At 31.8% G+C, this 42395-nt stretch carries 36 protein-coding genes; 14 read left to right on the top strand and 22 right to left on the bottom strand.

What is annotated here, in order from left to right; genetic code table 11:
• Both rpoN and asnS read right to left on the bottom strand, forming a co-directional pair.
• On the bottom strand, positions 1-1435 hold a 1435-nt coding region (gene rpoN / locus ACIQ11_RS00420; RefSeq protein ID WP_396151773.1), incomplete at its 3' end, for an RNA polymerase factor sigma-54.
• Positions 1436-1534: 99 nt separating this feature from the next.
• A complete protein-coding gene (gene asnS, locus ACIQ11_RS00415; protein ID WP_396151771.1) occupies positions 1535-2983 on the bottom strand; it encodes an asparagine--tRNA ligase in 1449 nt (482 codons plus the stop codon).
• A gap of 138 nt (positions 2984-3121) precedes the next feature.
• Here asnS and ACIQ11_RS00410 point away from each other — a divergent pair, with 138 nt between their 5' ends.
• Entirely contained in the window at positions 3122-4138 is a 1017-nt protein-coding gene (locus tag ACIQ11_RS00410; RefSeq protein WP_396151769.1) for an NAD-dependent epimerase/dehydratase family protein, read from the top strand.
• Positions 4139-4199: 61 nt separating this feature from the next.
• Here the strand turns inward: ACIQ11_RS00410 and frr are convergent, their stop codons facing one another.
• Positions 4200-4763, bottom strand: a complete 564-nt coding sequence (gene frr, locus ACIQ11_RS00405) for a ribosome recycling factor (protein WP_396151767.1) — start codon at positions 4761-4763, stop codon at positions 4200-4202.
• Between the two features lie 81 nt (positions 4764-4844).
• A complete protein-coding gene (gene pyrH / locus ACIQ11_RS00400; RefSeq protein WP_396151765.1) occupies positions 4845-5552 on the bottom strand; it encodes a UMP kinase in 708 nt (235 codons plus the stop codon).
• A 141-nt stretch (positions 5553-5693) separates the two neighbouring features.
• Between pyrH and ACIQ11_RS00395 the strand changes: the two genes are divergently transcribed.
• Entirely contained in the window at positions 5694-6284 is a 591-nt protein-coding gene (locus tag ACIQ11_RS00395; protein ID WP_396151763.1) for a thioredoxin family protein, read from the top strand.
• A 2-nt stretch (positions 6285-6286) separates the two neighbouring features.
• Here the strand turns inward: ACIQ11_RS00395 and ACIQ11_RS00390 are convergent, their stop codons facing one another.
• The 5 genes from ACIQ11_RS00390 to ACIQ11_RS00370 all read right to left on the bottom strand — a co-directional run bounded on the left by ACIQ11_RS00390 (position 6287) and on the right by ACIQ11_RS00370 (position 9588).
• Positions 6287-6814 carry a hypothetical protein gene (locus ACIQ11_RS00390; protein ID WP_396151761.1) on the bottom strand — a complete coding sequence of 176 codons (528 nt, stop codon included), beginning with the start codon at positions 6812-6814 and terminating at the stop codon, positions 6287-6289.
• Positions 6815-6818: 4 nt separating this feature from the next.
• Positions 6819-7511 (bottom strand): tRNA pseudouridine(55) synthase TruB, encoded by a 693-nt coding sequence (truB, locus tag ACIQ11_RS00385; protein ID WP_396151759.1) that lies wholly within the window; start codon positions 7509-7511, stop codon positions 6819-6821.
• Entirely contained in the window at positions 7511-8320 is an 810-nt protein-coding gene (locus ACIQ11_RS00380) for an undecaprenyl-diphosphate phosphatase (protein ID WP_396151757.1), read from the bottom strand. The genes truB and ACIQ11_RS00380 overlap by 1 nt, the downstream gene beginning before the upstream one ends.
• Before the next feature lie 48 nt (positions 8321-8368).
• The gene (locus ACIQ11_RS00375) at positions 8369-8608 is read right to left on the bottom strand and encodes a DUF3098 domain-containing protein (protein ID WP_396151755.1); all 240 of its coding nucleotides are present in this window, start codon (positions 8606-8608) and stop codon (positions 8369-8371) included.
• Positions 8609-8712: 104 nt separating this feature from the next.
• Entirely contained in the window at positions 8713-9588 is an 876-nt protein-coding gene (locus ACIQ11_RS00370) for a cell division protein FtsX (protein ID WP_396151753.1), read from the bottom strand.
• 159 nt (positions 9589-9747) lie between these two features.
• Between ACIQ11_RS00370 and leuS the strand changes: the two genes are divergently transcribed.
• The 3 genes from leuS to ACIQ11_RS00355 all read left to right on the top strand — a co-directional run bounded on the left by leuS (position 9748) and on the right by ACIQ11_RS00355 (position 14286).
• The gene (gene leuS, locus ACIQ11_RS00365; RefSeq protein ID WP_396151751.1) at positions 9748-12690 is read left to right on the top strand and encodes a leucine--tRNA ligase; all 2943 of its coding nucleotides are present in this window, start codon (positions 9748-9750) and stop codon (positions 12688-12690) included.
• 81 nt (positions 12691-12771) lie between these two features.
• Entirely contained in the window at positions 12772-13440 is a 669-nt protein-coding gene (locus ACIQ11_RS00360) for a hypothetical protein (protein WP_396151749.1), read from the top strand.
• 144 nt (positions 13441-13584) lie between these two features.
• Positions 13585-14286, top strand: a complete 702-nt coding sequence (locus ACIQ11_RS00355; RefSeq protein WP_353079455.1) for a zinc metallopeptidase — start codon at positions 13585-13587, stop codon at positions 14284-14286.
• A 64-nt stretch (positions 14287-14350) separates the two neighbouring features.
• On the opposite strand, the gene ACIQ11_RS00350 is transcribed toward ACIQ11_RS00355, so the two are convergent.
• Positions 14351-15712, bottom strand: coding sequence for a saccharopine dehydrogenase family protein (locus ACIQ11_RS00350; protein ID WP_396151746.1), 1362 nt, complete (start codon positions 15710-15712; stop codon positions 14351-14353).
• A gap of 119 nt (positions 15713-15831) precedes the next feature.
• On the opposite strand from ACIQ11_RS00350, the gene ACIQ11_RS00345 reads away from it, so the two are divergent.
• A complete protein-coding gene (locus ACIQ11_RS00345) occupies positions 15832-16215 on the top strand; it encodes a DUF423 domain-containing protein (RefSeq protein ID WP_396151744.1) in 384 nt (127 codons plus the stop codon).
• Positions 16216-16287: 72 nt separating this feature from the next.
• Positions 16288-17913, top strand: coding sequence for a phosphoenolpyruvate carboxykinase (ATP) (gene pckA, locus ACIQ11_RS00340; RefSeq protein ID WP_396151742.1), 1626 nt, complete (start codon positions 16288-16290; stop codon positions 17911-17913).
• Between the two features lie 112 nt (positions 17914-18025).
• On the opposite strand, the gene ACIQ11_RS00335 is transcribed toward pckA, so the two are convergent.
• Positions 18026-18775, bottom strand: coding sequence for a uroporphyrinogen-III synthase (locus ACIQ11_RS00335; RefSeq protein WP_353079313.1), 750 nt, complete (start codon positions 18773-18775; stop codon positions 18026-18028).
• Positions 18776-18797: 22 nt separating this feature from the next.
• Positions 18798-19463 carry a DUF4271 domain-containing protein gene (locus ACIQ11_RS00330; RefSeq protein WP_396151740.1) on the bottom strand — a complete coding sequence of 222 codons (666 nt, stop codon included), beginning with the start codon at positions 19461-19463 and terminating at the stop codon, positions 18798-18800.
• A 99-nt stretch (positions 19464-19562) separates the two neighbouring features.
• On the opposite strand from ACIQ11_RS00330, the gene ACIQ11_RS00325 reads away from it, so the two are divergent.
• From ACIQ11_RS00325 to ACIQ11_RS00315, 3 genes are read left to right on the top strand one after another with little or no spacing between them, the layout of a single operon-like run.
• Positions 19563-20285: a polyprenol monophosphomannose synthase gene (locus ACIQ11_RS00325; protein WP_353079307.1), complete on the top strand. Its 723-nt coding sequence runs from the start codon at positions 19563-19565 to the stop codon at positions 20283-20285.
• Complete coding sequence (locus tag ACIQ11_RS00320) at positions 20286-21629, top strand: dihydroorotase (protein ID WP_396151738.1); 1344 nt, start codon at positions 20286-20288, stop codon at positions 21627-21629. It begins immediately after the preceding gene.
• A 6-nt stretch (positions 21630-21635) separates the two neighbouring features.
• On the top strand, positions 21636-21965 hold the full coding sequence (locus tag ACIQ11_RS00315) for a DUF4296 domain-containing protein (RefSeq protein ID WP_396151736.1): 330 nt from the start codon (positions 21636-21638) through the stop codon (positions 21963-21965).
• 50 nt (positions 21966-22015) lie between these two features.
• Here the strand turns inward: ACIQ11_RS00315 and ACIQ11_RS00310 are convergent, their stop codons facing one another.
• Together ACIQ11_RS00310 and ACIQ11_RS00305 are read right to left on the bottom strand one after the other, a co-directional pair.
• On the bottom strand, positions 22016-23557 hold the full coding sequence (locus tag ACIQ11_RS00310; RefSeq protein WP_396151734.1) for a glycine--tRNA ligase: 1542 nt from the start codon (positions 23555-23557) through the stop codon (positions 22016-22018).
• Between the two features lie 43 nt (positions 23558-23600).
• Positions 23601-24419, bottom strand: a complete 819-nt coding sequence (locus tag ACIQ11_RS00305; RefSeq protein WP_396151732.1) for a hypothetical protein — start codon at positions 24417-24419, stop codon at positions 23601-23603.
• A gap of 38 nt (positions 24420-24457) precedes the next feature.
• On the opposite strand from ACIQ11_RS00305, the gene ACIQ11_RS00300 reads away from it, so the two are divergent.
• Positions 24458-25162 (top strand): ComF family protein, encoded by a 705-nt coding sequence (locus ACIQ11_RS00300; protein ID WP_396151730.1) that lies wholly within the window; start codon positions 24458-24460, stop codon positions 25160-25162.
• Between the two features lie 70 nt (positions 25163-25232).
• Complete coding sequence (locus tag ACIQ11_RS00295; RefSeq protein ID WP_396151728.1) at positions 25233-26831, top strand: Ig-like domain-containing protein; 1599 nt, start codon at positions 25233-25235, stop codon at positions 26829-26831.
• Between the two features lie 58 nt (positions 26832-26889).
• On the opposite strand, the gene ACIQ11_RS00290 is transcribed toward ACIQ11_RS00295, so the two are convergent.
• The 4 genes from ACIQ11_RS00290 to ACIQ11_RS00275 form a co-directional block, all read right to left on the bottom strand.
• Entirely contained in the window at positions 26890-27651 is a 762-nt protein-coding gene (locus ACIQ11_RS00290) for a succinate dehydrogenase/fumarate reductase iron-sulfur subunit (protein ID WP_291241383.1), read from the bottom strand.
• A gap of 6 nt (positions 27652-27657) precedes the next feature.
• Positions 27658-29667: a fumarate reductase/succinate dehydrogenase flavoprotein subunit gene (locus ACIQ11_RS00285; RefSeq protein ID WP_353078341.1), complete on the bottom strand. Its 2010-nt coding sequence runs from the start codon at positions 29665-29667 to the stop codon at positions 27658-27660.
• Between the two features lie 6 nt (positions 29668-29673).
• Entirely contained in the window at positions 29674-30591 is a 918-nt protein-coding gene (locus tag ACIQ11_RS00280) for a succinate dehydrogenase cytochrome b subunit (protein WP_396151726.1), read from the bottom strand.
• A 156-nt stretch (positions 30592-30747) separates the two neighbouring features.
• Complete coding sequence (locus ACIQ11_RS00275; protein WP_396151724.1) at positions 30748-33366, bottom strand: WD40/YVTN/BNR-like repeat-containing protein; 2619 nt, start codon at positions 33364-33366, stop codon at positions 30748-30750.
• Between the two features lie 99 nt (positions 33367-33465).
• Between ACIQ11_RS00275 and ACIQ11_RS00270 the strand changes: the two genes are divergently transcribed.
• The gene (locus ACIQ11_RS00270; RefSeq protein WP_396151722.1) at positions 33466-34758 is read left to right on the top strand and encodes an aminopeptidase P family protein; all 1293 of its coding nucleotides are present in this window, start codon (positions 33466-33468) and stop codon (positions 34756-34758) included.
• A 102-nt stretch (positions 34759-34860) separates the two neighbouring features.
• A complete protein-coding gene (locus tag ACIQ11_RS00265; protein WP_396151720.1) occupies positions 34861-35640 on the top strand; it encodes an alpha/beta fold hydrolase in 780 nt (259 codons plus the stop codon).
• A gap of 105 nt (positions 35641-35745) precedes the next feature.
• Here ACIQ11_RS00265 and ACIQ11_RS00260 read toward each other — a convergent pair whose 3' ends face one another.
• The 4 genes from ACIQ11_RS00260 to ACIQ11_RS00245 form a co-directional block, all read right to left on the bottom strand.
• Positions 35746-38535 carry a PD-(D/E)XK nuclease family protein gene (locus ACIQ11_RS00260; protein WP_396151718.1) on the bottom strand — a complete coding sequence of 930 codons (2790 nt, stop codon included), beginning with the start codon at positions 38533-38535 and terminating at the stop codon, positions 35746-35748.
• A gap of 65 nt (positions 38536-38600) precedes the next feature.
• Positions 38601-40028 (bottom strand): OmpA family protein, encoded by a 1428-nt coding sequence (locus ACIQ11_RS00255; RefSeq protein WP_396148075.1) that lies wholly within the window; start codon positions 40026-40028, stop codon positions 38601-38603.
• A 118-nt stretch (positions 40029-40146) separates the two neighbouring features.
• Entirely contained in the window at positions 40147-41337 is a 1191-nt protein-coding gene (gene kbl / locus ACIQ11_RS00250) for a glycine C-acetyltransferase (protein WP_396151716.1), read from the bottom strand.
• Positions 41338-41371: 34 nt separating this feature from the next.
• Positions 41372-42395, bottom strand: a 1024-nt coding sequence (locus ACIQ11_RS00245) for a 3'-5' exonuclease (RefSeq protein ID WP_396151714.1), incomplete at its 5' end; no start/stop codon positions are given.

Below are 42395 nucleotides of genomic sequence, written 5' to 3'. Positions count from 1 at the left end.
ATTGTTCTCTATATTTTGCAATAGTTCTTCTTGCAATTGGAAATCCTTTTTCTTTAAGAATTGCTGCCAAATCTTCATCAGGTAAGGGTTTACTCTTGTCTTCATCAGCAATAACGCGTTCTAAAATATTTTTGATTTCTATGGTAGACACATCTTCTCCTTGATCGTTTTTCATCGCTTCAGAGAAGAATTCTTTAATTAGTTTCGTTCCGTAAGGTGTATCCACATATTTACTATTTGCTACACGGGAAATGGTAGAAATATCCAAACCAATCATATCCGCAATATCTTTTAGAATCATTGGTTTTAATTTAGATTCTTCACCTTCCAAAAAGTATTCTCGTTGAAAATACATAATGGCATTCATCGTAACAAATAAGGTTTCTTGACGTTGTTTTATGGCGTCAATAAACCATTTGGCAGAATCCAATTTTTGTTTGATAAACTGTACCGCATCTTTCTGTGAATTAGACTTGTCGCTGGAAACTTTATACGTTTGTAGCATTTCTTGATAGTCTTTAGATACGTGTAATTCTGGCGCATTTCTTCCGTTCAAAAGCAATTCTAATTCGCCATCTACAATACGAATGGTAAAATCAGGTACTACGTGTTCTACAATCCTACTATTGCTATCGTAACTACCGCCCGGTTTTGGATTTAATTTTTCAATTTCTTCAATCGCTTTTTTTAATTGGTCTTTGGAACAATCAAATTTTTGCAATAATTTATCGTAATGTTTTTTAGTAAACGCATCAAATTGTTTATCAAGTATTGCAATGGCTAAATTAACCGATTCCGTTGGGGTTTTGTGTTTTAATTGAATCAATAAACATTCTTGTAAATCCCTTGCGCCTACTCCAGAAGGTTCTAACTGTTGCACAATATGCAATACTTTTTCAACTGATTTTTCATCGGTATAGACCCCTTGTGTAAACGCCATATCATCTACAATATCCTGAATGGTTCGTCTGATATAACCTGAATCTTCAATACTTCCTACTAAAAATTCAGCAATTTCTCTATCGTTTTCTGAAAGAATAAAGGTATTTAATTGATTAATTAAATCTTGATGAAAACTAATTTGAGCCGCCATAGGCAACGTTCGGTCTTCATCGTCATCGCTATAATTATTGCTTTGATATTTATAATCTGGCGTATCGTCGTTGCTTAAATATTCATCAATATTAATATCGCCAGTATCTATTTGGTCGTTATCGTAATCATCATAACCATCCTCATCATTTGAAGAATCATTATAGTCATCTAACGATTCGTTATTGTCGTCTAAACTTCCTTCTAAAGCTGGATTTTCAACCATTTCCTCTTGCAAACGTTGTTCAAAAGCTTGCGTAGGCAATTGAATCAACTTCATCAACTGAATTTGTTGAGGCGATAATTTTTGCGATAATTTGAAATTTAAACTGTGTTTAAGCATATTGTTTTTTGGTTTATGTGTTTAATCGTTTATAAGTTTAAAAGGCATTGTGTATAAACCTTCTAAACTTCTAAACTTTTTAAACTTCTAAACTATTTTTTAAAACTCTGCATTATCTGGCGTTCTTGGGAAAGGAATTACGTCGCGAATGTTAGTCATACCCGTAACAAACAACACCAATCTTTCAAAACCTAATCCGAAACCTGAATGCACCGCTGAACCAAATCTACGAGTGTCTAAATACCACCATAATTCTTTTTCATCAATACCTAATGCTTTCATTTTTTCGATTAAAACATCCAAACGCTCTTCACGTTGCGAACCTCCAACAATTTCTCCAATTCCTGGAAATAAAATATCCATAGCGCGTACGGTTTCTTTTCCTGGTTCGGTTCCGTCATTTAATCGCATATAAAATGCTTTAATTTTAGCTGGATAATCAAATAAAATTACGGGACATTTGAAATGTTTTTCTACTAAGAAACGTTCGTGTTCTGATTGTAAATCGGCACCCCATTCGTCAATTAAATATTGGAATTTTTTATTTTTATTTGGTTTCGAATTTTTAAGAATATCAATAGCTTCAGTATACGAAACACGTTTGAAATTATTCTCTAAAACGAAATTTAATTTTTCTAACAAAGCCATTTCGCTACGTTCCGCTTGTGGTTTGTTTTTTTCTTCTTCTAATAAACGATTTTCTAAAAACTTTAAATCTTCAGGACATTTATCTAACGTGTATTTAATTACATTTTGAATAAAATCTTCCGCTAAATCCATATTCGCAGCCAAATCATTAAAAGCTACTTCTGGTTCAATCATCCAAAATTCGGCTAAGTGACGTGATGTATTTGAATTTTCCGCACGGAAAGTAGGTCCAAATGTATACACTTGACCTAAAGACATTGCATACGTTTCTGCTTCTAATTGCCCAGATACGGTAAGATTAGTTTGTTTACCGAAAAAGTCTTCTTTATAATTTACTTTTCCATCTTCAGTTCTTGGCGTATTATCAAAAGGTAAAGCGGAAACTTGAAACATTTCTCCAGCACCTTCAGCATCAGAACCTGTAATAATTGGTGTATTTACATACACAAATCCTTTTTCTTGAAAATATTTATGTACCGCAAAAGACAATGTAGAACGTACACGCATAATGGCACCAAACATATTGGTTCGGGTACGCAAGTGTGCATTTTCTCTTAAAAAGTCTAAACTTGGTTTGTTTTTAGGTTGTATTGGGAATTTTTCCGCATCTGAATCGCCTAAAATTTCAAGTTTTGCTACTTGAATTTCAACTTTTTGTCCAGCACCTTGACTTTCTACTAAAGTTCCAGTCACAGAAATTGCAGCACCTGTAGTAATGCGTTTTAAGGTTTCTTCAGGTGTGTTTTCAAAATCAACCACACACTGAATATTATTAAGTGTTGAACCGTCATTTAGCGCAATAAATTGATTGTTTCTAAACGTTCTTACCCAACCTTTTGCGTTTACTTCTTGTAACGTTTTTGTATTTTCTAATAAATCTATAATTCTGATGTGCTTCATAATCTCCAAATGTTCATTTAAAATGCAAATATAGGGCGAATTTTTGAGTTTTAGAAATACGAATTTTAGATAAATTTATACTGGTTTTTTCTTTATTAGAAGCTACTTATTATTTCAATTTTTCACTAATTTTACAAAATGATATTAGTTACAGGCGGAACAGGTTTAGTTGGTTTTCATTTATTATTGCAACTTTCTCAAGAAGAGAATGCCATACGTGCAATATATAGATCGGAGAAAAGACTTCTGCACGTTAAAAAATTATTCGAAAATGAAAACAAGCTTTCGGAATTTGAAAAAATTGATTGGGTTAATGCCGATATTTTAGATATTCCTGCACTTGAAACTGCTTTTACTAACGTTTCTTATGTATATCATTGTGCTGCGTTGGTTTCTTTTAATCCAAAAGACGAAGAAAAACTGTACCAAAATAATATTGTTGGAACCGCAAATGTGGTGAATTGTTGCTTATATTCAGATGTAAAGAAATTGTGCTATGTAAGTTCAATTTCGGCATTAGGAAATGGAACAGAACATAATTTATTGATAAATGAAGAAACGGAAAGAAACAACGAAGCCGTAAGAAGCGATTATTCTATTTCGAAATTTGGCGCAGAAATGGAAGTTTGGCGAGGATTTCAAGAAGGATTGGATGTTGTAATTGTGAATCCTGGTGTAATTTTCGGGAACGGATTTCCAAAAGAAGGCAGCAGTTTATTTATTCAAAATATAAAAAAAGGACAATTATTTTACACGCAAGGTAAACTTGGAATTGTAGCCGTGGAAGATGTGGTAAAAGCGATGACGAACTTAATGAAAAGCACCATTTCTGGCGAACGATTTATTTTAGTTGCCGAAGATAAAACTTATAAAGAATTGTTTGATAGTATTGCAACTAATTTGGCTTCGAGAACCTCAGCCAACAAAGTAAAAAAACCAAAATTTGAAATAAAAAAGTGGCAATTACAAATTATTCGAATCTTTGAGTTTATTTTCACAACCCTGTTTTTCAGAAAACGAATGCTCACAAAAGCAACCATAAACGCATTATATAATTTAGAAACTCACGATACGACTAAAATTAAAAACGCCATTGATTTTGAGTTTTTAGATATGAAGGTGTATTTGGAAACGTTGATAGAGAAAATGAAATAAAAAATCCAAATTCCTTTTACATATTGGAATTTGGATTTTTAATATTGAAAGTTATTTATTATTATACTTTCATAATTTCAGCTTCTTTAGCTACAAAAATTTCATCAATTTTCTTAATAAAAGCATCCGTTAATTTTTGTACGGAATCTTCCGCAATTTTACAGATATCTTCAGATGTTCCGTCTTTTTCTTCTTTTTTGATGTCGCTATTGGCGTCTTTTCTGGCGTTTCTGATACCTACTTTAGCATCTTCTGCTTCTGCTTTGGCTTGTTTTACTAATTCGCGTCTTCTATCTTCTGTTAAAGCAGGAATACTAATAATAATATTATCACCATTATTCATTGGGTTCAACCCTAAATTAGCTATCATAATCGCTTTTTCAATAGGTTGCAACATCGCTTTTTCCCAAGGCGTTACGGTTAAAGTTCTTGCATCAGCTGCTACAACATTTGCCACTTGAGCCAATGCCGTTTGTGCCCCGTAATAATCTACAAAAACACTCCCTAACATTTGCGGAGAGGCTTTTCCTGCTCTAATGTTTAAAAATTCTTTTTCTAAATGCGCAACTGAACCATTCATAGATTCTTTTGCGCTATCAATAATAAAGTTAATTTCTTCTGTCATTTTTTTATGATTTTTAGATGGTTAGATTAAAGATTGTTAGACTAAAATATATTCTAATAGTCTAAAATTCTAATAATCTAATTATATTGTCACTGTTGTTCCTACTGTTTCTCCGTTACAAATTTTAAGTAAATTTCCTTTTTTGTTCATATCAAAAACAATAATCGGTAATTTATTTTCTTGACTTAAAGTAAAAGCTGTGGTATCCATTACATTTAATCCTTTTGCTAATACATCGTCAAAAGTAATGGTGTCGTATTTTACTGCATTTGAATCTTTTTCAGGATCAGCAGTATACACACCATCCACGCGAGTTCCTTTTAAAATAACATCGCAATTTACTTCTATTCCTCTTAAAACTGCTGCCGTATCTGTAGTAAAATATGGATTTCCAGTTCCGGCACCAAAAATTACTATTCTGCCTTTTTCTAAGTGTCTTGTAGCTCTTCTTTTGATATAAGGTTCTGCAATAGCTTCAATTTTTAATGCGGTTTGTAAACGTGTTGGCATTCCTGCATCTTCTAATGCCCCTTGTAACGCCATTCCGTTAATAACTGTGGCTAACATACCCATATAATCGCCTTGTACACGATCCATTCCGTTACTTGCACCTGCTACACCTCTAAAAATATTTCCACCACCAATAACAATGGCAATTTCTACACCTTGATCGTGAATTTGTTTGATTTCTGAAGCATAATCTGCTAAAGTTTTCGGATCAATCCCGTACTGTCTTTCGCCCATTAAGGCTTCTCCACTTAATTTAAGAAGGATTCTTTTGTAACTCATTGTGTTATTTTTAGTGTTGCAAATATAATTATTATCTGCTATCAAAAAAACAATTTAATTTAGAAACTCCAATTCTGTGTAACATATAATACACAATTGCTCATAATTTATTTTTAAATTTGTAAAAACAATTCATCAACTATGAAATCTATCATTCAATCTGCTTTACAAAATAGTTATTCTTATAATGAATACCGAACGCTTGTTTCGAATTTAATTAGCGAAGGAAAATCGACCGGACTCGAACAAAGTGCCGATTTATTGCACTATTCGGAATTGAATGAAGTGCGAATGAAACGTTTAGAAAAAACACTAAAATTAGACTTAGAAGTAGAAAAAGCGCTGCAAAATTTGAAATCTAAACAAACTTGGTTAGTAATTTCAGAAGGTTGGTGTGGCGATGCCGCTCAGATTTTACCAATAATCAAATTAATGTCTGAAGCTTCTAAAAATATAGATTTGAAATTAGTTTTTCGTGATGAAAATGAAGAATTAATCAATCTGTTTTTAACCAATGGTGCTAAATCCATTCCGAAATTATTGCTTTTAGATGAAGTATTCCATTTAATAAATCATTGGGGACCAAGACCAGAAGGCGCAAAAAACCTAATAATTGAATATAAAGCAAACCACGGAATTGTGGATGAAGCTGTAAAAATAGCTTTGCAAAAATGGTATTTAGATGATAAAGGAATTTCTACAATGAAGGAGATTGTTGGGATTATAAGTTAAGATTAATCAAAGGAAAAAACACTCAAACCTAAACTTATTGTATTTAAAGATTGCTGATTAAATTTAAATCCATAAAAACTACTATCAATAAACAAAGAAAAGTCATCATTATTTAAAAACCCTATTCTTGCTTTATAATAATTACCTGCTAAATTACCCCTACCTAATACAAAACTTTGACCAAAACCAAATTGTGTGATTAATCTTGTTTCATCTGCTATTTTAGGCAAAATGGAAAGTTGTGCATAAATTGGAACCGAAATAAGTTTTGAATCCCAATTCAAATCTAATCCAGAGTGAGATGAAATTCCAATCCAATTATGAAAAATATACCCATAACCTAATTTTGTACCTAATCCACTTGGTTTGTACCAAGGTTTAGATCTAATTTCATCTAATTCCTTTTGTTGATTTAATCCAAAAGGAACCGTGATTTCAAATTGAGTAAAGTTTGAAAAATTAGATTGTTTATTCTGTGAAAATGATTGACAAAAAACAAATAAAAAAACAATCGCCTTAAATAATTTCATAAAATTAAGATATTAATCCTTGAATAAAAACTTCAGGTTCCGTAGCGTTTTCCACCGAATAATCACCGATTTTTGTTCTGCGAAGCGCGGTTAAATGACCTCCTGAATGCAAAGCCAAACCAAAATCGTAAGCAATGGAGCGAATGTACGTTCCTTTGCTGCAAACAATTCTAAAATCTATTTCGGGTAAGGCAATTCTGGTAATTTCAAATTCAGAAACCATTACTTTTCTGGTTTTTATTTCCACTTCAATGCCTGCACGAGCCGATTCGTACAACCTTTTTCCATCTTTTTTAATGGCTGAAAAAACAGGTGGTTTTTGGTCTATTTCACCAATAAATTGCGGTAACGTTTCGTAAATTAAAGTTTCTGTGATATGTTCGGTTGGAAACGTGGCGTTAATTTCTGTTTCTAAATCGTATGAAGGTGTTGTGGCGCCAACTGTAATGGTTCCAGTATATTCTTTAGCTTGACCTTGTAATTCTTCAATTCTTTTTGTGAATTTTCCTGTACAAATTAGTAATAAACCAGAAGCAAGCGGGTCTAATGTACCAGCGTGACCAATTTTGAATTTTTTAGGTAATTTTAATTTCTTTATTAATCCGAATTTTAATTTATTTACAGCTTGAAAAGAAGACCATTTTAGTGGTTTATCAATTAGTAAAATTTGTCCTTCTTGGTAGTCTTCTGCTTTCATTATTTGTAAAAATTAAAGTACGCTAACAACAGAATTCCTGCAATAATTCTGTACCAACCCCAAGGTTTAAATCCGTATTTTTTAATGATTTCAATGAAAAACTTAATAGCTAAAACCGCTACTACAAACGCAACTAAATTTCCAATTATAAACATTTTAGTATTGTCTTCTGTTTTCAGAATTAATTCGAAACCTTTTAGACCACTTTTATCATACGTTTTCAAAAATACCGAATAACAAGTAACCGCTAACATCGTTGGCACGGCTAAAAAGAAAGAAAATTCCGCAGCCGCTTGTCGACTTAGTCCTTGTTGCATTCCTCCAATGATACTTGCAGCACTTCTACTTGTACCTGGCATCATAGCCAAACATTGCCAAAAACCAATAGTAACCGCTTTTTTAATAGTGATGTCTTCTTCTTTATGAATGGTCTGATTTTTAAAAAATCGATCTACGAATAGTAAAATTATTCCTCCAATAATTAATACAATCGCAATAGGAGTAGGATGTTCTAAAACTGCTTCGATTTTATCATCAAACAATTTTCCCAAAATTAAAGCAGGACCAACTGCACAAGCCAATTTGATGAAGAATTGCAACTTCGAAAAATCGAAAAACTTTTTCCAATACAATACAACCACCGCCAAAATAGCACCAAATTGTATAGAAACTTGAAATAATTTTACAAATTCTTCTTTTTCAATTCCGAAATAAGAACTGGCAAAAATCATATGTCCTGTAGAAGAAACCGGTAAATATTCTGTAATGCCTTCAATAATGGCAATGATAATAGCTTGAAGTAAATCCATTTTTTTAGTGATTAGTGATTAGTAAAAATAAATTAAACTATTTACTAATTACTTTTTACTAATCACTAAAATAGAATAAATTGTAATTCCGAATCCAATTAACACAACCGTTGGCGCTAACCTAATTCTTCTGAAGCTATATACGTCTTCATTAAATACATTTGGATTTTCGTTGGCACCACCGCTCATTAAAATAAATCCTAAAGCAATAACCACTAATCCGATAATTAATATTTTATAATTGGTAGCACTGAATAAAAATTCGGGCTTTTTTGTGTTTTCTTTCATTGTAATTTATATTTATGTTGTTTTAAGGCCTCAATTTATGGTGTCTGAGGTTCTCGAAGTCACCATCGACTTAGATTCTCAAAGTCACTTTTTACTTAAGGCTTCTAATACAAATCGTCTGTTCTTAAATTTAAGAAACGAGTGGTTGCAAAATACGTACTCAACCAAGTAATAATAATACCGATTAACAATACGCCAAATGCCACAATACCAATAGAAGCGTAATCTTTTGCAATTCCTAAAGTTGGAAATAAACCATCAATATAAAACGCTAAAATAACCAATCCAATAATGGCCAAAACCGCTCCAATTATTCCTAATAAAATACTTGTTTTGATAAAAGGTTTTCTGATGAATGTTTTTGTAGCTCCAACCATTTGCATCGTTTTTATGGTAAATCGATGCGAATAAACCGACAAACGGATCGAACCGTTAATTAACAACATCGCTACAAAAGTTAAAACTGTACTTATAATTAAAATCCAAAAACTAATTTCAGATACATTTTCGTTAACTAATTCTACCAATTCTTTATCGTAAATAATGTCAGAAATATTGCCATTTCTTTTAAAATTATTTTCTATTTTTTTAATCTCTTCTTTAGTTACATAATCACTTTTTAAATTAATATCAAAAGAATTTTGTAACGGATTAAATCCTAAAAACTCCATAAAATCCTTACCAACTATGTCTGGATTGTTTTTAGCAGCTTCTTCTTTGGTTACAAAATCGTACGATTTTATAAACTTTGAATTTTTCAATTCTGTATCAAATGCATTTAGAATCGTATCATTCGCTTCGTCTTTAAAATAAACACTCATAGGAATGTTTTCTTTAAAATCGTTCGAAATTTTTTCAGAATTTATCACAAACAAACCTAATGCTCCTAATAAAAAAAGTACTAAAAAAATACTAAAAACTACCGAAAAATAAGAAGAAATTAATCTTCTGCGTTGATATTGCTCAAATGATTGTGCCATAAGTTTACTAATTATGCTGTAAAAATAGTAAAGAAATTTTGTTTACACAGAATATAACAACAAAGTTTTAACATTAGTATATAAAAATGTAAATTTGCACCTTATTTTTCGGTTAAAACCGATAATAAAAAAACAGAAAATAGACTATAGAAAACAGAAATGAAATATTTCCACGAAAAAATCGAAGCCAAATGGCAACACTATTGGGCAAAAAACCAAACTTTTGCTGCGTCTAATCAATCGGATAAACCTAAATACTATGTATTAGATATGTTTCCGTATCCATCTGGAGCTGGTTTGCACGTGGGGCATCCGTTAGGTTATATCGCTTCAGATATAGTTGCACGTTATAAAAGACATCAAGGATTTAATGTATTGCATCCGCAAGGGTACGATTCATTTGGTTTACCAGCTGAACAATATGCGATTCAAACAGGACAACATCCTGCAGATACGACTCGAATGAATATTGAAGGTGGTGTAGATAAATCGGGAAATAGTATTCAAGGGTACAGAAATCAATTGGATAAAATTGGATTTTCGTTTGATTGGAGCAGAGAAGTTCGTACCTCAAATGCAGACTATTACAAGCATACCCAATGGATTTTCATTCAATTATTTGAATCTTGGTACAATAAAACATCCGATAAAGCGGAAAGTATTTGCACCTTAATGCAAGAATTTGAGAAAAACGGAAATACGCAAGTTAATGCCGTTTGCGATGATAACATCACTTCGTTTTCTGCAGCCGAATGGAGCGCTTTTTCATCAGAACAACAACAAAAAATCTTATTACAATACAGATTAACCTATTTAGCAGAAACCGAAGTCAATTGGTGCGCGGCTTTAGGAACCGTTTTAGCGAATGACGAAATTGTAAACGGCGTTTCAGAACGTGGTGGACATCCCGTAGTTCGTAAGAAAATGACACAATGGAGTATGCGAATTTCTGCTTACGCGGAACGCTTATTACAAGGTTTAAACGATATCGATTGGAGTGAATCTATCAAAGAATCACAACGAAATTGGATTGGAAAATCAGTCGGAGCTACAGTTTCGTTTAAAGTCAAAAGTCAAAAGTCGGAAAGTCAAACACAATCTGAGTCTTTCGACCTTCGACCTTCGACCTTCGACTATATCAATGTGTTTACGACCAGACCTGACACGATTTTCGGAGTTACCTTTATGACATTGGCACCCGAACACGATTTGGTAAAACAAATTACCACTCCAGAACAAAAAGCAGCGGTGGAAGCTTATGTAGAAGCAACAGCAAAACGTTCAGAAAGAGAAAGAATGGCCGATGTAAAAACCATTTCAGGAGTATTTACAGGGGCATATGCCGAACATCCGTTTACCAAAGAACCCATTCCGGTTTGGATTGGCGATTATGTGTTGGCGGGTTATGGAACAGGTGCCGTTATGGCGGTTCCTTGTGGCGATGAGCGTGATTATGCTTTCGCGAATTTCTTTAAAGGAACGCACGGAATGCCCGAAATAAAAAATATTTTCAACCAAGATATTTCTGAAGCCGCTTATGGTGAAAAAGGTGGTTTTGAATTGGTAAATTCTGATTTCTTAAACGGATTAGATTATAAAAACGGAACGAAAAAAGCCATCGAAGCTTTAGAAGAAATAGGCGCAGGAAATGCCAAAGTGAATTACCGTTTACGTGATGCCGTTTTCTCTCGCCAACGTTATTGGGGCGAACCTTTTCCAGTATATTATGTGAATGGTTTACCACAAATGATTGACAAAAAACACTTGCCAATTGTATTACCAGAAGTAGAAAAGTACTTACCAACCGAAGACGGACAACCACCTTTAGGAAACGCAACAGTTTGGGCTTGGGACGTTGAAAAGTCGCAAATTGTTAGTTGTGAGTTGATAGATAATGTAAACGTATTTCCGTTAGAATTGAACACTATGCCAGGTTGGGCAGGTTCTTCTTGGTACTGGATGCGTTATATGGATGCGCAAAATGAAAACGATTTTGCGAGCGAAGACGCCTTAAAATATTGGGAAAGCGTAGATTTATACATTGGAGGAAGCGAGCACGCCACCGGACATTTATTGTACTCTCGTTTTTGGAATAAATTCTTAAAAGACAGAGGTTATGCTCCAACCGAAGAACCATTCAAGAAATTGATTAATCAGGGAATGATTTTGGGAATGAGTGCTTTTGTGTATAGAAGTGAAGATTCTAAAACCTTTTATTCTAAAGGATTAATTCAAGGTAAAAATGTAAATCCTATCCACGTTGATTTATCTTGTATAAATGATATTACGAACGAATTAGATATCGAAAAATTCAAATCACATCCTTTATATGCTGATTATAAAGATGCAGAATTTGTTTTAGAAAACGGAAAATACATTGTTGGTCGCGAAGTAGAAAAAATGTCGAAATCAAAGTATAATGTAGTTTCACCAGATGATATTTGTGATGAATATGGTGCCGATACCTTACGTTTGTACGAAATGTTTTTAGGACCTTTAGAGCAATCTAAACCTTGGAACACGGCAGGAATTACAGGTGTTTCTGGTTTCTTGAAAAAATTATGGCGTTTGTATTTTGATGATAACGGTTCGGTTATTGTAAACGATGAACCAAATGCAGAAATGTATAAATCGTTACATAAAACCATTAAAAAAGTAACCGAAGACATTGAGAATTTCTCTTTCAACACATCGGTGTCTCAATTTATGATATGCGTAAACGAATTGCAACAATTAAAATGCAATCACAGAGCTATTTTAGAACCTTTAGCCATTTTAGTTTCGCCATATGCACCTCATATTGCGGAAGAATTATGGTTGGGATTGAAAGATTTAAAAATTGAAGAATTGAAAGATTACGAAGGGATTTCAACACAACTTTTTCCAAAATTTGAAGAAAAATATTTAGTTGAATCTGAAAAAGAATATCCGGTTTCGTTTAATGGAAAAATGCGATTTACGATTAAGTTACCATTAGACTTAACAGCCGCTCAAATTGAAGAAATCGTAATGGCAGACGAGCGCACACAAGCACATTTACAAGGCAGAACGCCAAATAAAGTGATTATTGTTCCAGGAAAGATTATTAATTTGGTGGGATAGAGTTATTTTAACAAATTATTAATAGATTTTAGCTTTCCTGATTTTAATTTTGTTAAAATAACATTTAAATAATTGATCAAAATGAGAAAATTTATACTTTTAGTGGTTTTGGTTGCTTTTCAATTTGGAACGGCCCAAGAAAAAAATGAAGAAAACAAAAAAAGTAATGCAGAGACTACTTTTTACATTGGAGTTAATGCGCATATTCAAGACAATTTAAATCTTAATAGAAATTTACAAGCATCAAATGTTGTTCTTTTAGATAACAGCCCGGCAGAATTTGTTTTTGGATTCAATGTTTTTGGGAAAAAATATTCTTCTGATTTTGAATTTGGATTTGGAGAAAATAAAAAAGAGAATTTATCTTCAAAGAATAAGAATATGCATTTTACGGGACGTATTCGCTTTCATTATAACCTGATTAACAAAACTAATTTTGCATTTACTTCTGGGTTAAGTTTAGCAGGAACCTCTTCAGAAGTAGATTTGTACTCTAAAAACAACACTATTGATTTTAATAATTTAAATCCTAATACAAATGGTGGTTTGTTATCTATAAGAAATCAAATGTTTTATGCAGGCCCATCTTTATCAATATATCTATTTAAAGATAAATTTTATAAAGTCAGATTGAATTGCGCTTATGAATTGGCTTTTACCAATGGAAAATGGAAGTCTGATTACGGAAATATCGCAAATTCAATTAATGAAAGAAATAATAATCGTTTTGTAGTAGGTTTAGTATTTTAAGATATACGAATAAAATGTAATCGATAATAAAAATGGCATTTTTTACATTTGTCTAAAACAAACAAATGTCAAACTGTCATTTTTTATATTTGGCTCATAATTTGATGTTAATTTAGTAACTTTAAATTTTTAAAATTAAATACTATGTTTGATTTACCTTATATGATTTTAATTGGAGCAATTGCTCTTTTTAGTTGGTTAGTAAGTTCTCGTTTAAAAAGCAAATTTGAGCATTACTCGAAACTTACCTTAAGAAATGGGATGTCTGGTGCCGAAATTGCAGAAAAAATGCTCGCCGATCACGGAATTAGTGATGTAAAAGTGATTTCTACTCCAGGAAGATTGACAGACCATTACAATCCAGTAGATAAAACAGTGAATTTATCAGAAGCCGTTTATAACCAAAGAAATGCAGCAGCTGCAGCAGTAGCCGCTCACGAAGTTGGACACGCGGTACAACACGCACAAGCCTACGAATGGCTAACGATGCGTTCTAAAATGGTGCCAATGGTTAATGTGTCGTCAAGTATGTCGCAATGGTTAATTATGGGTGGAATTATTTTAGGATTCGCTTCAAAATCTGGAATTGGCTTTTATGTTGCTGTTGCAGGTTTGGCTTTAATGGCTGTTGCAACGGCTTTCAGTTTTATTACTTTGCCTGTTGAATATGATGCAAGTAATCGTGCTTTGGCTTGGTTGAAAAACAAAAATATGTTAGGTCAAGAAGAATATGCTGGCGCCGAAGATTCTTTAAAATGGGCTGCCAGAACGTATTTAGTTGCCGCTTTAGGTGCTTTAGCTTCTTTATTATATTGGGCATATAGAATATTAGGATCCAGAGATTAATTCTTAAAAACCTAAAATAGTAAATCCAAATTTCGAAACAATTTCGGAATTTGGATTTTTTTATTTAATTATAGTAATCGTATCCAAAATAAGGTACATCAAATTCTTTAAAAACTACGCCATACTGTTCTAATTCTTCTAAAATTGGTAGATACACTTCTTTAGAAACAGGTAATTGCACCCCTGTTGTTTGTATCTCGCCATTTAATATCTTCAAAGTGGCAATGGCTACGGGTAATCCTACGGTTTTTGCCATCGCGGTATACGTTTGATCGTCGCCCAAACAAACCATTGTTGAATCAATTTGTTTTTGCTCACCGTTAACTTCATAACCAATTTTATGATACATCACAATCATATCTTTATCTTCTGGTTGTAATGTCCATTTATACGATAGTATTTTTTCTAACATTTGAGCTGGAGTAGCATTTTTTAAACCTGTAACTACCGACTTGCTAAACAAATCTAACTCTAAAAGTTTGTCCCAAATTACATCGTCTTGGTCAATTTTTAATTGATGTCTGAATTTAATTTCCACCGAGTCCGTTGGATGATAAGGCAAAAATAAATTCACAAAATCGCGATTACTCATATGTTCAGAATCATCAATAATATAGGTATCATCCGTCATACCTAATTGCACAAAAACATCCCAAGCTTTTGAAAAACCTACTCTTCTTATGGTTCCACGATAACAGGTTTCTGCATTTTGTAAACCATAAATGTCTCTATATTTTAAAGAATCTCTGTTTGCGTACGCTTCAAATCGTCCAAAACCTTCTACTTCTAAAAATTCGGTTCTTCTAAATAATTTATGATAAGGAATGTACTTATAAGTGCCTTCTTGTATGAATTTTGCCGCGCCGCCTTGACCCGCTAAAACGACATTTCTTGGATTCCAGGTAAATTTATAATTCCACAAATTGGTATCGCTTTCTGGAGCTACTAAACCGCCACAAAAAGATTCGAAAAGAATAATTTTTCCGCCTTTACTTTTAATGTCGTCCATAATTTTCATAGCACTCATATGGTCTATTCCTGGATCTAAACCAATTTCATTCATCAAAACAATTTGGTTTTCTTTAGCTTGAAAATCTAAACTTTTCATTTCTTCACTAATGTACGATGCCGTAATCATATTTTTTTTATAGAAAATACAATCTTTAGCTACCTCAATATGAAGATGAGCCGGTAGCATTGAAATAACAATATCCGCTTGTTGAATTTCTTGTTTACGTTGTTCGTCATTACAAACATCAAAAGAAATGGCACGTGCATTTTTATGGTTTCCCGTTTTCTTATTGGCTAATGCTTCGGATAAATCAGCAATGGTAATTACTAATTTTTCGTCTTCTGATTTATCTAATAAATATTTTATAAGTGAAGAGGCTGATCTACCCGCTCCTATAATAAGTATCTTTCTCATTTTACTTTAATATCACACGAAGGTAATGAAATGTTATATTTCTAAAAAATAAAAACGAGCATTTATAAAAAAACTTGATTTGAAGTTTGTTATATTTGTGAAGAGATAAAACACAATCCATGGAAAAGAAAATTCTACTTGCCGCTTGTACTTTAGGCTTTTTAGCTATTATATTTGGAGCTTTTGGTGCACATGCCTTAAAAAAATCACTTACTGTTGAACAATTAAATTCTTTTGAAACAGGTGTGAAATATCAAATGTATCACGCCTTGTTTTTATTGTTCATTGGCGCAACGCAAATTATTACCTTAAAGGAAAAAACAATCATATTTTATTTGACTTTAGCGGGTGTGTTCTTTTTTTCAGGTTCCATTTATGTATTAACAACTAATGGCTTAACTGGAATTAAATCAAAACTAATTGGGCCTATAACACCAATAGGAGGTTTACTTCTTATCCTATCTTGGGGATATTTATTTTATGCAATTTTGACGAAAAAATAACAGAAAACGCGTATTTGTCAAATTATTGTTTAATTTTGCACTTTAAATAAAAGCAACATAACTTATAATTTTATGGATACCTACGCTCAATTTACGAAATCGATTTCGTTAGAAAAATATGGAATCAAAAATGTCACAGAAATCGTATATAATCCTTCCTATGATTTACTTTATGACGAAGAGTTAAATGACAACCTACTAGGTTATGAAAAAGGTCAACTAACAGAACTTGGCGCCGTTAATGTTATGACGGGTGAATTTACAGGTCGTTCTCCAAAAGACAAATATATAGTAAAAGACAGCACAACAGAAAATACCATTTGGTGGAATTCTGAAAAAGCGGTTAACGATAACAAACCTATTTCAACAGAAACTTGGAATGCCTTAAAAGAAACTACTTCTACACAATTATCCGGAAAAAGACTTTTTGTAATTGATGCGTTTTGTGGTGCAAATGAAAACACACGTTTAAAAGTTCGTTTCATTATGGAAGTGGCCTGGCAAGCGCACTTTGTAACAAATATGTTCATCAGACCAACCAAAGAAGAATTAGCAAACTTTGGCGAACCAGATTTCGTGGTGATGAACGGTTCTAAAACATCGTTTAAAGACTACGCAGCACATGGATTAAATTCGGAAGTTTACGTTGCCTTTAACTTAACAGAAAAAATTCAGTTGATTGGTGGTACTTGGTATGGTGGAGAAATGAAAAAAGGACTTTTCGCCTTAATGAATTATTACTTACCCTTACAAGGAATTTCATCGATGCATTGTTCTGCAAATAAAGGGACAAATGGTGATGTAGCTGTTTTCTTTGGACTTTCTGGAACAGGAAAAACAACCTTATCTACGGATCCTAAACGCGAATTAATTGGTGATGACGAACACGGTTGGGATAATGATGGTGTATTTAATTTTGAAGGCGGTTGCTATGCAAAAACTATTGATTTAAGTGCGGCAAACGAACCAGATATTTTTAAAGCTATAAAAAAAGACGCCTTATTAGAAAATGTTACTGTTGATGTTAATGGAAAAATTGATTTTAAAGATGGTTCTGTAACACAAAATACGCGTGTATCTTACCCTATTTATCATATAGACAATATAGTAAAACCGATTTCAAAAGCAGGACACGCTAATAAAGTTATCTTTTTAACCGCAGATGCTTTTGGGGTGATGCCACCAGTTTCAAAATTAACTCCTGAACAAACAAAATATTATTTTTTATCAGGATTTACAGCTAAATTAGCCGGTACTGAAAGAGGCGTGACGCAACCAGAACCCACGTTTTCAGCTTGTTTTGGAAAAGCCTTTTTAACTTTACATCCAACAAAATATGGAGAAGAGTTAGTAAAAAAAATGGAACAACATCAAGCTACTGCTTACATGGTAAACACAGGTTGGAATGGAACTGGAAAACGAATATCTATTAAAGACACAAGAGCTATAATTGATGCCATTTTAGATGGTTCAATTGAAAAAGCAGCAACTACAATTGTACCTGTTTTTAATTTTGAAGTGCCAACTTCATTACACGATGTTGACTATACTATTTTAGATCCAAGAAATACGTATGCAAATCCAAAAGAATGGGATACAAAAGCTGAAGATTTAGCAAGTCGCTTTATTAAGAATTTTATACAGTACACGGATAATCAAGAAGGTGCTGCTTTAGTAGAAGCAGGTCCAAAATTATAAAACCTAACAAAGTAAAACTTACTTGTAAAATCGTCTTGAAATCAAGACGATTTTTTATTGTACAAAAAAAGCGTTCATTTCTGAACGCTTTTTTAATTTATATATAAAATAATTATTTCCCTTTATTTGCTTCCGCAACATATTTTTCCAAAGCACCTGTCATAGATGGTGTTCCTGGAGCTGGTGCTAAAATATCAACTCGTAATCCATGATCTAAGGCTTCTTTTTGAGTAGTTGGTCCAAACACTGCAATTCTTGTATTATTTTGCTCAAAATTTGGAAAATTCTTAAATAAAGATTTTATTCCTGTTGGACTAAAAAATGCCAAGACATCATAATAAACATCTTTTAAATCAGATAAATCACTCATTACAGTTTTGTAAAAAATTCCTTGTTTCCAATCTACTTTCAAACCGTCTAATGTTTGAGGTACATCATGATTTAATTGATCTGTATTTGGCAATAAAAACTTTTCGTCTTTGTATTTTTTTATAAGTGTCGTTAAATCAGAAAAATCTTTCTGACCTACATAAATTTTACGTTTTCTGTACACTACATATTTTTGTAAGTAAAACGCCACTGCTTCGGATTGACAAAAATATTTTAAATCTTCAGGGATTTTATATCTCATTTCTTCTGCAACTCTAAAAAAGTGATCTATAGCATTTTTACTAGTAAATATAATTGCTGTAAAATAATTTAAATCAATTTTTTGCGCTCTTACTTCCTTAGCTGAAACGCCTTCAATATGAATAAAAGGTCTAAAATCAATTTTAACCTTAAATTTATTTTGCAAATCGTGATATGGAGAATTGTCCACTTTAGGTTCTGGTTGCGAAACCAAAATCGTTTTTACTTTCAAATTTGACATACCTAAAAAATTCCTAATTTTTCGTTACCCAATAATACATGAAATAATACGGTGCTATTTCAAGCGTGCAAAGATATAAAATAAAATAAAACAATTTGCTTAATATTGTCTTTTGATACGTTTTAACTAAAAAATAATAAGTAAAAACATTATAAAGTAAAAAAATGGTTAAAATAATGTAAAACACTTCTTTTATTGGCCAAGAATTATAATACAAAACAATATTTATAGGTAATAATATAAAACCTAAAAAAGCGCGATAATTTACTTTTATTAGATTAAACTTATCTACTAAACTTTCGGAATCTATAGCTGTTCCTATAATTTTTTCAATTAAAAATTTAGATAAAATAAACACAAATAAAAATGTTATTACTTGGATATAAGTTATATAATTATCGGTTTTCGTATAATTAAAATAACTTAAAAACAATAAAATAAAAAAGGAAAAGGAAATTAATTGAATGACAAACATAGAAATCGTAAACCAACTTAATAAATTATTGGTGTCTTTGTATATCTTATTATACTTTTCAGAATAGCCTAATTTTATAAATTCATTAAATCGAACTGAAAAAATAGTTTTATTAAGTGCAATAATGGCTGTCGCTAAAACAAATAATAGGGTTGCCCAATCTTTGTTGACTAAAACTCGTTCTATTGATAGCATAATATTCATACTGCAAAAGTAACAAAAAAAATAACTCAAATAAATTATAAAATTATTAAGAAAATAAATGTAAAAATAACTTAATTTTGTAAAGTAATAAAAATAACAATGTCAGCAGGAATAGTAATTATACCTACATACAACGAAATTGAAAATATAGAGCGGATTATCCATGCTGTTTTTCAATTACCCTCAAGCTTCCACGTCTTAATTGTGGATGATAATTCACCCGACGGAACTTTTAATAAAGTAGCTGAATTACAAAAACAGTATTCAGAAAAATTATTTTTAGAAGTTAGAACTAAAAAATCTGGTTTAGGAACTGCTTATGTACATGGTTTCAAATGGGCACTTTCGCATAATTATCAATATATTTATGAAATGGATGCCGATTTTTCTCATAATCCAAACGATTTAGAAAAGTTATATTTTGCTTGTCAAAATGGGGCTGATGTGGCAATTGGCTCAAGATATTCTAAAGGTGTAAACGTGGTTAACTGGCCATTAAACCGAGTTTTAATGTCTTATTTTGCTTCTGTTTATGTAAAGTTTATTACTGGCATGCAAATTCATGATGCTACTGCGGGTTTTATATGTTATAAACGAAATGTTTTAGAAACAATAAATATTGAAAAAATTAAATTTGTAGGATATGCATTTCAAATAGAAATGAAATATCGTGCTTTTGTAAATAAATTTAAGATTGAAGAAGTCCCAATTATTTTTACAGACAGAACCTTAGGCGAATCTAAAATGAGCGGCGCCATTATCCGTGAAGCTGTAATTGGGGTGATTATGTTACGAATTAGAAAAATATTTAACAAACTATAAATGAGTACATTTTTAATTAAAAATGCAAGAATTGTAAATGAAGGGAGCGTCTTTGAAGGAGATGTATTGATTGAGAATGAAATTATCCGTCAGATTGCAGATAACATAAGTGCAAAATCTTCGGAATGTATAATTATTGATGCAGAAGGAAGCTTTTTAATACCTGGTGTTATTGATGATCAAGTTCATTTTAGAGAGCCAGGACTTACACACAAAGGCGACATCGCATCAGAAAGTAAAGCCGCCGTTGCTGGTGGAATTACCTCATATATTGAGCAACCCAACACGGTTCCGAACGCAGTAACTCAAGAGCTTTTAGAGGATAAATATCAAATTGCTTCCAAAACATCTCACGCCAACTATTCATTTATGATGGGCGGTACTAATGATAATTTAGAAGAAATTTTAAAAACCAATCCTAAAAATGTAGCAGGTTTAAAACTGTTTTTAGGTTCTTCTACAGGTGACATGTTAGTGGATAGTTCAGCCTCGTTAGAAAAAATATTTTCTAATACGAAACTTTTAATAGCTGTACATAGCGAAGACGAAACCATTGTAAAAAATAACCTTGAGAAATACAAAGAAATCTACGGTGATGACATTCCAGTAGAAAAACACCCAGAAATTAGAAGTGTAGCAGCATGTTACGAATCTACTGTTAGAGTTATTGAATTGGCTAAAAAAACTGGAGCAAGATTGCATGTTTTTCATATTTCAACGGCTAAAGAATTAGACTTATTTACAAATAAAATTCCGCTGGAAAAAAAGCAAATTACAGCTGAAGTTTGTATTCACCATTTGTGGTTTACAGATGCAGATTATGAAACCAAAGGTTCATTAATTAAATGGAATCCAGCTGTTAAAACGAAAGAAGATAAGGACGCGCTTTGGAAAGCACTTTTAGATGATAGAATAGATGTAATTGCCACAGACCATGCGCCTCATACTTTAGAAGAAAAATCAAATCCATATACAACTTGCCCATCTGGAGGTCCATTAGTACAACATGCTTTAGTAGCCATGATGGAGTCCTACTTTAATGGTAAAATTTCTATAGAAAAGATCGTTGAAAAAATGTGTCATAATCCAGCGAAAATTTTCAAAATAGAAAATCGTGGTTTTATTAAAGAAGGTTATTTTGCCGATTTAGTTATAGTGAATCCACACATGCCTTGGAATGTAAAAAAAGAAAATATTATTGCAAAATGTGGCTGGTCGCCATTTGAAGGAAATAATTTTAAATCAAGAGTGACACACACTTTTGTAAATGGAAAACTGGCTTATGCCAATGGAAAGGTAAAGGATATTATAGCTGGACAAAGGTTAACTTTTGATAGAGAATAAAACTAGATGAAAAAAATAATATATTTAACCGTTTTTTTTGGATTATTTGCTTGTAGCGAAAATCCCGTAAAACCTCCGAAAAAACTTTTGGATGAAAAAACTATGGAAAATATTTTATATGATATAGCAATTTTACAAGCCGCTAATAGTAATGCCCCAGAAATTTTACAAGCAAATAAAATTGAAGCTAAAGACTATATTTACAAAAAATACAAAATAGATAGTGCTACCTATCATCAAAATAACAGATATTACGCTGCAGAAGTGAACAATTACAAACACATAAACAATCGAATTTTAGCTAGGCTAGAAAAACACCAAAATGCTAAAAAATAAAAAAACGCCAAATTCAATGAATTTGGCGTTTTAATTTAAAATTTATTTTGTTACATTTTCATTAACCAATTTCTTACCGAAACTTCTTTATCAATAATGTTTTTTAAATCTGCAATTGCTACACGTTCTTGAAGCATCGTGTCTCTATGACGGATTGTAACTGTTTTATCTTCTACCGTTTGATGATCCACAGTAATACAAAACGGCGTTCCCAAAGCGTCTTGACGTCTGTAACGACGGCCAACAGCATCTTTTTCATCATAGGCTACGTTGAAATCCCATTTTAATTCTTCCATAATTTCTTTGGCAATTTCTGGTAACCCATCTTTTTTAACCAAAGGTAACACAGCCGCCTTTGTAGGTGCTAAAACAGAAGGTAAACGCAATACAGTACGAGTAGAGCCATCTTCTAATGTTTCTTCTTGTAATGCTTTTGAAAAAACCGCTAAAAACATTCTGTCTAAACCAACGGATGTTTCTACTACATAAGGTACGTAGTTTTTATTTTCTTCAGTATCAAAATATTGTAATTTTTTACCAGAAAATTGTTCGTGTGCTTTTAAATCGAAATCTGTACGAGAATGAATTCCTTCTAATTCTTTAAATCCGAAAGGAAAATTGAATTCAATATCTGCAGCTGCATTTGCATAGTGTGCTAATTTTTCGTGGTCGTGAAAACGGTAATTTTCAGCACCTAACCCTAATGATTTGTGCCAATTTAATCGCGTCGTTTTCCAGTATTCGTACCATTTCATTTCTTCACCTGGTTTTACGAAAAACTGCATTTCCATTTGTTCAAATTCGCGCATACGAAAAATAAATTGTCTTGCCACAATTTCATTTCTAAATGCTTTACCGGTTTGTGCAATTCCAAAAGGAATTTTCATTCGGCCTGTTTTTTGAACATTTAAAAAGTTTACGAAAATACCTTGTGCCGTTTCTGGTCGTAAGTATAAATCCATTGCCGTATCTGCAGAAGCGCCTAATTTAGTACCAAACATTAAGTTGAACTGGCGTACTTCCGTCCAATTACGAGATCCAGAATCTGGACAAGCGATTTCTAATTCTTCAATTAAAAGTTTTACATCATCTAAATCACCAGCGTCTAAACTTTTCGCCATTCTGGCTAAAATTTCGTTCTTTTTAGATAGATATTCAACAACTCTTGGATTAGTTGTAATAAATTCTTGTTCGTTAAAAGCATCACCAAAACGCGCCTTTGCTTTTTCTATTTCTTTTTGTGCTTTAATGTTTAATTTTTCGGCATAATCTTCAATTAAAACATCTGCACGATATCTTTTTTTTGAATCTTTATTGTCAATTAATGGATCGTTAAATGCATCAACATGGCCAGAAGCCTTCCAAGTGGTAGGATGCATTAATATTGCAGCATCTAATCCTACAATATTTTCATGCATTTGCACCATGGATTTCCACCAATATTCTCTAATATTTTTCTTTAATTCTACACCGTTTTGCGCGTAATCATATACCGCACTTAAACCATCGTAAATTTCGCTCGAAGGGAAAATAAATCCGTATTCTTTTGCATGCGAAACTACATTCTTAAATAAGTCTTCTTGTTTTGCCATGTTGCAAAAGTAAAAATAGGAATGGAATTAAAAAAGTAATTTTTTAATTATAATTGAAAATGGTTGAACTAATTTTAGTAGTTCCTGAATATAAGTTTACAATATATCTTCCTTTTACCGTTTTGTTCTTTTCTAAATCAACATAACTGCAAACATCTGTTATTTGTTGCTGGTATTCAAACTTTACTAATTTACTATATTTTAAAGTAATATTATTATTTTCAAAGGTCAATTCTTCCACAGAAACGATATCATTTTTAGGATTTACGACTTGTACAAAAAATTCTTTTTCGCCAGTAGAAATTAATTTATTTCTGTCAACTGTAAAGCAAACTCTAATTTGTTCAATTGGCTTTACTTTATTTGGTGTTTTATTATCTGTAAGAAACTTAACCCCTTTTACTTGCAAATTAGTTACTTCAAACTTAGCATCTTTTAAAGCCGTATTTTCTGTAATTTTAGGAGTTTTTACTTCTGGTTTAATTAACGTTCTAAGTTTTTCTATTTGCTTTAATTTTTCTTTCAGTATTTTAATTGAATCCTTTATTTGATCAATTTCCTTATTTAATTCCGATAAATTCTTAAATTTAATATTCTTTTTAGGATCTTTTAAATCAGACACTTTTATAGACAAATCCTGAAAACTTTCATCAAAATTATTATATAAACTCGAAACAGAATCGTACTTCGTAAGTATTTCTGATAATTGACTTTGCGTAATTAATGTTTCTTGTTTTAATGTGTCTTGTAGTTCTTTAGCAGATTTGTTATCTTTATAACTTTTAAATAACACAAGTAGTAAAAAAATGGACAATAAAAGTATAGCGACCTTATAGGTGTTGTTGTTTCTTTTTGAAGACATTCTAAATATTTTTACTAAAGTAAAACTTATGTTTTAATATGATAAAATTTTTCGACCAAATACATAAAAATCTGTTAAACGTGGTATTTCCTGCGTTTTGTAATGGCTGTTCGAAATTACTTTTGAAAAATGAAAAAATTATTTGCACCACTTGCATGCATCATTTGCCACTTACTCATCATCATAATTTAAAAGAAAATGAAATGCATAGGGCATTTTATGGCATAGTGCCTTTTGAATTTGGTGCTTCGTTATTATATTTTAGAAAAAAAGGGATTGCACAACAATTAATGCACAATTTAAAATATAAAAACCAACAAGAAATCGGCACTTTTTTAGGAGATGTTTTTTCAAAAAACGTATTAGATTTGGCTGTTTTTAATGATATTGATGTGATAATTCCTGTGCCCTTACATAAAAAACGTTTTCACGAAAGAGGATACAATCAAGTTACAACTTTTTGTGAAGCATTAGAGAAAAACTTAGCTATTCCGATTATTGATTCTGTTTTAGTAAAATCAATTAACTTAAAATCACAAATTCAAAAGTCAAAAGAAAATCGCTTAGAAACCAATAAAAATGTATTTTCAATTGAAAACGCCCATAAAATTGAAGGAAAACACGTGTTGCTTGTAGATGATATTTTTACAACTGGCGCCACTATTGAAGCGTGTGCAAAAGAAATATTAAAAATAAAAAACACCAAAATTAGCATCGTAACAATGGCGTATACACAATCATAAAATTTATTTAAATATTATGATGCGAATGAATATAATTGTTACTTTGCAGTATTAAATAGCGACATAATTAATGAAAAAAATCATATTACTTCTTACTATAATTTCTCTTGTATTTATCAGTTGTGCCAAAAGAGGTATGATTTCTGGCGGACCAAAAGATAGCATTGCTCCTGTTATTGTTAAAAGCACTCCGAAAAATTATGAAACCAATTTTTCCGGGAAAACTATTAAAATTGATTTTAGCGAATACATAAAAGTAAAAGACATTAACAAACAATTGATTGTGTCGCCACCTATGGCAAAAAATCCAACAATTGTACCACAAGGAAGTGCAAGTAAATTCATTTCAATTACTTTAAATGAAGATTTAAAACCGAATACTACCTACAGTTTTAATTTTGGACAAAGTATTGCAGATTACAACGAAGGCATCCCGTATTCGCAATTTAAATATGTGTTTTCAACAGGAGCATTTGTAGATTCTTTAAAAGTTTCTGGTGAAATTGTAGACGCATTTGAAAAAGAAACAGATGAATTTGTAACTGTAATGTTGTATGACGCTGAAACGTATAATGATTCATTGGTCTACAAAAACAAACCCGTTTATATTACCAATACTTTAGAAAAAAACACGAAATTTACTATTGAAAACATAAAAGAAGGTAACTATTATTTAGTGGCTTTAAAAGACAAAAACAACAATTACAATTATCAGGCAAAATCGGAAAAAATTGCCTTTAAAAAGGAAAAAATAAAAATTCCTTCAGATAGTAGTTATACTTTAAAACTATTTGCAGAGAAAAACGAAATCAAAACCTATTCGCCAACCCTTGAAAGTAATAACAAATTGTTTTTAGGGTACGAAGGCAATGCTAACAATGTGAAACTTTTTTATAAAAAAAATAACATTGAAACGCCTTTACGATTTGCAAAATCAGCGAATAAAAAATCGGATACTTTACAAGTTTTTATACCTAAAGAAGCTAAAGATTCTATACAAGTACTTGTGAAATCTGATAACTATTTGAAAAATTATGTAGTGAAATTAAAAAAGTTAAAAGAAGCAGATTCATTAAAAGTGACGCTTTTTGCTAATAAAAAATTCCAATTTAACGAGAAACTTAGTTTAGAAACCACTACGCCAATTAAAAAAATAAATGCTGAGAAAATATTTCTGAGAAAAAAAGATAGTACTTCAGTCTCCTTCACAACAGAAATTAATGATTTTGAACAATTGATTTCTTTTGATTTTAAACAAGAAGAAAACGAAAAATACGAACTCGAGTTACTGCCAGGAGCCATAGAAGATGAATACGAAACTCAAACTGATAGTTTAAAATTTACTTTTGACAAAGGTGCGGTAAGCGATTTTGGGAATTTAAAATTGCGATTGAAAAACATCAATAGATTTCCGTATGTTGTACAAATTTTAAATACTTCTGGAGATATCGTTAGCGAAAAATACTGCACTAAAGAAACTGAATTATATTTTGAAGCTATTCAGCCAAGCAACTATCAAGTGCGGTTGTTTTACGATGACAACAAAAATAGAATTTGGGATTCAGGAAATTTCAAAACCAAATTACAACCCGAAGAAATGATTTATTTTCCCGGTTTAATAGACGTAAGAGCCAATTGGGATGTGGATCAGGAATTGGAGTTAAAATAATATAAAAAAACGCATTCAAATTGAATGCGTTTTTTATTTTAAAAAAGTTGTGTTCTAATTAAAGTACACTTGCTTTTAAATATTCTCTATTCATACGAGCGATGTTTTCTAAAGAAATTCCTTTTGGACATTCTACTTCACACGCTCCTGTATTGGTACAATTTCCGAAACCTTCTTCGTCCATTTGACGTACCATATTTAATACTCTTTCTGTAGCTTCTACTTTTCCTTGTGGCAACAAAGCATATTGAGAAACTTTTGCTCCAACAAACAACATGGCTGAACCGTTTTTACAAGTCGCCACACAAGCGCCACATCCAATACAAGCTGCTGCTTCAAAAGCTTTGTCTGCATCTTGTTTGTTAATTGGGGTTGCATTAGCATCAATAGTTCGACCTGAAGTATTTACAGATACGAATCCACCTGCTTGTTGAATTCTGTCAAAAGCACTTCTATCTACCATTAAGTCTTTTACAACTGGGAACGCTTTACTTCTCCATGGCTCAATAAAAATAGTTTCGCCATCTTTAAATTTACGCATATGTAACTGACACGTAGTTGTTCCTGTATCTGGACCGTGTGCACGACCATTAATATATAACGAACACATTCCGCAAATTCCTTCACGACAGTCGTGATCAAAAGCTACTGGCTCTTGTTGGTTATTGATTAATTGCTCATTTAATTGGTCTAACATTTCTAAGAAAGAACTGTCAGTAGAAACATTATCTAATTTATATGTTTCCATTTTACCTTTAGTTCCAGCATTTTTTTGACGCCAGATTTTAAGGTTGATATTTATATTTTTTTTAGCACTCATAATATCTTATTTATAGTTTCTAGCTGCAATTTTGATAAACTCATATTTCAATTCTTCTTTATGAAGTACTGATTTACTTGCATCGCTTCCATTATATTCCCAAGCTGCAACATAAGCGAAATTTTCATCGTCACGAAGTGTTTCTCCTTCAGCATCTTGATATTCTTCACGGAAATGTCCACCACAAGATTCTTTACGTAATAAAGCATCTTTTGCCATTAATTGTCCCAATTCAATAAAATCAGCTACACGAAGTGCTTTTTCTAATTCTTGATTCAATTCGTTTGCTGCACCTGGAACTCTAACATCTGCATAGAAATCTTCTCTTAATTGTCCAATTTCTTCAATTGCTTCTGTTAATCCTTTTTCGTTTCTTGCCATTCCAACTTTATTCCACATAATTAATCCTAATTTTTTGTGGAAATAGTCAACAGATTTTGTACCGTTATTATTAATTAATTGCTCAATAGATTGACGAACTGCATTTTCAGCTTCCATAAATTCTGGAGTATCTGTTGCAATTTTACCTGTTCTAATTTCGTCTGCTAAATAGTTAGAAACCGTGTAAGGCAATACGAAATAGCCATCTGCTAAACCTTGCATTAAAGCAGAAGCTCCTAATCTGTTTGCTCCGTGGTCTGAGAAATTGGCTTCACCAGCTACGAAACATCCTGGAATAGATGACATTAAATTATAATCAACCCAAACACCACCCATTGTATAGTGAACTGCTGGATAAATTTTCATTGGAGTTTCATATGGATTTTCATCTGTAATTTTTTCATACATCGTGAAAAGGTTACCATACTTAGATTCTACCCATTTTTTTCCTAATTCTTGAATTTTATCATCAGATGGGTTATGATCTCCTTGCGTAAACGCAGCTTGTTTTCCTTTTGTGATAATCTCTGAAGCGAAATCTAAATAAACCCCTTCGTTAGTGTCGTTAGATTCAATTCCGTGACCAGCATCACAAACATCTTTCGCAGCACGAGACGCTACATCACGAGGTACTAAGTTTCCAAAAGCAGGGTATTTTCTCTCTAAGAAATAATCTCTATCTGATTCCGCAATTTGAGTTGGTTTTAATTTACCCGCTCTAATTGCTTCAGCATCTTCTTTTTTAGCAGGAACCCAAATACGACCAGAGTTACGTAACGATTCTGACATTAACGTTAATTTGGCTTGATTTGTTCCGTGAACTGGAATACATGTTGGGTGAATTTGTACAAAACATGGATTCGCAAAATGTGCTCCTTTTTTGTGTACTTTCCAAGAAGCTGTAACGTTACTTCCCATTGCATTTGTAGATAAGAAATATACATTTCCATAACCACCAGATGCAATAATAACAGCATGAGCTGAATGACGTTCTAACTCACCAGTAATTAAATTACGAGCAATAATTCCACGAGCTTTACCATCAACTTTAACAATGTCAAGCATTTCGTGACGGTTATACATTTTTACATTTCCTAAACCAATTTGTCTAGACAAAGCAGAATATGCTCCTAATAATAATTGTTGACCTGTTTGTCCAGCGGCATAAAAAGTACGTTGTACTTGTGTTCCACCAAACGAACGGTTATCTAATAATCCACCATAATCTCTAGCAAAAGGAACACCTTGAGCCACACATTGGTCGATAATATTTGAAGATACTTCTGCTAAACGGTGCACGTTTGCTTCACGAGCTCGGTAGTCACCACCTTTAATAGTATCATAAAATAATCTATAGGTACTGTCACCATCATTTTGATAGTTTTTTGCAGCGTTAATACCACCTTGAGCAGCAATTGAGTGTGCTCTACGAGGTGAATCTTGAAAACAAAATGCTTTTACATTGTAACCCATTTCTCCAAATGAAGCAGCAGCCGAAGCACCTGCTAAACCTGTTCCTACTACGATTACATCAATTTTTGGTCTATTGTTTGGAGCCACCAATTTAAGATTATTCTTATGGTTGGTCCATTTTTCTGAAATATGACCTTGAGGAATTTTAGAATCTAATGCCATATGTTTTTATTTTGTAAAAAAGTGAATGTAAATTGGAATAATTGCAAATAAAAACGCAACTACAACTGAAAATGCTTTTCCAAATGATTTAATAGCTGGTGTAAATTTACCATTTGCTCCTAAAGATTGGAAAGTACTTTGAAAGCCATGCCATAAATGGAAACCTAATGCCATCATAGATAACACATAAAATATAACGAAAAACAACCCTTCGTTTGGAATTACATTGAATAATTTTCCTTTACTTTTAAAGAAAGCATAGGTTAATTTGTGTAAATCTTTGAAACCAATAAATAAAACTTCACCTGTTTTAGCATCTTTAACAATATTTGAACCTTCGATAACTAATTTAGTAGTATTTCCAGGTTGATTGTTATTTTGTTCTACTAATGTTTTTAAAGAGCCGCCTGGAGGCAAAGGAATCGTCTGAATTTTAGAATCTGGTGTTCCAATAAGCATAGATTGAGATTGCCCTTGATTTCCTTGTGTTTTCGTAACTAAAGGCATAGTAGCATCAAAATGCATTTTTGCCCAAAAATTAATCATATGTGTAGAGATAAAAACCAAAATAATAGTTCCTAAAACCGCCATATTTCTTGAAGAAAAACTACTATTTTTAGAAGGATTACTCATCGCGTAAGCTACTGGACGTGCTTTTTGGTTTTGAATTGCTAAATAAATCCCATCGATAGCGTGAAAAATAATAGAAATGTACGTTAAATAAGAAAGTAATTTTACTGCAGGGTTAGTAGTCATAAAAAGTGCATACTTATTAAATTGTAATGCCGCTTCAATAGTGTCGCCAGCTAACAATTGTAAGTTTCCTAATAAATGCCCAACTAAAAACAAGCACAAGAACAATCCCGTAAGTGCCATCCAATATTTTTTTGCGATAGATGACTTTAAAAATGCTGATTTTGCCATAATTATAGTTAATGTTAATTTGAATATTTTAATGTTAGCAAAAATAAAGGTTATAAGTAAGACTTACAACCTTTGAAAGTTAATTTATAATCATTTTAAATGAGTTTAACATTTGTTGAATATCAACATATTACGTCTTGAATTTTTATTCAAATCTTATCTCATTTGGTTTTTTTCTATAATTTCTAACGTTTGCGTTTCCTTCATTCCGTTATTTTCTAATTCAATTGTATATTTTCCTGAAGGTAAATAATATTTTTTATTGCCTGATTGATTGATTTTTATTTTACTATCCTTCTTTTCTATTGCGGTTTTTATTTTTTCATCAATACTTAAATCAAAATCTACTTTAAGCATTCCTTTATCTGCTTTATTTTGACGATTAAAAACCACAATTCCATCTTTATTTTTTATAGTTAAAATTGTATTTGAAAGTTCTTTTACATAATACCAAATTAATACATTTGGTGTGTTTTCGGTGCCCCAAGCAGAACGCTTATTTCCCCAATTTTTAGAAAAAGAAATATTCTTTACAGGAAATAACGCTATGCCGTTTAACTGTGTTTTTTCATTAATTTGTTGAATGTTCGCCAAATTTACCTTATACAATGAACGACCGTGCGTAGCTACAATTAAATCTTTTTCTCTTTTTTGAATAACCAAATCGTGTACGGCAACATTTGGAATGTCGGTTGAAAAATCTTGCCAAGTTATTCCTCTATCAATAGAAATAAATAAACCAGTATCTGTACCTAAATATAAAATGTTTTCATTTTCAGAATCTTCAAGAATTACATTAGCAGCATTTTGATTGAAATTCTCCGTTAATAATTTCCAAGTTGTGCCTAAATCTTCCGAAACATAGGCATAAGTAGTGAAATTATCATTTCTATATCCGTTTAACGTAATATAAATTCTATCGGATTTAAACGTTGAAAATCGCACACGAGACACCCATAATCCTTGTGGCAAATTAGTTGATATTTTTATCCAATTTTCGCCGCTATCTTTTGTCATATAGACATTTCCATCATCTGTTCCAATAACTAATTTTCCGAATTTAAATTTACTTTCAGCTATAGCTGTTATAGTTCCAAAAGGCACATTCCCTTCTACTTTTCCATTGGTTAAATCGGTAGAAATTTTTTCCCAATTTTTACCTTGATTCATCGAACGAAACACATATTGTCCGCCAAAATAAACAACATCTTGATTATGAGACGACAACAAAATAGGTGCTTGCCAATTAAATCTGTAAGGTTCTTCTTTTTTATCTGCTTGTGGAGTAATGTATTTTCTTTCTCCTGAAATTCTGTCTATTTTGGTGTAATTTCCAAATTGATATCCCGTGTAAACCAAATTATTTGTTCTGGTATCAATTTGAACTTGCATTCCATCGCCACCGCTTAAAAATTCGTAAGGATATTTTCCGTCTTGTAACCATTCTACATTATGTTCATAATTATTTGGACCCGCCCAAACACCATTATCTTGCAAACCTCCATACACTTCATAATTTTCTTTTTCATCTACGTTTACAGAATAAAATTGCCCAACGGCTTGGTTATTGCATTTTATCCAATGTTTCCCGTTATCGAATGTAATATTCACACCTCCATCATTTCCATTTATTAGATGATTTGAATTTTTTGGATTCACCCAACAAACGTGATGATCAGAATGAACATTATCTTTACTGATTGATTCTAAAGATTTTCCTCCATCATTAGAGAATAATAATGGAACCGCTGAAATATATAAACGATTTTCATTAGATTCATCAACAGTAATATCTGCAAAATAATATCCGTAAGAATAAAAGGCATCATCAATAAATTTGTCATTTGTTTTAGCCCACGTTTTTCCAGAATCGGTGGTTTTATAAATTTCTGCACCAATTACTTCTACTTCAAATAAGGCCGCATTGGCATCTTTCGGCTTTTCACTTGAAGCATTTGGTCGTAAATTCTGATTGTCTACAATCGCATAAGCAATATTCTCGTTATATGAAGTTAACCCAATTCTACCAATTCCAATATTAGTTGGGAAACCAGAATTGGCATTAATTTTTTTCCAAGTCGTCCCAGCATCTTCACTTTTGTAAATACCCGAATGAACTCCATTTCCTTTAAAATTATATGCTTTACGCTCGCGTTCCCAAGCCGAAGCAAACATAATTTTTGGATTGTTTGGTGCGAAACTAATATCTATAATTCCTGTTTCGTCGTTAATATATAAAGTTTTTGTCCAATTTTTTCCTCCATTTGTGGTTTTAAAAACGCCTCGTTCTTCATTTTTTGAATACAAATGCCCTAAAACACCTACTACAATTTCGCTGTTATCTTTCGGATTGATCCAAATTTTAGAAATATGATGACTATCTGGTAAACCAATGTTAGACCACGTTTTACCTTTATCTGTAGATTTCAAAACTCCAATACCTGCATAAGAAGAACGAGAAGAATTTACTTCACCTGTTCCTACCAAAATTAATCCCGAATTCCAATCCACTGCAACACATCCTATGTTTTGAGTTGGCGCTGCATCCATTACAGGTTCAAAACTGGTTCCGTTATTATTGGTATACCACAAACCCCCAGAAGCATATGCCGCATAAAATTCAGTTGGATTTTGAGGATTGACAGCTAAATCGACTATTCTTCCACTCATTATTGTTGGTCCAATATTTTGAAAAGCAACGGATTGAAAATTATTGTCTTGTGACAAAGAAACTATCGTACTAAGAAGAGAAATTAAAAATATAACTTTTTTCATTTTTATATAATTTGATATGTTTCAAAATTAATAGAATTATTTGACAACTATTTGTTTGAAAGTTATTAATTTTGAAAACTTTACTAACATTTTTAAAAAATGAAATATTTACCAATAAATCGAGAACTTTTTATTAAAAATCGTAAAAACTTTATGGCTCAAATGAAGCCAAACGGAGTTGCTATTTTTAATTCAAATGATATTTATCCTGTTTCTGCAGATAGTACGTTGCCATTTGCACAACATCGCGATATTTTTTACTTATCAGGTGTGGATCAAGAAGAAAGTATTTTATTATTATTTCCAGATGCACCATATGAGCACTTGAAAGAAGTACTTTTTTTAAAAGAAACCAATGAGCATATTGCCATTTGGGAAGGTGAAAAACTTACCAAAGAACGTGCTTTTGAAGTAGCGGGAATTAAATCAGTATATTGGTTACAAGATTTTCATAAAGTTTTAAAAGAAGTGATGATGTATGCCGATACGATGTACATTAACACCAATGAACATTACAGAGCAGCAGTAGAAACAGAAACACGTGAAGACCGTTTTATAAAATGGTGGAAAAACGAATATCCTGCGCATAAAGTAGAAAAATCAAATCCTATTTTACAAAGATTACGTTCTGTAAAAGACCAAATTGAATTGGATTTAATTCAAAATGCGTGTAATATTACAGAAAAAGGAGTCCGAAGAGTATTAAATTTCGTAAAACCTGGTGTAACCGAGTATGAAATTGAAGCCGAATTGGCACACGAATTTCTTCGTAATCGTTCGAAAGGTTTTGCTTATACTCCAATTATAGCTTCAGGAAACAATGCAAATGTGTTACATTATATAGAAAACAACCAAGTTTGTAATGCTGGCGATTTAATTTTGTTAGATATTGGTGCAGAATATGCCAATTATTCTTCCGATTTAACTCGAATGATTCCGGTTTCTGGAAAATTTTCTGACAGACAAAAAGCGGTTTACAACGCCGTTTTAAATGTAAAAAACGAAGCTACAAAAATGTTGATTCCAGGTACAAATTGGAAACAATACCACGTAGAAGTTGGTAAAATTATGACTTCCGAATTATTAGGTTTGGGTTTAATCACGAAAGCAGATGTTCAAACTGAAAACCCAGAATGGCCAGCATATAAAAAATATTTTATGCACGGCACTTCACATAATTTAGGATTAGATACGCACGATTATGGCTTGTTACACGAGCCAATGCAAGCCAATATGGTTTTTACGGTAGAACCAGGAATTTATATTCCAGCAGAAGGTTTTGGAATTCGTTTAGAAGACGATGTGGTCATTCAACCAAAAGGAGAGCCTTTCAACTTAATGAAAAATATTCCTATCGAAGCAGATGAAATTGAATCGATAATGAATAATTAGATTTGTTTCAAGTTTCAGGTTAAACGGTTTGCGAAAGTGAGCCGTTTTTTTTGAACACAAAAAACATTGCGTGCTTTGCGTTTAAATTCTACATTTGTATTTATGAAAACCACCAACTTCAAAAACACTAAAATCAGTTATACCGACCAAGGAAAAGGCAATGCGGTTATTTTGTTACACGGATTTTTGGAAAATAGTACGATGTGGAACTATTTAGCACCTGTTTTAGCTAAAAAAAACCGAGTAATTTGTATTGATTTGTTAGGTCACGGGCAAACGGATTGTTTAGGATATATTCATAGTATGGAAGATATGGCGGATGCTGTTCACCAAGTAATTTCCGAATTGAAAATCAGAAAAGCGGTGTTTGTTGGACATTCTATGGGTGGCTATGTGGCATTGGCTGTTGCCGAATTATATCCAGAATTTATGAAAGGTTTGGTGTTGTTAAATTCAACATCTCGTGCCGACAGCGAGGAACGCATTGCAAATAGAACGCGTGCGATAAAAGCCGTGAAGCAAAATTATGTGGCTGCTGTTAGAATGAGTATCGCTAATTTATTTTCAGAAGAAAACAGAACAAAACTTTCGGAACAAATTGAATGGATTCGAGAAGAAGCGCTTCAAACACCATTACAAGGAATTATTGCCGCTCAGGAAGGTATGAAATTACGAAAAGACCGAGAAGTAATTTTACATTTTGCCACCTATCCAATTTTACTAATTTTAGGAAAAAAAGATCCTGTTTTAAATTACGAAGAGAATTTAGAACAAATTGAAGGCACAAATGTAAAACTAATAACTTTCAACGACGGACATATGAGTCATCTCGAAAACCAAGCGGAATTGGAAAAAGTTATGGTTGGATTTTTGAAGGGTTAACCGCAAAGCTTTCAAAGATTTCGCAAATCACGCAAAAATTGTACAAGAAATATATAAAATACCTTTGAAATCTTCGTAATTAACTTTGCGTTTTTGTAAAAAAAATTATTTAATCACTTCTTTAAATGAAATCGCAGGATTTAAAATTTCTTGAATTAAAATTACCAATTCTTCTTTAAAATTTTCTAAAAATTCAGTTGTAATTACTGTTTCGCCAACAACACCTCTGCCTTTACCAAATGTAAAAGGTAAAAATCCAGCTTTCATATTTTTAAACGAGAATATTCCGACTTCCACATTATAATTTCCTTTTAAAGGATTGGTTTGAAACATCATTGAATAACACAATAATTGAATAATTTTATCATTAGCCAAATCGAGTGTTAAACCTTCAAAAGTATCAATTTTAAGTTTATTACCTTCAACTTTTCCAGTTTTATAATCGATTATACGAATGGTGTTATTTCGCAATTCAATTCTATCAACTTTTCCTGAAATTTTAACCGGATAAGGTAAATTAGGATGTTCAAATATGGTTTCGTGCGGTTTTTCTAAAGACAAAATAAATAGTTCGTCACCATTTTCGATATGCTGTTTTTCTTGAATTAAAAAATTATAAATGTTTCTTTTAGCTACTTCGAAAGCAATTAAATTTTTCCCTTTTTTAATTTCTCCTTCTTTATAAACTTCTATAAATTTTTCTAATGTAATGGCTTCTATATTTTGAATCATTACATCAATATCTGAAAGTTGAATTTGAATATTTTTACCTTCAAAAGGAGCATACATTTTCTCTAATACTTCGTGGATTATAGTTCCTAAAGTATTAGCCGCCACATTTTCTTCTACCTCTTCATTTTCACGAACGCCTAAAATTCGTTGGTAATAAAACTGAATAGGATTTCGCAAATAATTGGTTAATGATGAAGGCGAAAAACCTTTTATAGTTGCAATTTCTTCTAATCTATCTAAAATTGGTTGTGTTTTTATTACCTCAATTGGCTGATAAATTGTATCGGGTTTAATTGCGTTATAAAATACCTTTTTAAAATTATGATTTGGCAAATGTTCAATCTCTAATTGAGTAATAAATCGACTTTTCTCTCCAGCATCAATACCTTCAGAATGGGTATTATAAAGTAAATAAATATTTTTAGCGCGTTGTAACAAACGATAAAAATGATAGGTGAAAATAGCATCGCGTTCCTTATATGTTGGCAAGCCTTTTTCTAATTTTACATCGTATGGAATAAAGGAATTGTTCGATTTTCCGCCAGGTAATTTACCTTCATTTAACGACGTAATGATTACATTTTCGAAATCTAAAACACGACTTTCTAAAATTCCCATGATTTGGAGACCTTTGAGTGGTTCACCTTCAAAAGAAACCTGAGCCTGATCGATAACTTGTTTGTAAATAGAAAATAAAATTTCTAAATTTTCAATTTTATTATACGTTTCAAAGTAATTTGTTATTTTTAAAATGACATTATAAATTGAAAACACAAATGCTTTGGTAACTTTATCTTGTTCGTTTTGATTACTTAAATGTGTTTTAATGTAAATTAGAATGACTTTTAATTTCTCTAAAATTTCATTTACAGATACATTCCAATCGAAAAACAAATGTTGGACTAATTCATTACTCGATAAATCATATTTAGAAAATAATTCGCTTAGTCGATTACTGGTAATAAAGGTTAAATTAGAATTTTTTATAATTTTAACCACTTCATTCGCTTGAATACTCGAAACAATTAACGGATTATTTAAAATTTCTAATACTTCTTTATAGTAAAAGACGCTTTGTTTTTTATTTCTATTTTGGGCATTTAAATGCAGTTGAAATAACTTATAAATTAATATTTGCGCCGGATTGTTTTTACTTGGATAACCCATCGTAATATTTAAATCTTCTACCTCAACAGGTAACGCATTTAAAATTGGTATTAAAATATTTTCTTCACTTAAAACAAGTGCAGTATTTTCTAATGATTTGTTTTCAAATACGATTTTTTCTATGATTTTTCCAGCAATTTTGGCCTGACCAATAGACTTTGGTGTACCAATAACTTCAATATTTTTATCGCTTGAAAAAGCATCCGTAATCCAATTAAAAGGATGGGTTTCAAAATGTTTCCAAGAGTTTTTTATTCTTCGCAAAAACAATCCTGCATCGTGAAATTCATCTTTTAAAAAAGCACCATCTATATCCCAAAACACAGAAGCTTTATTATGTTCTAATAAACATTTAATTATAGTTTCTTCTGAAGCGTTCAATGCATTAAAACCAGCAAATACAAACGTTTTATCTTCGGATTTTTTTGCAAAATCTAAACAATTTTCTGATGCTTTTCTATATAGTAAGCCTTGATAACCTACTTTTTTATTTATTAAATGTTCTGTAAATTTTTGATAATAAAATGGCATTAATTTCCAAAAATCTAAATGGTTTTCAATTAATTTAGATTGGTTATTTACATTTGGAGTCCAATTTTTAATACGTTCAATATCCAATAAATAGGAGAAAATTTCATTCTGGTTAATAAGATACCTATCAATTTCATTAAAATCTTGAATTAACGTTACCGCCCAACTTGAAAATTTTTCAAAATCTTGCTGTTTTGATTTTTCAGTAGTATCCAAATAAACAATATAAAACTCAAACAAAAGCTCAATATTATCTAGTGTCCTTAATTGCGCAATTTCCTCTATCAGCATTTCAATGCTAATTATTTTAGGCGCTAAAAAAGTTGTAGAAGACTTTCTTTTTAATTCTTCAATTAAAAATATCTTTGCTCTTTTGTTTGGTAAAACAATATTGGTGTGGTGTAACGATGTAGAATTATTGCTTAATAACTCTTTTGCCAGTTTAGATAAAAATGATGCATCCATGGCAATAAAGATAAAAAAAAGGTCTCAATAAATTGAGACCTTTTTAAAATATTATATGAGAAAAATTATTTTACTAATTTAACTTCTACTCTTCTGTTTTGAGCTTTTCCAGCTTTCGTTGCATTTGTTGCAACTGGTTTAGCTTCTCCAAACCCTTCAGATGTTAATCTGTCAGCAGCAATACCATTTTCAACTAAGAAAGATTTTACAGCTGCAGCTCTATTTTGAGATAATACTAAGTTAGCATCGTCTTTACCGTCTGAATCAGTATGTCCTTCTAAAGCGAATTTAGCTGTTGGATATTCTTTTAAGATAGCAACAATTGCTTGTAAAACTGAATATGTTTGTTTTTGGAAAGATGATTTTGCTGAATCAAATAAGATTGTTTTTGCATAATCATTTAATTTTTTCATTGTGTCTTCAGATACTTCTGGACATCCGTTATTTGCAACAGTTCCTGCTACAGTAGGACATTTATCATCTTTATCTAAAACTTTATCTCCATCAGTATCAGGCCATGGGCATCCACCGTTTGCTTTTTCACCTTTTACAGTAGGACACTTATCGTTTTGATCAGCTATTCCATCGCCATCAGCATCTGGACAACCTTTTAATACTGGTAAACCAGCTACATCAATACAAGCATCATCTTTATCAGCTACAGTATCACCATCTTGGTCAGGACATCCATTCATTTCTGGAGTACCTGCTTCTTCTGGACAAGCATCAGCTGAATCTTGAATACCATCTAAATCTGTATCAGGACAACCTTTGAATGCCGCTAATCCTTTAACTTCTGGACAAGCATCTTCAGCATCAATAATACCGTCATCATCTTTGTCTTTAGCACCAAATTGGAATCTTAAACCTGCTTGGTGAAAGAAATGCGTTGGAATATCAACATTACCCACTCTATTGTCATCAAAACTAGTTTTATAAGTAGAAGCTATTGTAAACGCAACATTTTTCATAAACCATAAGTTTAATCCCCAACCAGCGTTAATTGTTCCTGCCGAAGCGTCACCCATAAAAACATAACCTCCACCTAAATTTAAAGTAGGGTCAAACCATTTAGATTTTATTAAACTTTTAAAGCTATAAGAAACCGCTGCATCTAAACCATAATAGTTTAAATCACCTGGGTTACTTACAACCATACCTCTTGCATCCGCACCAACTGTAGTAGGTTTGAATTCAACAAATTTGGTAATTTTGTTGAAAGATCCTGTCATTTCAAAAGAAAAACCATCTCCAACGTATTTAGACACGCTTAAATAAGATACTGCCGGAACGATATTCCAATTATCTTTCATATCTAATCCTTGAGAATAGGTTTTTTCAAATAATCCTAATCCACCTCTACTAGCACTTACTCTAGTGTCTACCGCATTTGCTCCAAAAGACACAGCCCATGGATTAACTTTATCTTGTGCTTGTGACGTTAGTCCAACAAACAACAAAGCAGCAGAAAATAATTTGTTCAAATGTTTCATACTTTTTATTTAATTTAATTACAATTCATTATATTCAAGAGCAAAAGTAATATGTTTTTTGTAATTCACAAAACTTTTGTTTGTTTTTTCTTAATTATATGTTAAACAATTTAATTTATTAAATTATGTTTAACTTTTTGGCAACACTTTCAAAAGCAAAAATAGCTTTATCTAAGTGTTCTTTTGTATGAGCAGCAGATAATTGCACTCTAATTCTGGCTTTGTCTTTTGGAACCACAGGATAAAAGAATCCAATTACATAAATTCCTAATTTTAGCAATTCGTCAGCCATTTCTTGAGATAATTTTGCGTCGTACAACATAACTGGTACAATTGCAGAATCGCCATCAATAAAATCTAAACCTGCTTTTCGTATACCTTCTTTAAAATAATTGGTGTTCCATTCTAATTGATCTCTTAAAGAAGTGTCTTTTTTTAATAATTCAAATACTTTTAAAGAAGCTCCTACAATTGAAGGCGCTAATGAATTTGAAAACAAATACGGACGTGAACGTTGACGTAAAATTTCAATCACTTCTTTTTTAGCCGTTGTATAGCCCCCCATTGCCCCTCCTAAAGCCTTTCCTAATGTTCCTGTAATAATATCCACACGACCCATAACTCCTTTTGCTTCCATTGTGCCTTTACCTGTTGCGCCAATGAAACCAGCAGCGTGACATTCATCTACCATTACTAAGGCATCATATTTATCGGCTAAATCGCAAATTTTATCTAAGGGCGCTACTAAACCGTCCATTGAGAAAACACCGTCAGTTACAATTAATTTAAAACGATGTCCGGCTTCTGTAGCTTTTATCAATTGGGCTTCTAAATCTTGCATATTAGAATTTTCATAACGATAACGCGCGGCTTTACATAAACGCACACCATCAATAATTGAAGCGTGATTTAAACTATCGGAAATAATACAATCTTCTTCTCCTAATAAAGGTTCGAAAACTCCACCATTTGCATCGAAAGCTGCGGCATATAAAATGGTATCTTCTGTTCCATAAAAATCGGCTATTTCTGCTTCCAATTGTTTATGAATATCTTGTGTACCACAAATAAATCTTACAGACGACATTCCAAAACCGTGAGAATCTAAAGCGTCTTTTGCAGCTTGCACCACTTCTGGATGTGATGAAAGTCCTAAATAATTATTCGCACAAAAATTTAAAACCGTTTCTCCATTTACAACTATTTCTGCACCTTGCGGCGAAGTGATAATACGTTCTTTTTTATAAAGTCCGTTTTCTTGAATTGTATTTAATTCATTTTGTAAGTGTGCTTGAATTTTTCCGTACATTTTTTTATTATTTATAGTTGGATGTTTTATTTTTCTACAAATGTATAATTTTTAACTCTTCTCCTATATATAGTAACACTTTTTTAGTTACTTTTAAATTCATTTTTTCAATAACGCGTACATAATTTTCAATTTGTTTTTTATGTTTCTCGTCTTGCGCTCCTGTTTTGTAATCAATAAGAAAAGCTTCTGAATTATGAATTACCAATCTATCTGGTTTTAAATTGATTTCGTTTGGCGAAATTATATTGTGTTCTGTAAAAACGGTGTAATTCGGATTAAAAAAAGCTTCTAATTCTGGATGATTTATAATTTGTGTTATTTTATCTTCAAAAATACTTTTTTGCGATTGTTGAATCAGGCCTTCATCTAAGCTTTTAGTTAATGCCGTTTGCAAATCATTCTTTGTAGTAATATACGATAAAATTTGATGAATAATATTTCCGAACTCTATAGCATCTTGCTGTAACGTGCCCCACATTAGGGCTTCTTTTTTGGCAATTCGTATCGAAGAAAAATCTAATGCTTTTTTTACGGATTGAATTTCTGCTTTATTTTTAGTAAATAATTTCGGTTGCGAATTCCTTTTTGAGCTTCCAAAAACATATTCTTTTTGTTCTATTGAAAAATTTGCTTTTTGAGTCAAAAAATTTATAAAATAAGAAGCTAACGTTTTGGAAGTAGAAATTTCGCCTTTTGTGGTTATTTTATAACTACTAATTATATGTAATTGCTCTTCGGCACGCGTTAAGGCCACATATAAAACGTTTATAGTATCTAAAATTTCTTCTTGCGATTTGGTTTGATAAATTTCTTGAGTTGTGTCGCTATATTTTTCTAAAATCTTATTGTTTTTAACCAAAGCTTGAGGCATATCTACACTTTCGTCTTCCATTGGAATCCAAATATTATTGCTTCTTGGGTTTAAACTATCATCGGCAAACGGATAAATTACCACAGGAAATTCTAATCCTTTCGATTTGTGAATGGTCATAATTCGGATGGCTTTTTCTCCCTCTGGCGAGGGAATACTTTGTTTGAAACCTGATTTTTCCCAA

It is taken from the genome of Flavobacterium sp., assembly GCF_044361065.1.
In the GTDB taxonomy this organism is placed as follows: domain Bacteria; phylum Bacteroidota; class Bacteroidia; order Flavobacteriales; family Flavobacteriaceae; genus Flavobacterium.
Note: the sequence above shows the minus strand (reverse complement) of the source record. Positions and strands in the feature narration are given on the sequence as shown.

What these genes read in the sequence shown, in the direction of transcription:
- ACIQ11_RS00395 (WP_396151763.1), top strand. Translation starts at nt 5,694, where the DNA reads ATGAAATCTATCATTCAATCTGCTTTACAAAATAGTTATTCTTATAAT.
- ACIQ11_RS00355 (WP_353079455.1), top strand. Translation starts at nt 13,585, where the DNA reads ATGTTTGATTTACCTTATATGATTTTAATTGGAGCAATTGCTCTTTTT.
- ACIQ11_RS00390 (WP_396151761.1), bottom strand. Translation starts at nt 6,814, where the DNA reads ATGAAATTATTTAAGGCGATTGTTTTTTTATTTGTTTTTTGTCAATCA.
- ACIQ11_RS00310 (WP_396151734.1), bottom strand. Translation starts at nt 23,557, where the DNA reads ATGGCAAAACAAGAAGACTTATTTAAGAATGTAGTTTCGCATGCAAAA.
- pyrH (WP_396151765.1), bottom strand. Translation starts at nt 5,552, where the DNA reads ATGAGTTACAAAAGAATCCTTCTTAAATTAAGTGGAGAAGCCTTAATG.
- ACIQ11_RS00370 (WP_396151753.1), bottom strand. Translation starts at nt 9,588, where the DNA reads ATGGCACAATCATTTGAGCAATATCAACGCAGAAGATTAATTTCTTCT.
- ACIQ11_RS00290 (WP_291241383.1), bottom strand. Translation starts at nt 27,651, where the DNA reads ATGAGTGCTAAAAAAAATATAAATATCAACCTTAAAATCTGGCGTCAA.
- ACIQ11_RS00265 (WP_396151720.1), top strand. Translation starts at nt 34,861, where the DNA reads ATGAAAACCACCAACTTCAAAAACACTAAAATCAGTTATACCGACCAA.
- ACIQ11_RS00300 (WP_396151730.1), top strand. Translation starts at nt 24,458, where the DNA reads ATGATAAAATTTTTCGACCAAATACATAAAAATCTGTTAAACGTGGTA.
- ACIQ11_RS00305 (WP_396151732.1), bottom strand. Translation starts at nt 24,419, where the DNA reads ATGTCTTCAAAAAGAAACAACAACACCTATAAGGTCGCTATACTTTTA.
- ACIQ11_RS00410 (WP_396151769.1), top strand. Translation starts at nt 3,122, where the DNA reads ATGATATTAGTTACAGGCGGAACAGGTTTAGTTGGTTTTCATTTATTA.
- ACIQ11_RS00280 (WP_396151726.1), bottom strand. Translation starts at nt 30,591, where the DNA reads ATGGCAAAATCAGCATTTTTAAAGTCATCTATCGCAAAAAAATATTGG.
- asnS (WP_396151771.1), bottom strand. Translation starts at nt 2,983, where the DNA reads ATGAAGCACATCAGAATTATAGATTTATTAGAAAATACAAAAACGTTA.
- ACIQ11_RS00255 (WP_396148075.1), bottom strand. Translation starts at nt 40,028, where the DNA reads ATGAAACATTTGAACAAATTATTTTCTGCTGCTTTGTTGTTTGTTGGA.
- ACIQ11_RS00330 (WP_396151740.1), bottom strand. Translation starts at nt 19,463, where the DNA reads ATGAATATTATGCTATCAATAGAACGAGTTTTAGTCAACAAAGATTGG.
- ACIQ11_RS00315 (WP_396151736.1), top strand. Translation starts at nt 21,636, where the DNA reads ATGAAAAAAATAATATATTTAACCGTTTTTTTTGGATTATTTGCTTGT.
- ACIQ11_RS00260 (WP_396151718.1), bottom strand. Translation starts at nt 38,535, where the DNA reads ATGGATGCATCATTTTTATCTAAACTGGCAAAAGAGTTATTAAGCAAT.
- pckA (WP_396151742.1), top strand. Translation starts at nt 16,288, where the DNA reads ATGGATACCTACGCTCAATTTACGAAATCGATTTCGTTAGAAAAATAT.
- ACIQ11_RS00380 (WP_396151757.1), bottom strand. Translation starts at nt 8,320, where the DNA reads ATGGATTTACTTCAAGCTATTATCATTGCCATTATTGAAGGCATTACA.
- ACIQ11_RS00320 (WP_396151738.1), top strand. Translation starts at nt 20,286, where the DNA reads ATGAGTACATTTTTAATTAAAAATGCAAGAATTGTAAATGAAGGGAGC.
- ACIQ11_RS00270 (WP_396151722.1), top strand. Translation starts at nt 33,466, where the DNA reads ATGAAATATTTACCAATAAATCGAGAACTTTTTATTAAAAATCGTAAA.
- kbl (WP_396151716.1), bottom strand. Translation starts at nt 41,337, where the DNA reads ATGTACGGAAAAATTCAAGCACACTTACAAAATGAATTAAATACAATT.
- ACIQ11_RS00345 (WP_396151744.1), top strand. Translation starts at nt 15,832, where the DNA reads ATGGAAAAGAAAATTCTACTTGCCGCTTGTACTTTAGGCTTTTTAGCT.
- ACIQ11_RS00325 (WP_353079307.1), top strand. Translation starts at nt 19,563, where the DNA reads ATGTCAGCAGGAATAGTAATTATACCTACATACAACGAAATTGAAAAT.
- ACIQ11_RS00350 (WP_396151746.1), bottom strand. Translation starts at nt 15,712, where the DNA reads ATGAGAAAGATACTTATTATAGGAGCGGGTAGATCAGCCTCTTCACTT.
- ACIQ11_RS00295 (WP_396151728.1), top strand. Translation starts at nt 25,233, where the DNA reads ATGAAAAAAATCATATTACTTCTTACTATAATTTCTCTTGTATTTATC.
- leuS (WP_396151751.1), top strand. Translation starts at nt 9,748, where the DNA reads ATGAAATATTTCCACGAAAAAATCGAAGCCAAATGGCAACACTATTGG.
- ACIQ11_RS00285 (WP_353078341.1), bottom strand. Translation starts at nt 29,667, where the DNA reads ATGGCATTAGATTCTAAAATTCCTCAAGGTCATATTTCAGAAAAATGG.
- frr (WP_396151767.1), bottom strand. Translation starts at nt 4,763, where the DNA reads ATGACAGAAGAAATTAACTTTATTATTGATAGCGCAAAAGAATCTATG.
- ACIQ11_RS00275 (WP_396151724.1), bottom strand. Translation starts at nt 33,366, where the DNA reads ATGAAAAAAGTTATATTTTTAATTTCTCTTCTTAGTACGATAGTTTCT.
- ACIQ11_RS00375 (WP_396151755.1), bottom strand. Translation starts at nt 8,608, where the DNA reads ATGAAAGAAAACACAAAAAAGCCCGAATTTTTATTCAGTGCTACCAAT.
- ACIQ11_RS00360 (WP_396151749.1), top strand. Translation starts at nt 12,772, where the DNA reads ATGAGAAAATTTATACTTTTAGTGGTTTTGGTTGCTTTTCAATTTGGA.
- truB (WP_396151759.1), bottom strand. Translation starts at nt 7,511, where the DNA reads ATGAAAGCAGAAGACTACCAAGAAGGACAAATTTTACTAATTGATAAA.